Annotated in this window: 41 protein-coding genes and 3 pseudogenes (1 of these 44 only partly in view); 11 read left to right on the plus strand and 33 right to left on the minus strand. The window is 57.9% G+C overall.

What is annotated here, in order from left to right; genetic code table 11:
* A pseudogene (locus M5C56_RS30270) lies at positions 1-53 on the plus strand (IS4 family transposase); its annotated part reaches 121 nt to the left of the window's first position; the annotation flags it as partial.
* A 15-nt stretch (positions 54-68) separates the two neighbouring features.
* On the opposite strand, the gene ilvD reads toward M5C56_RS30270, so the two are convergent.
* Entirely contained in the window at positions 69-1,949 is a 1,881-nt protein-coding gene (gene ilvD, locus M5C56_RS30275; protein ID WP_103498142.1) for a dihydroxy-acid dehydratase, read from the minus strand.
* Positions 1,950-2,050: 101 nt separating this feature from the next.
* On the opposite strand from ilvD, the gene M5C56_RS30280 reads away from it, so the two are divergent.
* Positions 2,051-2,968, plus strand: coding sequence for a LysR family transcriptional regulator (locus tag M5C56_RS30280; RefSeq protein ID WP_103498143.1), 918 nt, complete (start codon positions 2,051-2,053; stop codon positions 2,966-2,968).
* A gap of 549 nt (positions 2,969-3,517) precedes the next feature.
* Here the strand turns inward: M5C56_RS30280 and M5C56_RS30285 are convergent.
* Positions 3,518-4,798, minus strand: a complete 1,281-nt coding sequence (locus M5C56_RS30285) for a glycoside hydrolase family 68 protein (protein ID WP_103498144.1) — start codon at positions 4,796-4,798, stop codon at positions 3,518-3,520.
* Positions 4,799-5,686: 888 nt separating this feature from the next.
* Here M5C56_RS30285 and M5C56_RS30290 point away from each other — a divergent pair.
* Positions 5,687-6,118, plus strand: a complete 432-nt coding sequence (locus M5C56_RS30290) for a hypothetical protein (RefSeq protein WP_247263432.1) — start codon at positions 5,687-5,689, stop codon at positions 6,116-6,118.
* A 383-nt stretch (positions 6,119-6,501) separates the two neighbouring features.
* On the opposite strand, the gene astA is transcribed toward M5C56_RS30290, so the two are convergent.
* The 7 genes from astA to M5C56_RS30325 all read right to left on the minus strand — a co-directional run bounded on the left by astA (position 6,502) and on the right by M5C56_RS30325 (position 13,795).
* Complete coding sequence (gene astA / locus M5C56_RS30295; RefSeq protein WP_103497524.1) at positions 6,502-7,536, minus strand: arginine N-succinyltransferase; 1,035 nt, start codon at positions 7,534-7,536, stop codon at positions 6,502-6,504.
* Positions 7,537-7,567: 31 nt separating this feature from the next.
* The gene (locus M5C56_RS30300; RefSeq protein WP_103497523.1) at positions 7,568-8,584 is read right to left on the minus strand and encodes an arginine N-succinyltransferase; all 1,017 of its coding nucleotides are present in this window, start codon (positions 8,582-8,584) and stop codon (positions 7,568-7,570) included.
* A gap of 131 nt (positions 8,585-8,715) precedes the next feature.
* Positions 8,716-10,065, minus strand: coding sequence for an APC family permease (locus tag M5C56_RS30305; RefSeq protein ID WP_103497522.1), 1,350 nt, complete (start codon positions 10,063-10,065; stop codon positions 8,716-8,718).
* A gap of 143 nt (positions 10,066-10,208) precedes the next feature.
* Positions 10,209-10,961 (minus strand): N-formylglutamate amidohydrolase, encoded by a 753-nt coding sequence (locus M5C56_RS30310; protein WP_103497521.1) that lies wholly within the window; start codon positions 10,959-10,961, stop codon positions 10,209-10,211.
* Positions 10,945-12,297 carry a glutamine synthetase family protein gene (locus M5C56_RS30315; RefSeq protein WP_103497520.1) on the minus strand — a complete coding sequence of 451 codons (1,353 nt, stop codon included), beginning with the start codon at positions 12,295-12,297 and terminating at the stop codon, positions 10,945-10,947. The genes M5C56_RS30310 and M5C56_RS30315 overlap by 17 nt, the downstream gene beginning before the upstream one ends.
* A complete protein-coding gene (locus tag M5C56_RS30320; protein ID WP_103497519.1) occupies positions 12,294-12,938 on the minus strand; it encodes an isochorismatase family cysteine hydrolase in 645 nt (214 codons plus the stop codon). The genes M5C56_RS30315 and M5C56_RS30320 overlap by 4 nt, the downstream gene beginning before the upstream one ends.
* Positions 12,939-12,940: 2 nt before the next feature.
* Entirely contained in the window at positions 12,941-13,795 is an 855-nt protein-coding gene (locus tag M5C56_RS30325) for a MurR/RpiR family transcriptional regulator (protein ID WP_103497518.1), read from the minus strand.
* 99 nt (positions 13,796-13,894) lie between these two features.
* On the opposite strand from M5C56_RS30325, the gene M5C56_RS30330 reads away from it, so the two are divergent.
* Both M5C56_RS30330 and M5C56_RS30335 read left to right on the plus strand, forming a co-directional pair.
* A complete protein-coding gene (locus tag M5C56_RS30330; RefSeq protein WP_247263431.1) occupies positions 13,895-14,089 on the plus strand; it encodes a hypothetical protein in 195 nt (64 codons plus the stop codon).
* Between the two features lie 138 nt (positions 14,090-14,227).
* Positions 14,228-14,596: a hypothetical protein gene (locus M5C56_RS30335; RefSeq protein ID WP_103497517.1), complete on the plus strand. Its 369-nt coding sequence runs from the start codon at positions 14,228-14,230 to the stop codon at positions 14,594-14,596.
* Positions 14,597-14,733: 137 nt separating this feature from the next.
* On the opposite strand, the gene M5C56_RS30340 is transcribed toward M5C56_RS30335, so the two are convergent.
* Positions 14,734-15,030, minus strand: a complete 297-nt coding sequence (locus tag M5C56_RS30340) for a hypothetical protein (protein WP_247263430.1) — start codon at positions 15,028-15,030, stop codon at positions 14,734-14,736.
* Between the two features lie 340 nt (positions 15,031-15,370).
* Between M5C56_RS30340 and M5C56_RS30345 the strand changes: the two genes are divergently transcribed.
* Positions 15,371-16,801 (plus strand): GGDEF domain-containing protein, encoded by a 1,431-nt coding sequence (locus M5C56_RS30345; RefSeq protein WP_103497527.1) that lies wholly within the window; start codon positions 15,371-15,373, stop codon positions 16,799-16,801.
* A 658-nt stretch (positions 16,802-17,459) separates the two neighbouring features.
* Here the strand turns inward: M5C56_RS30345 and M5C56_RS30350 are convergent.
* Positions 17,460-18,470, minus strand: a complete 1,011-nt coding sequence (locus tag M5C56_RS30350; protein ID WP_103497516.1) for an aldo/keto reductase — start codon at positions 18,468-18,470, stop codon at positions 17,460-17,462.
* 92 nt (positions 18,471-18,562) lie between these two features.
* Between M5C56_RS30350 and M5C56_RS30355 the strand changes: the two genes are divergently transcribed.
* Positions 18,563-19,465 carry a LysR family transcriptional regulator gene (locus M5C56_RS30355; protein WP_103497515.1) on the plus strand — a complete coding sequence of 301 codons (903 nt, stop codon included), beginning with the start codon at positions 18,563-18,565 and terminating at the stop codon, positions 19,463-19,465.
* A gap of 161 nt (positions 19,466-19,626) precedes the next feature.
* Here the strand turns inward: M5C56_RS30355 and M5C56_RS30360 are convergent, their stop codons facing one another.
* Together M5C56_RS30360 and M5C56_RS30365 are read right to left on the minus strand one after the other, a co-directional pair.
* Positions 19,627-20,253, minus strand: coding sequence for a LysE family translocator (locus tag M5C56_RS30360; RefSeq protein WP_103497526.1), 627 nt, complete (start codon positions 20,251-20,253; stop codon positions 19,627-19,629).
* A 487-nt stretch (positions 20,254-20,740) separates the two neighbouring features.
* Positions 20,741-21,208 (minus strand): GNAT family N-acetyltransferase, encoded by a 468-nt coding sequence (locus tag M5C56_RS30365; RefSeq protein ID WP_103497514.1) that lies wholly within the window; start codon positions 21,206-21,208, stop codon positions 20,741-20,743.
* Positions 21,209-21,598: 390 nt separating this feature from the next.
* Between M5C56_RS30365 and M5C56_RS30370 the strand changes: the two genes are divergently transcribed.
* Positions 21,599-21,955, plus strand: coding sequence for a VOC family protein (locus M5C56_RS30370; protein WP_103497513.1), 357 nt, complete (start codon positions 21,599-21,601; stop codon positions 21,953-21,955).
* Between the two features lie 52 nt (positions 21,956-22,007).
* On the opposite strand, the gene M5C56_RS30375 is transcribed toward M5C56_RS30370, so the two are convergent.
* The 13 genes from M5C56_RS30375 to M5C56_RS30430 all read right to left on the minus strand — a co-directional run bounded on the left by M5C56_RS30375 (position 22,008) and on the right by M5C56_RS30430 (position 34,029).
* Complete coding sequence (locus M5C56_RS30375) at positions 22,008-22,406, minus strand: nuclear transport factor 2 family protein (RefSeq protein ID WP_103497512.1); 399 nt, start codon at positions 22,404-22,406, stop codon at positions 22,008-22,010.
* Positions 22,407-22,496: 90 nt separating this feature from the next.
* Entirely contained in the window at positions 22,497-23,117 is a 621-nt protein-coding gene (locus M5C56_RS30380; protein WP_103497511.1) for an NAD(P)-binding domain-containing protein, read from the minus strand.
* A 113-nt stretch (positions 23,118-23,230) separates the two neighbouring features.
* On the minus strand, positions 23,231-24,172 hold the full coding sequence (locus M5C56_RS30385) for an SDR family oxidoreductase (protein ID WP_103497510.1): 942 nt from the start codon (positions 24,170-24,172) through the stop codon (positions 23,231-23,233).
* Positions 24,173-24,256: 84 nt separating this feature from the next.
* Positions 24,257-25,225 carry an SDR family oxidoreductase gene (locus M5C56_RS30390; protein WP_103497509.1) on the minus strand — a complete coding sequence of 323 codons (969 nt, stop codon included), beginning with the start codon at positions 25,223-25,225 and terminating at the stop codon, positions 24,257-24,259.
* 314 nt (positions 25,226-25,539) lie between these two features.
* Positions 25,540-26,409 carry an AraC family transcriptional regulator gene (locus M5C56_RS30395; RefSeq protein ID WP_103497508.1) on the minus strand — a complete coding sequence of 290 codons (870 nt, stop codon included), beginning with the start codon at positions 26,407-26,409 and terminating at the stop codon, positions 25,540-25,542.
* Between the two features lie 144 nt (positions 26,410-26,553).
* Complete coding sequence (locus M5C56_RS30400) at positions 26,554-27,159, minus strand: DJ-1/PfpI family protein (RefSeq protein ID WP_103497507.1); 606 nt, start codon at positions 27,157-27,159, stop codon at positions 26,554-26,556.
* 159 nt (positions 27,160-27,318) lie between these two features.
* A complete protein-coding gene (locus tag M5C56_RS32430) occupies positions 27,319-27,441 on the minus strand; it encodes a hypothetical protein (protein WP_281438953.1) in 123 nt (40 codons plus the stop codon).
* Positions 27,442-27,695: 254 nt separating this feature from the next.
* Positions 27,696-28,952, minus strand: a complete 1,257-nt coding sequence (locus tag M5C56_RS30405; RefSeq protein ID WP_103497506.1) for a GTP-binding protein — start codon at positions 28,950-28,952, stop codon at positions 27,696-27,698.
* Complete coding sequence (gene nthB, locus M5C56_RS30410) at positions 28,949-29,611, minus strand: nitrile hydratase subunit beta (protein WP_103497505.1); 663 nt, start codon at positions 29,609-29,611, stop codon at positions 28,949-28,951. Before nthB ends, M5C56_RS30405 begins: the two co-directional genes overlap by 4 nt.
* A gap of 41 nt (positions 29,612-29,652) precedes the next feature.
* The gene (gene nthA / locus M5C56_RS30415; protein WP_103497504.1) at positions 29,653-30,255 is read right to left on the minus strand and encodes a nitrile hydratase subunit alpha; all 603 of its coding nucleotides are present in this window, start codon (positions 30,253-30,255) and stop codon (positions 29,653-29,655) included.
* 79 nt (positions 30,256-30,334) lie between these two features.
* A complete protein-coding gene (locus M5C56_RS30420) occupies positions 30,335-31,849 on the minus strand; it encodes an amidase (RefSeq protein WP_103497503.1) in 1,515 nt (504 codons plus the stop codon).
* A 117-nt stretch (positions 31,850-31,966) separates the two neighbouring features.
* Positions 31,967-32,836 carry a transporter gene (locus M5C56_RS30425; RefSeq protein WP_103497502.1) on the minus strand — a complete coding sequence of 290 codons (870 nt, stop codon included), beginning with the start codon at positions 32,834-32,836 and terminating at the stop codon, positions 31,967-31,969.
* A 134-nt stretch (positions 32,837-32,970) separates the two neighbouring features.
* Positions 32,971-34,029 carry a phenylacetaldoxime dehydratase family protein gene (locus M5C56_RS30430; RefSeq protein WP_103497501.1) on the minus strand — a complete coding sequence of 353 codons (1,059 nt, stop codon included), beginning with the start codon at positions 34,027-34,029 and terminating at the stop codon, positions 32,971-32,973.
* A 555-nt stretch (positions 34,030-34,584) separates the two neighbouring features.
* Here M5C56_RS30430 and M5C56_RS30435 point away from each other — a divergent pair.
* Positions 34,585-35,520: a helix-turn-helix domain-containing protein gene (locus M5C56_RS30435; RefSeq protein WP_103497500.1), complete on the plus strand. Its 936-nt coding sequence runs from the start codon at positions 34,585-34,587 to the stop codon at positions 35,518-35,520.
* Positions 35,521-35,694: 174 nt separating this feature from the next.
* Here the strand turns inward: M5C56_RS30435 and M5C56_RS30440 are convergent, their stop codons facing one another.
* The 3 genes from M5C56_RS30440 to M5C56_RS30450 all read right to left on the minus strand — a co-directional run bounded on the left by M5C56_RS30440 (position 35,695) and on the right by M5C56_RS30450 (position 38,853).
* A complete protein-coding gene (locus M5C56_RS30440; RefSeq protein ID WP_103497499.1) occupies positions 35,695-36,507 on the minus strand; it encodes an oxidoreductase in 813 nt (270 codons plus the stop codon).
* A gap of 98 nt (positions 36,508-36,605) precedes the next feature.
* Positions 36,606-37,604 carry an NADP-dependent oxidoreductase gene (locus M5C56_RS30445; protein WP_103497498.1) on the minus strand — a complete coding sequence of 333 codons (999 nt, stop codon included), beginning with the start codon at positions 37,602-37,604 and terminating at the stop codon, positions 36,606-36,608.
* Positions 37,605-37,752: 148 nt separating this feature from the next.
* Entirely contained in the window at positions 37,753-38,853 is a 1,101-nt protein-coding gene (locus M5C56_RS30450) for an alkene reductase (RefSeq protein ID WP_103497497.1), read from the minus strand.
* Between the two features lie 168 nt (positions 38,854-39,021).
* On the opposite strand from M5C56_RS30450, the gene M5C56_RS30455 reads away from it, so the two are divergent.
* Positions 39,022-39,609 carry a TetR/AcrR family transcriptional regulator gene (locus M5C56_RS30455; RefSeq protein ID WP_103497496.1) on the plus strand — a complete coding sequence of 196 codons (588 nt, stop codon included), beginning with the start codon at positions 39,022-39,024 and terminating at the stop codon, positions 39,607-39,609.
* A gap of 292 nt (positions 39,610-39,901) precedes the next feature.
* Positions 39,902-42,028, plus strand: a complete 2,127-nt coding sequence (locus M5C56_RS30460) for a TonB-dependent siderophore receptor (RefSeq protein ID WP_103497495.1) — start codon at positions 39,902-39,904, stop codon at positions 42,026-42,028.
* 10 nt (positions 42,029-42,038) lie between these two features.
* Here the strand turns inward: M5C56_RS30460 and M5C56_RS30465 are convergent.
* The 4 genes and pseudogenes from M5C56_RS30465 to M5C56_RS30480 form a co-directional block, all read right to left on the minus strand.
* Positions 42,039-42,155 (minus strand): annotated as a pseudogene (locus M5C56_RS30465) (AraC family transcriptional regulator); the annotation flags it as partial.
* A gap of 23 nt (positions 42,156-42,178) precedes the next feature.
* Positions 42,179-42,685, minus strand: a complete 507-nt coding sequence (locus M5C56_RS30470; RefSeq protein ID WP_103497494.1) for an AAA family ATPase — start codon at positions 42,683-42,685, stop codon at positions 42,179-42,181.
* A 246-nt stretch (positions 42,686-42,931) separates the two neighbouring features.
* The gene (locus M5C56_RS30475; protein ID WP_247263428.1) at positions 42,932-43,582 is read right to left on the minus strand and encodes a hypothetical protein; all 651 of its coding nucleotides are present in this window, start codon (positions 43,580-43,582) and stop codon (positions 42,932-42,934) included.
* Positions 43,583-43,756: 174 nt separating this feature from the next.
* Positions 43,757-44,261, minus strand: a pseudogene (locus M5C56_RS30480) (hypothetical protein); the annotation flags it as partial.

A 44,261-nucleotide genomic window follows, 5' to 3' on the forward strand; every position in this document is an offset into this window, starting at 1 on the left:
AATCGGTATTGCCAGAGCATCGGGAACGGTTGTTTCCTCCGACTGAAACGCTGTTCACGTAGCGTTTGCTAATCCTGCGCCGCTTGCCTGCCGGCAAATCGACGCTGAACCTGCGCCACATCCCTGACCGCGCCGCGAGCCGCGTTCGATGTCAGCGCCGCATATGCCTGAAGCGCAGGCGACACTAGTCGCGTCCGTGCAGCTGGCTGCCAGGCTTGCACCTCCTTGGCATCCATTGAGCGGTAACGCTGGCTCAACGTCGTTTCCTCGACCATCAGCTCGACAGTACGGTTGGGAATATCAATCTTGATCACGTCCCCTGTTTCCACCAGGCCGATCAATCCACCTTCCGCCGCTTCCGGTGATACATGTCCGATGGACAGGCCGGAGCTGCCGCCTGAAAATCGCCCGTCGGTCAAAAGAGCACAGGACTTCGCCAGCGCTTTGGATTTGAGATAACTGGTGGGGTAGAGCATTTCCTGCATACCCGGGCCGCCCCTGGGGCCTTCGTAGCGGATGACCACGACATCGCCCGGCACTACCTGGTCTCCGAGGATACCGGCCACGGCCGCTTCCTGGCTTTCGAAGACCACGGCCTTGCCTTTAAACACCAACATGGAGGGATCGACGCTGGCTGTTTTGACGATACAGCCCTCCGGCGCCAGGTTGCCAAACAGCACCGCAAGGCCCCCGTCCTTGCTGAAGGCCTGTTCAGCGCATCGGATAGCGCCCGTTGACCTGTCCGTATCCAGCTCATCCCAGCGCGCTGACTGACTGAAAGCCCTCTGGGTGCGGGTATTGCCCGGCGCTGCCCGGAAAAATGTTTGCACCTGTTCGTCCGGGCGGCGAGCGATGTCCCAGCGGTCCAGCGCGTCTTTCAAGGTGGGGGCGTGGACGACAGGCAAACCCGTGTCGATCAAACCGGCACGGTCCAACTCGCCAAGGATCGCCATGATACCCCCAGCTCGATGCACGTTCTCGATGTGCACATTGCTACTGGCGGGCGCCACTTTACACAGCCACGGTACTTGGCGAGACAGCCGGTCAATGTCGGCCATGGTGAAATCCACGCCACCTTCGCGCGCAGCGGCCAATAGGTGAAGGACGGTATTGGTCGAGCCGCCCATGGCGATGTCCAGGCTCATGGCGTTTGAAAAAGCAGCTCGGTTGGCAATGTTGCGTGGCAACGCCCGCGCATCGTTCTGTTCGTACCAGCGCTTGGCTAGCTCGACGATTAGCCGCCCGCTCTGGCGAAACAATCCCTCACGCTCGACATGGGTCGCCAGCACCGTACCATTGCCCGGCAATGCCAGGCCAAGTGCTTCCGTCAGGCAATTCATCGAGTTGGCGGTGAACATGCCGGCGCACGAACCGCAGGTAGGGCAGGCAGCACGCTCGATCGCCGAGACCTCCTCGTCGCTATAGGCGTCATCGGCGGCGATCACCATTGCGTCGATCAGGTCCAGAGACTGGAGCTTGCCTTTGATCATGGCCTTCCCGGCCTCCATTGCACCACCAGAAACGAACACGGTAGGGATGTTCAGGCGCATGGCAGCCATCAGCATGCCGGGGGTGATTTTATCGCAGTTGGAGATGCACACCAGTGCATCGGCGCAATGGGCATTGACCATGTATTCAACGGCATCGGCGATCAGTTCCCGTGAGGGCAATGAATAGAGCATGCCGTCGTGGCCCATGGCGATGCCATCGTCGACGGCGATGGTATTGAACTCCTTGGCCACGCCACCGGCCTGCGCCACTTCGCCGGCGACCAGTTGGCCGAGATCCTTGAGGTGTACGTGACCTGGGACAAACTGCGTGAAGCTGTTGGCGATGGCAATGATGGGTTTGCCGAAGTCATCATCGGTCATGCCTGTGGCTCGCCAAAGGCTGCGGGCGCCGGCCATATTGCGGCCGTGGGTAGTGGTTCTCGAACGATAAGCGGGCATTGAGTCCTCCTGGGCTGACGGTATGGACTCAGGCTAACGATTGGGTAGATGATATTAAAATATATTATTTAAGGCTTATTAAGTCTTTGGAGATATAAGAAATGGATGTTCGCCAGCTCAGACACTTTGTGGCTGTCGCCCAGACCTTGCATTTCAGCCTGGCGGCGCAACGCCTGTGCATGACCCAACCACCGCTGAGTCAGTCGATCATGGCGCTGGAGCGCGAAGTCGGTGCTTCGCTGTTCGTACGCACCAAGCGCAGCGTGGCGCTGACCCCGTTCGCCGAGCAATGGCTACCTCAGGTACGGGCCGCGCTCGGCGCTATCGATGCGCTTGGTAATACGGCGCAAGCCATTCTTCGGGGTGATTCCGGCACGCTGGAACTGTCTTTTGTCAGCACCGCCGACTACAGCATTCTTCCCGTGCTGGTCCAACGATTCCGCAGCCTGTATCCAGCGGTGGAACTATCGCTGATGGAGGCCACTAGTGACCTTCAGATAGCGGCGCTGGTCGAGGGGCAGGGGCACGCAGGCATTGTGATCGCTAACCCCTGGGCCTCTATTCCCGATCGATTGGCCTACCGATCTTTGGTCGTCGAACCACTGATTGCCGCTGTGCCGGAGGCGTGGATGCTAGATGGGCGCTTGGTCGAGGTGGATGGACGGTTAGCTTCAGATGCGATGATCTCTTGCCCTTTGGTGGTATTTCCCAGGCGTGCGGCACCGGCGTTCTATGATCTGGTCACCGGCTACTACACCGCGTGCGGCGGTAGCTTGCATATTGCCCAGCATGCTATCCAGATGCAGACAATCATCAGCTTGGTATCGGCAGGCATGGGCATCGCGCTGGTGCCTGCATCGCTGCGCCACCTGGCGCGCTCGGGGGTGCGCTATCTCACGTTGGAGAATAATGCGCCGTATCTGGAAACAGGCCTGGTCTACCGCCGCGACGATACGACACCGACCCTCGCTAACTTCCTGTATATGGCCAGTCAATTGCTCGAGCTGGAAATGAGCTGATCCCAGGCAGGGCGGTTAAGCGCCGGACACGCCAGGTCGGTAACGCGATCTATTACGGAGTTGGTGCTTGTTGGCGTTGTTGGCTGTGACGCCCTGACGCGATCCAATGGCGCCAAGGTCCGCTTCCGGTCATTCGACATCAAGGCATAGACCGTTGACGATCTATAGTCGCAAGCCAATCAAAAATCGGGGATGAGTAGGCTTCTGTGCTCTTGGCTGTTGAGTCTGACTCCTCAATCAAAAAATGACTGACAGCTTGGCTTTGGGATGGTCACTCACTGCCTGGAACCTGAACAAACGGCAGGCACTCGAAGCGTCATAAGAGGCTGATGGACGCGGCAGGGAATTAGATAAAGCGTGTCGCTCAGGGGGGAGACCCGTCACTGGCTGCATCCTTGCAGCCAGTGACGAAGGGTCGTGTTACGCATTGTTCAATGCGGCTCCCGATCAAGTCGCAGTGAGTCAGGCGTGCGGATATCTCGATCATATCCACAACGAGTTTGTTATCGAGTCAAACCCGGTGCCTGAAGGCCCTATGTGTTTCCAGTTTTACTTCAGCGTTACATCAATCATCGGGGGGATGTAACCGTAGTCATACTTGGCCACCACAAAAGTCTGCTGTCCCTTGACCTTGATGCCCACCGTCGGCGCTTCGGTACCGCCGATACGCAATTGCATCCCGGTTTCGCTTTCATTGGTTGGTACGCTGTCGATGAACGAGGTCACCAGACCGTTCGGCATCACATAGTGCGAGTAGGTCTGGAATGGCTGGGAGGACGGGTTGCCCAGTACCAGGCCGGAACCGTTCAGCGGCACGTAAGGGCCGAACAACTCATCGGCTACGAAACCGTACACACCGTCCGGGCCGGTTACACCGTCGGCATAAGTGAACGTGTGGCTGATGGTGAACAGGTAGTATTTGCCATCCTGGAACAGGAAGTGCGGACGTTCGGTCTGGTCATTGACGCCCACTGCGGTCAGCAGCGGCGGTAACATTTCCCAGTCGTCTCCATCTTCGTCGAGAGCCACGGCGATGCCGACGCAGGCGGTCTGGAAGCGCGAATTACCGACGTCTTCATAGCCTGGCGGCACATCGCCGATTTCTGCCTCACCGACCGTGTGCGAACCACGCTCACCGGCCACATTACCCTCGAACAGCATGTACAGTTTGCCGTCTTTTGGGTCGCGGAACGGCCATGGATCACGGAAGCCCCAGAACGGGTTTTGCGCTTCGGTTTGGTACATTTTGCCATCAGCTTCAAACAGCGGTTTCACCTTTTCGAAGCCCACCATGCTGACACCATGTTCAGTGGTGACCACGTGACCACGTACCTTGACGATGGTCGCGCCCGGTGTAACGGCGGTGTAGTACAAATCCACATCGCCGTTATCGTTCAACAGAATCGGAGAGCCGGCCCACTCGCGAGTGGTTGGCGAAACGCCTTCGGCCATCACGCGACCACCAAACTCCCAGTCTTTACCGGTACGGGAAAACCAGAAATACATCTTTGCCCGACCGTGGCGATCGTTCCAGTCGCGGATGATGTCGTAGTTACCGTTTTGATCTTTGTATTCCGGGTCATTCGGATGACGATCCGCGGTCAAGGTGAAGATGACAGACCAGCCATCGACGGAGGCGATGTTACCGTCCATGTCGCGCAGTGGCATGGTGTCCCAGATGAACACCTCGTTGCTCAGTACCGGAAAATCCCCACTGACCAGAGGCTGGGTAGTGGTCGGATCATCCGCGTGGACTTTCAGCGCGTCGGCACGGGTCCACAGGCTGGGTTGGTTGGGAAGCTGGCCAAGTTTTTCAGTGTTGCTTTTCATCGGTAGTACCTCATCCATGAACATAGTCAAATAAATATTCGTTAATACACTGTATATGCATACAGTGAAATTACTGTAAATCAACGAATTTTCAGGATCAAGGGAAAATTCTGTTTTTTTCAAAATAAATGGATTTTTGTTGCTGGCTGATACGTTTCATCAGGTAAAAAATGGCACAAATAAGGCCTTTCAGCAGGCAGGTCTTATTTCATTTTTCCCGAAATTTCAGGCGCCAAACGCGTCCTTTCATGCCGCAGATCAGCATCGTCGGTCGATGTCGTGTACCCCAGCGAGACGATCATCTGGGCTCGGTAGGTCATATCAATTTCGAGATGGCCGTTGCCGACCAGGTGTCTATCGACGTTGAAAATGAAGAGGTCATCCTGATCAACAACGCTGCGTGTTCGATCTCGCTCCGCTGGTTGGGGGGATCGAGTAGACGTAGGCCAGGGCGTCCTCGTGATGCCTGGGTTCGGGCCGATGATCATGCAGCACGGTGACAGTGGCCGATGTCGAGCCAGTGTCCGGACCGAGGTTGTAGTGAGACAAAGCCCGGTCGGCGCCACGAGGGGCGATGGTTTCAACTGACCCTCTGTTCGATCCTGCTGGTTGAAAGGGAGCATTGATGGAGGGTTGCTTTCGAGCCAAGGTGGGCGTTGGCAGTCATGATGAAGATGCAGAAAACTCAAATGCAGCCGTTACAAAGGCGCGTTTCAATTGAAGCCATGCACCTCCTGTCGAAGCCATTGTGCTAGAACACATCATGATCGATTTTTTCATCGCTCTTCTGGAGTTCCTGGACCCTCTGGACGCTATGGCTCAAGAAGACGGGCCGTCCACATGGGTGCGACGTCATCGAAAGCTGATCAGAGTAAGGAAGGATAAAACGTGGTCGAGGAATACAATCAAGCACTCGTCATAGGTGCGGCCTGCAGCGCCATGGCTGCCGCTTTACACATAGGCGTTGTCATTGCAGGTCCTGCCGGATACCAGTTTACCGGCGCAGGAAAACGCTTTGTTCGCGCAGCGGAGGCGGGAAGAGCATTTCCGGCAATCGTCACAATTGGAATCGCGCTGATCCTCACGGTCTGGGCTCTCTATGCCCTGTCCGGCGCGTCGGTGATTAGACCGTTACCACTGTTGCGACCCGTGCTAAGCGCTATAACGCTCATTTACCTGCTTCGGGGATTCGCAGGATTTTTCATCTTGAAAAATACCGGCAGAACCACTCGATTCATTCTGATCAGCTCGGCAGTCTGCACAGGTTTTGGTATGGCCCATTTTGTCGGGCTCGTTCAAGTGTGGGGGCGGCTGGTCTAGGTACAGCTATTCCCCCATCGACGTTGGTTGTGGGCACGCTAGCTCGGCTCGAATTCGCGGCGTTGTCCGGGTTGAACCATGACGACGTCCTTCCATAATGCATCCTCTTGCTCGGTGCTTAAGGATGCACCATGACTCTCCGAGACTGAACATCTAGGGTGCGAAGAAGCGGCACGCTCAGCAGGGATTTCGCATCCTGCGACAGGCTTTTCACGAATTCCTCACATCCTGGAGCGCAGATTGACCTGACAAAAGGATTTGGCCCCATCAAACAAAAAAACCGCCATGTGCGGTTTTTTTGTTTTTGGCTTTTGATGGGGTTTGTAATGAGAGGGTTTGCGACACGCTCCATGCAGACGCATCAATAACAGGTGTTTGGCACATCAGGCGGCAACCGCCTGCCGTTGTTGCTTGAGCAACGGCACGGCGCGTACTGAGCTGCCCGGTTGCAATCGCAGGCGTTTGGCGGTCAGGCGATCGACCAGCAGGCAGTTGCCGACCATTCGGGCGCGGGCGGCGGTGATGCGGCAGTTTTCCAGGCGCTGGTTATGGATCAGCCAGAGTGGCGCATTGTCGTCTGGTGTGCCGACGATCAGGTCCAGCGACTGGCTGTCACGCACGGCACGGATTTTCGAGATCCGGGCTTCCATGACCGGACCGCCGTCGAAGATGTCGATGTAACCCTGATGGGAAAAGCCTTCGTTGCAGAGGATTCTGCGCGCCGGTTCGGCGTATTGATGGGCCTTGCCGATCACCGCCTGAGCTTGCTCGGTGAGCAGGCAGGTGTACAGCGGCTGACGTGGCATCAGCTCGGCGATGGACGACTTGTTGCCAAGCCCGGAAAGGTGATCGGCGTGGCTGAAGTCCATTTTGAAAAAATGTCGACCGAGGCTGTCCCAAAACGGCGAGCATCCGTGCTCGTCGGCGCTGCCGCGCAGTTCGGCGATCAGTTTTTCGCCGAACAAGTGTGGGAACTCGGCGACAAACAGCAATCGCGCAACTGATAACAGTCGGCCGTTATGGCCTTGACGCTGATCCGGGCGCAGGAACAACGAGCAGATTTCCGATTGGCCGGTCATTTCGTTGTTGAGGAACAAGGTCGGGATTTGTCGACGGATTCCCAGGTCTGCCGAGGTGTTGACCGTCAACCCGACACGGTAGTTGTACCAGGGCTCACGCAGCCCGACGGCACCTGCCAGGGCGCTGACGCCGATCACTTGCTGATCGTCGTCTTCGAGCACGAACAGGTAGTCGGCGTCCGCCCGTTCTACCTGCCCGACAAAGGTCCGCTGCGCCCAGCGTATGCGCAGGGTCAGACGCTCCTCGTTGGCCGGCAGCGTAGTGAACTCCGGGCCGGCGAGGCGTGCCAGCGCCAGTAACGCGGGCAGGTCGGTCATTTGAACCGGGCGCACGATCATGATGGAGCTCCTTGGGGGCGGAAGATCTGCTTCATAGCGCAATCAGCCTAACGGGGCTGCCGTTGTCCAGTTGCAAGGCGTCGAGCTGGGTGGAGTTGAGCAAGACAGGCTCCTCAAGGCTCCAGTCCAGCTCGGCGATAATTGCCCGGTAGTTTTCCAGTGCGTCATTGCTCAGCAGGTATGGCGTCTTGCCACTGCTGTGTGGGCTCAAGTGCGCAACGGCCGTGAGGGTCTGGGTGATCGAACGAATACTCGCGGTGCGCGCAAACAGCGTTGGTCCACCGTCGACGAGGTCGATGTAGCTGTTGCTCTCGAAGCCTTCGCGTTCAAGGATATCGAAGGCTTCCTGGCCGTCCGGATGAATCCGGCCAATACACGCCTGAGCGCTTTGCGGCAGCATCGGTACGTAGATCGGGTAGTGCGGCATCAACTCGGCGAGAAAACTTCGGTTTTTCAAGCCGCAGAGGCGTTCAGCCTCGACATAAGGCAGGTCAAAAAAGTGCTTGCCCAGTGCATCCCAGAATGGCGATTCACCTGCGTCGTTGCTGTAGCCGACGATTTCGGCAATCACTGCGTCGGAAAAGCGCTGAGGGTGGGCGGCGATGAACATCAGGCGGGCCCGGGAAAGCATTTGCGAAGAGGGTGTGCGCTCAAGCTCGGTGTTGAGATGAAAACCTCGCAGCAAGGTATGTGCGCGGAGGTCCTGGCATAACGACAGCGCCGGCACCCCGTGATGAATGTTCAGCTCGCGCGACTCGCTGGTGAAAGGGCGGTTGCGCAGGCTGTAGAAGGGCTCGCTGAAACCGGCGGTCGCGAGGACTTCCGAACAGCCCAGCAGCCGTTGACTGGCCAGGTCCTCCAGCACGAAGAAATAGTTCTCCGGGCCATGGCTCTTCACGTCACTGGCAAACGATGCGCAGGAAGCGAGAATCTTCTGGCGCAGGCGCTCGCTGTCGTCTGGAAACGAGGTGGCACTCTCCAGGCTGTCGCGTGCAAGTTGCTGCAACTGAGGCAGGTCGGATAACTGAACTGGACGTAAGGCCAGCATGGAGGTACTCCTGTATCAAAGAGCCTGATACCGGGGCATCAGGCTTGACTATCACTGTCGGCTTCCACGCATACAACGGCGGTCGGCTAATCACCGTCAGCGACCGCTCGACGTTTTAAACACTGTTTTTTTCAACTGTTGGACGGGTCTGGCAATACGCTGCTGGCGCCGATTCTGTTGAGGAAAAACAGGTAGACCAGGCCCGCCGCAATCCAGATGCCGCCGAGCTTTTGCGCATCGACACCCATGTTGTAGAGGATGGCGCTGACGATGATGAAGCCGATCACCGGGCAGATCAGATGGCGGATCACCTGGCCGGATTTCTGCCGGCGCCAGTAGTAGTTGATCACTGTCAGGTGCAGCAGCATGAAGCCGCTCAGGGCCCCGAAGTTGACCAGTGAAGTGAGAGTGTCCACCGAGTTGATGAACAGGTAGCAGATCAGCAGCGACAGCACCGCCACCAGGTAAATGCTGATGTGCGGGGTATTGTGCTGGGGATGTACCTTGGCCAGCACCTTGGGCAGTTTGCCGTCTCGTGCCATACCGAACAGCAAGCGCGATACCGCGGCTTGCGAGGTGATCGCCACCGCCACGCCCCAGGCCAGTGCCGTGGCCACGGCGGTGACAGTCGCCAGCCAGCTGCCGGCGGCGATTTCGGCGATTTCATAGAACGCGGTATCGGCGGACTTGAAGCCCATGCCGGCGGCCAGGTCTGTGGCGATCCAGGTCTGTACGACGAAAATCCCCCCCATGACCACCAACGTGATCAACGCGGCTTTGCCGACGCTGCGGCCCGGATCGCCTTTGATCTCTTCGGCCAGGGTCGAAATCGCATCGAAGCCGAGGAACGACAACACCGCAATCGACACTGCCTGCATGAGCAACGCGAAGTTGAAGTGCTCAGGGTTGTACAACGGTGCCAGGGTCAACTGGCCGTTACCGGCGCCACCGTGCAAGGCGGTCCAGGCGTAGAACAGGAAAATTCCCAGCACCACCAATTGCGCCAGCAGAAAGAGCATGTTCATCCGTGCGGTAAAAGTGATGCCCCGCAGGTTGACGAAGGTCGCGCTGACCAGGAAGGCGAGGATGAAACCGACCTTGGGAATGTCCGGGTACAGGTGATTCAACGCCATCGCCGCATACACGTAGAGCAGCGGCGGGATCAGCAGGTAGTCGAGCAGCATCAGCCAGCCGGCGATAAAGCCGACATGCGGGTTCAGCCCGCGTTGAGCATAGGAGTAGACCGAGCCGGCGATCGGGAAGGCCCGCGCCATGCTGCCGTAACTCAAGGCGGTGAACAGCATCGCCACCATGCCGATGATGTAGGCCAGCGGCACCATGCCGGGGGCCTCCTGGTTGACGTAGCCATAGACGCCGAACGGGGCGATGGGGATCATGAAAATCATCCCGTAAATCACCAGGTCGGTCAGCGACAGGCTGCGTTTCAACTCTTGCTTGTAGCCGAATTCTTCTATTTCCATGAAGCAGTTCTCCTTGTAAGCCACTATGGCAATGTGTTTGAACCAGGCAGGTAAAAACACGCTACAGCGTTGGTTATCGTTGTTTTACCGGTACAACCCTCCGTTTTTTTTCAGCTTGAAACTGTTCGCTTGAGGCCTCGGCTTTACAGCAACGGCGCCAGGTAATCGCTCCAGGTCTGGACCGCCAGCCGATTGCGCAACAGGTCGTTGCGCACCTCGATCAGCACCGAGTCGATGCCACGGGCGTCGCCGTGAACCGGCACCGTCATGTCGGTCGCAGGGTTGATTTTGTAGGGCTGATTACCGGCGACCCGCAGTGGATGCCTGGCCAACCCGTCGACCAACCGGCTTGCATAATCCTCGGCCCGCCCATACAGCACGCCGGCTTCCAGCGCTCGGGGCTGGCCGAAGTAGATTGGCGTGAAGCTGTGAATGCCCACCACCCGTACCGTGCGGCCCTCGGCCACGCGGGTATCGATCAGTTCGCCAAGGCGTGTGTGAAATGGTGTGAACAGGCACCGGCGTCGGTAGTCGCGGGTCGCATCGTCGAGATTCTGATTGCCCGGCACCGGATAAATTTCGCTCTTGGTCGGGATGCTGTCCGGCGCCTGCAACGGACGGTTGAGGTCGATCAGCAGGCGCGAGTAGTTGGCCGCCAGCAGGGTCGCGCCGAGAGCTTTGGACAGGCTCTCGGCGAGCGCCAGCGCACCGATGTCCCAGGCAATGTGCTCGTGTGTGGCATCGCCGCTCAATCCCAGATCGTTCAAGGCGCTCGGGATGTAGCGGCTGGCATGTTCACACACCAGAATCAGCGGGTGCTCGGACGCTTCCCGGCTCAGGCTGTAAGCCGGCTCGGTGTAGAGTCCAAACTCGGCGGACTCAGTAGAGGCGTGCATAGTGCTCACACAGTTGAGCGGGCGACAGGTGCTGGGTCAAGGCAAGTTCCTCGGTTTTAACGGCGAAGTAGGTGTCGAGCAGCGCGCCCGGCAAGGCTTCAAGCAAGGCCTCGCTGCCCCGCAAGTGGCTCAGGGCCTGCGCGAGTGACGCCGGCAGGGCAACGATGCCACGGTGCTGGCGTTGTTCTTCATTCAGCGAGTCCGGGACTTCATCGGTGATCGCGTGCAGCGCCAGGCGTTGCTCGATGCCCAGTCGGCCGGCAATCAGCACGGCGGCCATCGCCAGATGGGGGGAGGACGTGGCGTCCATGGCGCGGAATTCGAGGTTGTATTGCGCGGCCTCGGATTTGCCGCCCAGGCTCACGGTCGGGCAGATCCGCAGAGAGGCTTCACGGTTGCGTTGACCCAGGCATGCATATGACGCACTCCAGTGATGCGGTTGCAGGCGCTCATAGGAAATCGGTGTCGGCGCGGTCAAGGCGCAGAGGGCCGGCAAGTAGTGCAACACGCCCGCGGACCAGTGCTGGCCAAGGGGCGACAGGCCGTTGGCGGTCCCGGCGTCATACAGCACCGGATGGCCGGACAGGTCGTGCAGGCTCAGGTGCAGGTGCACGCCATTGCATACCGCGTGCTCCGAGGTCTTGGGCGCAAAGCTCAGGTTCAGTCCCATCTGCCGGGCGATCTCGCGGGTAATCTCGCGCACGTTGACCGCACGGTCGGCCGCTGCGACGCCCAGGGTCGGTCGGCAGGTGATTTCGTATTGGTGTTTGCCATATTCGGGCAGGAACATTTCCGGCTCGACCCCACCTGCGCGCAAGGCGCTGAGTAGCCAGCCACCGAACGTTGCGCCTTGACGCTGAGCCTCTAGCGAAAACGCCAGATGTTCAGCCTGGACGCTGTCGGTGGTGAGGTTGAATTCGTGCTCGAAGGCCGAAGTGATCTGCAGCCCAAGTTCATCGTGGTAGCGCTGTACTTCGTTGCGCAGCAGCGTGCGCGGGCAGGTAGCCCATGGACGGCCATCGGTTTCGCAGATGTCGCCATGGATGAAATCCAGGGCCGGCGCACTGGCATCGGGACCGTTGCTGACCGTCACGCGACTGCTCAGGTCGGGGATCAGCCGCAAGTCACCGTAGGCCCCCCACGGATTGCTGGCGGCGATGATGTCTTGCGGGGTCAGCGCGCTGTTGGCCGGGACCCAACCGCAACCAGCGGTCTTGTAGTGCTCCAGTTCATCGGTCGGAAACGACCGGCCACGGGTCACGCCGATCAGGTCCGTGGTGACGATGGTGGTCATTGCCACGGGCGTCAGAGGCTCACCGCTGTTGGCGCGGCTCATGCCTGCAACGCCTGCAAACGATCGAGTACGGTTTGCGTATCGGTGATCCAGCAATAGCCCTTGATCGCGCTCAGGCATGCCAGATGGCGTTGCTCGGTATAGGTTGCGCAGGCGTCTTCGACCAACGTCACCAGATAGCCGCGGTCAGCCGCATCGCGCACGGCCATGTCGACACACTGGTCGGTGACGATGCCGGCAATGATCAGATGGCGGGTTTGCAGGTTACGCAGCACGTAGTCGATGTTGGTCGAGTTGAACACCCCGGAGGAGGTCTTGGGCAAGACGATTTCATTTTCGACCGGTGTCAGCGCTTCAATGATGGCGGCTTGCGGGCTGCCTTTTGGCAGGTGCATCTGCGACAGTTTGTGGTCCAGCGAGCGGTCGCGCCCGTCGGCGGTGAGGCTTTCGATGATCGTGTGCAGAACGTTCTGCCGAGCCGTGCGCACGGCGGCCAGCAACCTGAGTTGGTTGGGAATCACCTGTTGACGGGTGCGGTCGAGGAAGTACCTGGCGTCCGGCCCTTGCAGATGCGGGTCGAACTGCGGCTCAAGCCAGGCGCGTTGCATGTCCACCAGCAGTAGCGCGGTTCGGTTGGTAGTAAACGGCAGGTCACGGGGCGAGTGATGGGGGAGCATAAACATCCTTATTTTTCCTCCAGCAGGTGAGTGGTGAAATCGTTTCGTAGTGCGTCGATGCCTTCCAGTCGCTCGGCAAGATCGGGGCAACGCAGCGTCAGGCAGGCAATCAAGGCTTCGACCTGGGCCAGTGCCGGCACCAAGGTGTCGAAGGCCGATACCGACTCCACGGGCGCGGTGATCACCAGGTTGGCCATCTCGCGCAGCGGCGAGGCGTAGATGTCGGTAAACAGCACGACGCGTGCATGCCGGTTCTTGGCCGCGCTGGCGACACGCAGAGCCTGGGATTGATAACGTCGATAATCGAACAGCAGCACCACGTCCTGACGTTGCACATCGAACAGGCGATCAGGCAGTTGCGCGTTGTCTTCCAAGGCAAAGCAGCCCGCACGCAACAAGCGCAAATGATTGAGCAGGTAGTGGGCGAGGAAGCTGCTGAAGCGTCCGCCGAAGCAATGCACTTGATGCCGTGTATCGAGCAGCCACTCCACCAGAATGCGCACATCTTCGGGTTGAGTCAGGGCCTGGGTTTCGAGCAGGGTACTGTGACTGTCCGCCAGGTAATGACTCCAGACGTCGTCTTGCTTGAGGTGTGAGCGCGGTCGCAACAACGTGCTGGGCGAGCGCAGGCGGTGATCCATGTCGCTGAGAAGCGCGTCCTGAAAGTCGGCATAGCCACCGAAGCCGAGTTTTTTCACCAGGCGCACAATAGTCGGATCGCTGACGCCGGCGTGCTCGGACAGACGCGACATCGGGCCCAGCCCGCTACGCGGGTAGTGGTCCAGCAATGCACGTATGACTTTGCGTTCCGACGGCGTGAGGTCCAGGCCGGGATCGGTGATCCGGTCTCTAAGTGAGGGCATCCGAGCTCCTGCTAGAGGGGGAGGGTGTCGTTTTTATTTCATGATTGGCTAAATAAATACTTATGTAATTTATGCTACATGTCTAGCGGGTTTTTTCATGTGCCTGACCTGAAAAGCACCGAAATGGGGTGGAAGTCTTGTTGGGTAAGGCCTGCGTGGGGTTTGCTTATCTGCGAGCGCTATATCACCGATCCGACTTATCGCTTCGTCGAGGCCCATCGCCTGAGCGAGGGCGCGGTTCAAATCTACAACGCCAGCGTTGTAGATTTGAACCGCGACAAGCAACAGATTTGAGGTGATTCTCTGCATCTGCATCTGCATCTGCATCTGCATCTGCAGCGTCCAGGCCTTGGCGGCTCGGTACAAGGTCACACAACCCAGCCGGGTAGAAAAATCGGGTTCAGGGCCCCCCAGCAGTACCCCGGTGCAATCATGCTGATTACCCTGATCGTCACCAGTACCCCGGTTTTTTGCATCATGCTGGGGTTTATGCTGCGTTCGGCAACCGTGACTGTCTGGCATCTGTTGTGCGCAGCCCTGGGCATTGGTGAGGCGATGATGCTGCTGCTACCCAGTGCGGCGCTTCCGGAGGGCTCGTCACGGTTTTGGTTGGGCGCAGCCATTGGGGTTCCAGTGAGCTATGCGCTTTACAACCTGTACGTCGCCTGGTCGGTGTTGTTGCTCGATGAGCAGATCACGCCGTGGATGAATGTGAGCATCAGTGCGATTGTTCTGTCGCTATTCTTGTGTCTGGTCGGGGATCGAAGTCAGGCACGAAGGGCATCACTGAGCGAAGCCTGAGCCAATCAGTGGAGTCTTGGCCCTACGCCCACTCGTTTTGCGGTGGGCAACCGAGAACCTGGAAAGCATCGACCTTGCATCGCAATGCGGGTGCCGCAATGTGTCAGTTAGGGCGCCATTACGGCCAAGGCCGGCTCCTACAGGATGTTATCCCGATGTTGATTTTGGGCTGATTTTTTTCGTGGTTCGAATTCAGGCTTCGCTCTATGCAGTGAGGGTAGGAGTCCGCTGAGAGCTTGGCGTTGGTACTCGCTGACAGCTGTGAACAGTGCTTCTGCTTCGAGACGCAGCCTCCGCACTTCATCTGCTGATTGCGTTCCCTGCGCTTCGTGGTACTGCCGCAGCACATCCAGCGCCTGTGTCATCAAGGGTTCACCCTCTTTGATTTTGTCGATCAGGCTCTGGCCAGCGCTGAAATGGTTATCGTTGCTCATCGAACTACTCCATCCCGATTGAGGATCAACGCAGTATAGGCTGTCCCACACGACAACCCTGCACGTCCATCATGAAGCTGAGGCGAAAAAATGCCTTGCCCAAGGTGGCACCTTGCACCTGGTTACACCAAGGGCTACCAAGCCCCGTCACTGATGTGCAGTGGCGGCTTGAGGATAGTCATCGACGTTAGCAGCGGAATGTGATGGGTGGTCTACAATTGAGATTCAAAATATCAACTCGCAAGACGCTTTCATCATGATGTAGGGGGTGTTGATATGTCGGTGATTTTGGAGTTGGCACTGTGGCGGTGCGGATAAAATGGATTTGCATGAAGGGGGTGTGAATAGTTCGGTCGCTACCGGCGAGCCGCCTGACGCTATCCATATTGTAGTTAAGCTTTATGTCTGCTTGCTGCTCGCAGGGTTTGCGTTTGTTCCGGCCTATCTGATTGGCTACTTGTACGTCTTCCAGGATCCGACCCTTATATTCGAGGACCACACGTTCCATATCATTGCGATCACGGCCGCCACCCTGGAAGGGCTGTTTGTTACTTACGTAACCTGGTGCTGCTATCAGTCATCGGGAGATCCGCTGCTGCGCTGGATGACATTGGGCTTTCTCGGGTTTGTGATGATCTATGCCTTGCATGGGGCGTTCACCGGGCTCGCTCACTCCCATCTCTGGCTCTTCCTGCTTTACGGACCGGCCTCTCGACTGGTCATGGCAATTCTGCTGTTGATCGGCATGCTGTCGTACCATCAACCACCTGACGCCGCTGCCCAACGCACAAAGCTCCGCCCGTGGTTGACCTGGATAGGGCTGTTCCTGCTGGTTGACCTGGCGGTGGCACTCGTTGCGAATTCGCAGGTTGCGGGACATCCCGCAGTACGCCTCGCGCTGGAAGGTGGGGCCCTGTTTTTTTCCGCCGTGAATGTGGCAGTGCTGCTGTTGCGTCGTTTCCGTTCGCCGCTGATGGTGATTTTTGCCATCTCGGTTACCGCGTTCGCGTTGTCATCTCTTGCGTTCATCCTAGGGCGTCCCTGGAACCATATGTGGTGGCTCGCCCATGCGATCTTCGCTGCTGGATTCTTCCTGTTGAGCTATGGGGTCGCGCAAGCGTTCCTCTCCACTCGGTCGTTCTCGAAGATTTACAGTCAAGGGGAGTTGATGGTGCGTCTTGCCGAGTCAATGGCCTACGCTGAAAATGCCCTGCAGGAGCTCCAGCGCACCAATCGGGAACTCGGCCACCTTGCCGCGACCGATCCACTGACGGGTGCTGACAATCGGCGTCGTTTCATGGAGCGGGTCGATGCCGAAATTGACCGGGCTAAGCGCGGTGACGTTCCGTTCTCGGTGTTGGCGCTCGACCTGGACAACTTCAAGTCCATCAATGACCGCTTTGGGCATCAGGTTGGCGATGACATCCTCAAGAGGTTCGTGCAGGAGTGTCTCGAATCGATCCGGCCGTACGACGGCGTAGCCCGAGTGGGTGGGGAAGAGTTCATGATATTGCTGCCCCAGACTCCACTCGAAGGCGCACACGTAATCGCTGAGCGTCTGCGGAACACCATTGCAACGACTTCTTTCAACATCAGCCAGCAACGGCTGACCACGGTCACAGTGAGCATCGGCGTATCGCAATACGGACGAGACGGGGACTCCATCGAAGACATTCTGCATGTAGCCGATCAACGCCTATACGACGCGAAACACCAAGGTCGTAACTGTGTCGTCACTGCCATCAAAACCATCCTGCAACCTCAGCCCTGATACTACTGCGCCATCGAAACGGTGCCGGTTATCGGTACATTTCACGGGGAGGGCGAACAGGCTGTGTTCGACGAGATCGTCAGGCTTGAGGCTACCGACCCAGGTATCGCTTTTTGGGGGCTTCCAGCGCCGGCTGACTCCGATCTGCAAACTGAAAATCGCCCATTGCTCGTTCTACGGCGGGCAGCTGAGAACCTGGCAAGCTCGACAATGCATGCACTGCTTTAAGGCTTGGCACTGATGCTCAAGGGTGTCCTGCAACAGAGGACCTGAGCCAGAAGCGACAAAACGGGAAGCCGGGCTCCCCGCTTCTGCGCAGGGTGTTGTCAGCTGCTGACGCTGAGCGCTTGCTCATCCAGCACCGAGTCCATCTTCAGCTGTGCCAGCTCAATCAGATGCACGACACCCATCGCCACCTTGCGGTTCGAACCGGTTCAAGGTTCAACGCAGTATAGGCGCCCCCGCGCAGTTACTTGGGGGGCTGATCAACGGGAGCTCCTATGCTGACTGGCAGAATTCGGCTAGACGCGGAAGTCGGTCGACATGCCCTCTAGTGACTTGTGATAGATCGCAATACGATCTGATCGACCGCTCTGCTACCCATCAAGCGCCTGCGTTCAATAACATAACTTGAACGCTTACCCTATGTTCAAAAGTCTCAGGCAATAGCACCAGGGACATTTGTTCCCATGCCCGATGGCAGGAACGGTCGTATTTCGTCAATTTCCGCGGTGCTTAGGTGCAACTCCGAGGCTGCAATCAGCCCGTCTACTTGTGCGGGACGGCGGGCGCCGACAATGGCACCTGTTACCACCGGTTTGCGAAGTGCCCAAGCGATAGCGACCGCAGCAGCACTCACCCCGCGCCTTTTTCCAATGCGCGCCATGACGTCAACCAATGCCAGGTTTGCACTCAAGCGGGGCTCCTGGAAGTCAGCACTGCGGGCCTTGCGCCAGTCGTCCTCGGGCAGTTGCGAGATGCGTTCGCGCGTCATACTGCCGGACAGCAGCCCCGATTGAAGCGTGGAATAAGCAAGGACACCCATCCCGGTCTGCTCGCAGAATGGCAAGACGTCTTTCTCGATGTCCCGCATCAAGGCAGAATATGGCGGCTGGAGTGAAACAATCTCTGTCACCGCCTGCGCCCGCTTGAGTTGAGCGACATCGAAGTTCGATGCACCAATAGCGCGAATTTTTCCTTGATCGCGTGCGGCTGCCAAAACCGAAAGCGCCATTTCAATACCTTCACTGCTTGCGTCTGCAGGAAAAGCAGGCCAGTGGATCTGATAAAGATCGATGGTCTCGACTTGAAGTCGACGCAAGCTTGCGTCGATCTCGGCGAGCAAGCTCTGGGGGGGCAGTGAGTGTGAAATCTCCTTCGTGATCGGGTCCCAGACCAAGCTGCCTTTGGTGAACACCAAAGGGTGCCGCGAGGCTGGCAGCCGGCTGAGCAATTTCCCCACTAATTGCTCCGCATGGCCCAAGCCATAAACCGCAGCGGTATCAATCCAGTTCACCCCACGTTCTACGGCATATTCAAGTGCGCCCAGGCTGTCCTTGTCGTCCTGCGCTCCCCAACTGTACTCCCAGCCGGTGCCGGCGATTGCCCATGTCCCCAGGCCAATAGGCGAAATCAGAAAGTCCGATGATCCAAGACGTCTCTTTTGCATAGCAACCTCTCCATAAGTGATGTGAGAAGTATCCGAGAGAGATCTCATGACGATAAGATAGATAATCGTATTTGAACTGCTGAAAAATATTCATGAGTAATCGCCCTGATCTCTCAGAGCTCGATGCCTTTGCCGCCGTCGCTCGCCATCGCAGCTTTCGCAAGGCCGCCGACGAGCGTGGTGTTTCGGCTTCTGCGCTGAGTCATGCGATGCGTGCGTTGGAGGCACGGCTGGGCATCAGACTGTTGAACCGAACCACTCGTAGCGTGACTCCGACCGAGGCCGGCCAGCAGCTATTGGCGACATTGGTCCCAACCCTGCACCAGGTTGCCGGTGCATTGGCGCAATTGACCTCGATGCAGGAAGTGCCCGCGGGTAAACTTCGCCTCAATGTGGCGCGTCCAGCGGCTCGCATCGTGTTTGCGCAAGTGCTCGCGCCCTTCGTGGACAGGTACCCACGTATTCAGTTGGACCTGATCACCGATGATGGATTGACCGATATTGTGAGCGGTGGGTTTGATGCGGGCGTCCGCTTTGGTGAAAGCCTGGCTGGCGATATGATTGCGGTCCCTGTCGGCGCACCTCAATCGTTCGTGACCGTTGCTGCGGATGCCTATCTGGCCGCGAAGGGGATCGCGCACGCCCCCCGCGACTTACTCGAACATGCCTGCATTGCCAGACGTTTTCCCAGTGGCAAGCTATACGCTTGGGAGTATCAAGCAGACAGTCAACCGATACGTTTGTCCGTCACAGGCCCGCTCATTCTGGAAGACGATGCGCTGATGATCCAGGCGGCGAAAGATGGTGCCGGTATTGCCTACGTCTACGAGGAGCTGGCACGCGACGATATCCGGAACGGACATCTCAGAGAGATACTCCAGGAATGGAAAGCACCGCCAAGCCGATTCTTTCTTTACTACTCCAGCCGGCGCCATGTGCCACCGGCCTTGAAAGCACTCATCGAATTCATCAGGGCGGATGACGTGAAAACCTGATTCAGAACCACCGCGACCGGCAGTTGTGGCTCGAGTGGTGTTCGATGCACTTTGGTATGAAATTCAGGATCACTGACCAACGTCTCCAATGCATAGGTAGCCAGGCCGGGGCGATTCAGGCGTACGCTTGCATTTCGACAACCCGGCCGGAGCGATTTCCCCTATTTCTGGCTAAGGGCTGCGATCGAAAGCCCGGAGACAACGAAGGTGAAGCCCGCACCCAGGTTAAGCCCGTTGACCACCTTTGGCCGGTGCTGAAGCCACGACGAGAGACGGGTTGCAAAAATTCCCATGAGTGCAAAGCCCAGTGCGGTCAACGCAGCGAACCAGGCGCCGTACACCATCATTTGCACGGTGACTGAGCCTAACTTCGGGTTGACGAACTGTGGAATGAACGCGAGCACAAAGAGGCCCGGTTTCGGGTTCAGTGCTGCGGACAGAAAACCGGTGAGGAATATTTTTTTCAGGGGCTGGCGCGCGGTGGGCTGGAAATTGATAAGGCTTCGAGAGCGCAAGACTTTGATGCCCAGCCATAGCAGGTAGCTGGCCCCGATGACCTTGACGACCCAGAACGCCAGTGCTGAAGTCTGCATCAAGAGAGTCAATCCCAGGGAGGCAGTTGTTGTGTGAAACAGGATGCCGGTGCCTGAGGCCATGCCAGAAACTGATGCAGCCATACGACCCTGGCTGAGCCCCCTGGCGATTGCCAGCAGGTTGTCCGGCCCTGGTGAGATAACCAGTAACAGACAGGCCGCGGTATAGGTCAGCCAAATATCCAGTGGGAACACAATCATTCTCCTTTTGTGTCTTGGGGGAATTCCGATGCCATTCGGGATTCAAAAGTCATGCCGGGCGTATGGTGTTTTGATTCTGCGCGACCTAACACTATATTGCGTTTTTTATCTCGGCTCGTGTGAGAGATGCAGTTCTTTTTCCCTCTGCCTAGCTTCGACTACAGAAAAGCTGAAACCTGCCTATGAAAAAAGTGAATGGATTGCGCGCGGCCGAGGCTTGAGAGTGGCTGCTTTACTGTCAATCAGGCGAATGTTCATGGATGCAAACACGGAAACAATAAAGGCGCAGCCCGCGAAGTCGAACTTTGGTAAAGGGATCATCTCACACAGGCGCACCATCAGCCTGTACCTCAAGGTAACGTTTTGCACATCACTCAATCGACTTACTGCCCAATAGAAACCAGATTCGACTGCGGGGCGTTGTGTGCAGGATCGTTGTTGGCGGGACGATATGCCAAGCGCGGCGGATCGACTCCGAAACTTACACCAGCTCTTTCACCATAGGAACACAAGCCAGTTGAAGCCCGGAGGGTGAATGGTAAATCGCAGGGGCATCACCAACGAAACCGCATCGCCGGTAAAACTCTGCAGCGTTCAAAGTCGCGTCCAGGTTGACTTTCTCCAGCCCCAAGTCGCGAGCCAGGTGTTCAAGGTGGTCCAGGACCTTCATGCCGATGCCCTGCTGCATAAAGCTTGGGAGTACAAAGATCGCGCCGATTTCACTTTTCTCCAGATCAAGCATGCCTGTCGCCACGGGGGTACCCCGAATACATCCCAGATAGAAGTGCTTTTCCATCAGTTCGCTATACCCATTCTCAGGCGATCCTGCTGTCCAGGCCAGTATCTGCTCTGTGGTATAGGCGCCGACGCATTGGTGTCGTATCGCTAGAAGGCGAATGTCGAATGCTGTTTGGGAGTCGCTTTGCGTTGCTCGTCTAATCGTGAACATGTTTATTCTCCGTTAGCCAGAGGCGGACGGAAAACTAAAAAGCCCCGTCCATTTTCTGGCGGGGCCTTGGGGTAATTACGTCATTTTTTAAGCGCGCATAACCTCACGACCCGCCAGAGGCGGTCATCGAGGTGTACATCATGTTCATGCCGGGTGTATGGATCATAGTCAGATGGTCTTCTGGATGATCGGATTTGTCAATCTTGGGGCGGAGTCAAGGTTCAGCCCTGAGCGCAATAGCGGTCATGACCACCTGTTTGCATTCGATCGGACCAGCATGGCTTCGTGGCCATGGTCGGTAGAGAGCGACTCGAACGGACTTGTCCTCCAACGCCACATCAACGGTCGATGCGTTATTATCGTCTTTCGACATCAGCCAAGGAGGCACCCATGAGCATTCGTGGTAAAGACCGACAGATCGACAACATTGAGTTCAATGTCGGCGACATCGCCCGTAGCAAAGCCTTCTACGGCGAGGCGTTCGGCTGGACGTTCGTCGATTACGGCCCTGCCTATACAGAATTCAGTGATGGTCGCCTTACGGGGGGCTTCACTACGGGAGAGCCCGTTCGCCCCGGCGGCCCTTTGATCATTTTGTACTCGGATGATCTCGATGGGGCGCAGCAGCGGCTCAAAGCCTTGGGGGCTGTTATTTCCCGCGAAACCTTTTCGTTCCCTGGTGGAAGCAGGTTCCACTTCATTGATCCAGATGGCTATGAGCTGGCGGTTTGGACCGCTCAGCCGTAGGCCCCGGCCTCTCTTGAATGGACTGGGTCAGTTTTCAATCAGCGCCAACAGCTCACGCCATCTCGGAGGAGCGTGCCAGCGCTTGCGTGTCGATATATTCGCGGATGTTTGTCACTTTGCCATTGCGAACAGTCATGGCGAAGACAAAATGGTCCTCGAACGTCCTGTTCGTGGCCTTAACTTTCCCCGTGGCGAACCCGACCATCAGAACCCGGTCCCCCTGCGCTACAAATTCGGGGGGCTCCGGGAATGAAGTTTCCATTTCGCAAGCCTTCTGAAGCAAATCCGCCAATCCCTGGTGCCCGCGGTGCGTGCCGGCCAGCGGCCAGTCCTTGCCCGGAATGATCCACTCGATATCTTCGGCAGACAATGCCAGCAGACCGGGCCTATCGCCGCGGCCCATGGCTGCAAAAAAACTCTTTACAGTCTGGACATTCCCTTGTGTGCTCATCGAAATCTCTCCATGTCCTTTTACCTGGGAACGTGTCCGATCTCATCGGACACGTTGTGGACCTGCTGGTGAGGACGGGGTGTCGGTGATTCAGCCGATATCGACTTTCATGGCGATGTCCCAGCTGCCGGCGCCGTTTTTGGCCAGGCCGATCATCATCAGGCCGAGCGCCTCGAGCGTCTGGGCCATCTGCAGGCCGCCAACATCCAACGGACGCAGCCCGAGACTCTCGAGAAACGTCGAGACCCGCGCCTTGGCGTGCGCATCGTCCGCCGCGATGAACGCGTCGAGGCGTTCACCCTTGGCAAGTACGTGGCCGAAGAGGGTATTGAACGCCTTGACGACATGCGCGCTGGCGGGGGCGCCCTTGGCGATCTCCTGCGCACCGGAACTGCCGTGGGGGGTAACGAGGCCCGAGAGATCGGGAGCGACCGGGTTGGTGATATCGATGATCACCTTACCGTCGAGCGATTTCCCAAAGTCGGCCAGTACCGCCACCGCACTGGGGTACGGCACGGCGAGAATGACGATGTCGCCCGCCGGAGTGGCGCCGTAAGTCCCGGTGATCGCTCCGGAGGCGAGCTTGTCGGCAAGCGCCTGTGCCTTGGCGGGATCGCGGCTGAATACCTCGACGGTGTGTCCGGCCTTGGCAATACGGCCGGCGACCGCCGTGGCCATGCCTCCCGAACCGATAATGCTGATAGTGCTCATGTGCAGTCTCCGTTCTGAAATCAGGTATTTTTCGTCTTTTCTGGACGGGTTACGCCGTCGCGGCTTGGCCACCCGCCGGGCGCAGTGCTGCCCGGCGGTATGCCGTCACCTCATCAGACGGCCGGGAAGTAATGACCGTTATCAAGATCGGCGAAGAGTCCGGGCTGGGTCGGTTCCCAACCAAGAACCTGGCGCGTGATGGCGTTCGATGTCGGAGTGTCCAGCGTGACCAGATTCGCCAGGAACCCGAAGTAGCCAGGCAGCATCAGCACGTCCGCGGGAATCGGCACGGCCGGCAGATTCAATCGGCTGGCAATGGCTTCGGCGATCTGGCGGTACGGGATAGCCACTTCGGCGATTGCATGCCAGCTTCTGCCCGCGGCGCCTTTCTCCAGCGCCAGTCGAAACACGCTGGCGAGGTCACGGGCGTGCACGGCCCCCCAACGGTTGGCACCGTCTCCGGGGTAGCCGACGACACCCTTTTCCTTGGCCAGCCCGATCAACAGTGGAAGGAAGCCGGCGTTATCAGTGGCGCTGTGCATGATCTCAGGGATCCGCACGATCGAAGACCGTATGCCCTTTTCGGCGAGACCGATCACCGTGGTTTCCACGATGTTCCGAACCCGCAGGGTATTCTTGTACGGATCGCCGCCGGGAAGGGGCGGATCCTCCTCGGTGGCCGCCCGGCCCAGGCCCTCCCAGCCGGGCGAGCCGACGCTTCCAGACACGACCAACGGTTTTCCGCTTCCGGCCAGTGCTTGGCCATAGGCGAGCATGATCTCAAGCTCCGCGGCCGCAACGGCGTTGATCCCGCCGGTTGGAATCAGGTCCTGCCGGTGCGCGAGGTGGATGACGCCGTCCGAGGCTGCGGCCGCCTCCTTGAGCCCGTCGAGATCCTCGAGATGGCCGCGATGTACCTTGGCGCCGAGCGCAGCCGCCTGCGCGGCGGCCTTGTCGGACCGAGCCAGGGCCGTGACCTCATGGCCGGCGGCGATAAGATCGGAGATGATGTACGGACCGGAATGGCCGGTGCCGCCAGTGACAAAAACGCGCATATGCGTGCTCCTCGTGGGTGATGGGGTGCGAGAAAAGGTGTCAGGGGACTGTGCCGGGCGCATTGGCGATCCAGCGCCCCGCCGTCAGCTCAAGTCAGTCGGTGGAAAGTAATGGCCGTTGTCCAGATCCTCGATCAGACCGGGCTGAACGGGGTCCCAGCCAAGAGCCTGGCGGGTGATGGCGTTCGACGCGGGAAGGTCCAGCGTGGCCACTGCCGCCAGGAACCCAAAGTAGCCCGGCAGCATCAGCTCGTCCGCGGGGATGCTCACGGCGGGTATTCCCAGGCGAGCGGCTATAGCCTCGGCGATCTCGCGGAACGGGATTCCCTCGTCGCCGATCGCGTGCCAGGTTTTGCCTGCGGCCCCTTTCTCGAGCGCCAGGCGGAACAGAGAGGCTAGATCGCGGACGTGCACGGCGGGCCAGCGGTTCTTGCCGTCTCCCGGATAGCCGGCGAAACCCTTTGTTTTCGCGAGCGTGATCAACTGCAGGCGACCGGTCGCACTGTGTAAGAGCGTGGGAATCCGCACGACCGACGATCTGACACCTCGCTCGGCGAGGCCCACGACGGCGGTTTCCACGATATTGCGTGTCAACAGAGTGCCTGAGTCGTTCGGGCCGCTGGGTAGAGCGGGATCCTCTTCGGTCGCCGGGCGGCCCAGACTGACCGGTGCGCCGATAGGCGCCGCCCTGCCCACATTCATGGGCGTGCCGATACTGCCTGCAACGACCAGTGGCTTATTCGTGCCCGCCAGCGCCTCGCCGAACGCGAGGACGGTCGCGAGTTCCGATTCGGCCAAGGCGGCGATCCCGCCGGACGAAAGCAGTTCGGCCCTGTATCCGAGGTGAATGACGCCGTCGGACTCAACCGCCGCCGCCTTGAGCCCTTTGAGGTCGGCAAGATCTCCACGACGCACCTTGGCGCCGAGCGCTGCCGCCGCTGCCGCGGACGCGTCTGACCTCGCCAGAGCGACGACCTCGTGGCCGGCTGCGATGAGGTCGGGGATGACGTACGAACCGACGTGGCCGGTGCCGCCAGTGACGAAAACGAGCATGTTATTGGCCCTTCTGAGCAGTGTGATACGAAACGCGCTGGTGCGACTGCGTTCAACTTAGAAGCCATGCTGGTCGTCTCGCTTGCAAAAAGCAAGTGAATTGCAGAAATTCACTTGCTCCATGCAAGCGATGTTAAGGTCCGGTCATGAAAAAAACCTCGATTTCTCGAGATTAAGGAGTGAACCAGAGGGCAAGAAAAAACGAGGTCAGAAACCTCGCGACCGGCAGCAACGGGTCGATTCTGTTGAAAAAGTCGACCCTGAACGGTCACATCGTCAATGTCCGTTCAGGGTCGAAGGCTCTGCCTGCTCCGCTATTGCAGCGGAACATACACATCTGTTTGCCATTGATCCTGCGGTGTCTCGGGATAGATGCTCAGGTAATTGAAGAACAGCGGCTGGTCACGCAGTTCCTCTCCACTGGCAGGAAGCCAATCGCGGTAAATCGGATAGATCGTTTCGCCGATGTGATCCGGTGACCCCACGTGTCGCACCACGACGCAGCGACCGCCAGGAATGACGATCTCGTGCACGCCGAACTCATTCGGTGCCACGGCCTCGTGAATCTCGCCGCAGATTGCGAAGCGGAATGCTTCTGGCGGTGTCGTATCGGGGTTGTTATAGGGAATGCCAAAGTTGCGACTCGATGCCACCGGCGACTGTCCGCTCTGCATACGCCACTCGATGAACCTGCGCACGCTCTCATTGACGAGCCCGGGTGGTCCGCAGTGCTCGAGCGCGGCTACCTTGACCTCAGGGAAATCTACGATTCGTATTTGCATGACAATAGTCCTGGAAAAGTGAGGGATGGCGAACACCGCATTCCAGACCTGCCAGTTCGGTTCCTTCCTGAACGCACTCGGCGTCGTACCGAATGCCCGTCTGAACGCCCGGCAAAATGCCTCGGGACTTTCAAAGCCGGCACCGAGTGCGGCGTCCAGTACCGAGTGATCAGCGAGGGCGGCCAGGCGATGTGCCGCACGTCGTAGTCGCATCAGTTGCACATAACGTGAGACAGGCACGCCAACGAACGCGGTGAATTGTCGATGGAAGTGAAACGCCGAAAAGTTCGCCACATGGCTCAACGTCTTCACCGACAGGTCACCTTCGAGATTGGCATCAATGTAGGCGAGTACGGCGTTGAAGCGCTTTGTGTAAGCGAAATGGGTCGGCATGTCGGGCACTGGGAAAAGCTCCTGGAAGTACGGTCGGCAATAGAATCGACTATAGCGGCGCGGACGTGCCTAGCCGCGCTTGCTCAAGACCCATTTTGGATGGGCCAATACGATCTCTTCCAAGGCGTTCCTCTATCGTTTGAGCCGCTGTTATCAGCTGACACCTACTACTGAAGTACCCAATATCCAGGCGGGCCGGCGGTGCTCGGCAGCGTGCATTGCCAGGTAGGCTTTGAGGTTTTCGTCACCGATCCCCAAGGTGTATAAGATTTCAGCCATGAAACTGACCGGAGCGGTACCCGGCGCCGTAATTACGCGCTTATCGGCGATCGCATAGGGGACATCCTGATAGTAAGCCGCTCCACCGTAATTCAGTTTCGACAGGTTCTCTGCCGAGTTGGAGGTGTGGCGCAGGTTATCGAGCACGCCCGATTGTGCTAACACGCGGGTACCGTCGCAAATGCCGGCGAGGATGATGTTTCTTTCATGGGCCGCGATAACCAGGTCCGTGATATTCGGGGCCTGATCGGTCTGCCAAACGGTACCCCCACAGATGATCAGCAGGTCGAGCTCATCGAGCTGTATGGCTTCGATCGCCAGGTGTGGGGTGACGATCATCCCACCAGAGGAGGTGACTTGGGTGCCCCCTGAGGTCGCGAAGCGTGTATCGAAGCCGTAGTAGCCACGACCGGTGGAGTTGATCAGGGCTGTTTCCCAATCCGAAAAATTCTCGGTGAGAATAGTAATGGCACGTGTCATTAGAGTGTCCTTCTCTGACGGCATTGATAAATATCTGAGGGGGCCTTTTCCTCGTAGGCCAAAGGGTAACAAACACGATCGTCAGTTTTTGTCAGTAGCACTTGGGGCGTGCGTAGGGATGGTGTCAACTTCATGCCGCGCTGGGTTTTGAGAAGCGCTTTACGACGCGCTCGCCAGTGGTAGCGCTTCCAGTGCACTGGCGAGGAAATCGACAAACACCCGAACTTTCTGCGACACATGCCGATGGCTGGCATACAGCACATAGATTGCGCGCCGAGACATCGATTGCTCGGGGGAGCAGTTGCAACAACTGGCCGCTGTCGAGCAAGGGCTTGGCGATGAACGAGGGCAGATCGCCGATACCGATGCCGGCCAGCACCGCCCTCGCTGACTACGTCCAGCAGGCGGTCGTCGAGAATGACATGACATCGGCATATGCATGCTCGCCTGGTCAGGCTGTTCCAGTCTGTTGGCGAGCAGCGCCAATACCCAGCGGGTGATTCGGCTGAAAAAAGCATGGAACACTTCTATCTCGGTCAAATGGGATCAGCCTGTAAGGGTTGCGTCGGAGCCGACAAGGCACATGAGTCAAAGGCTGTCGCCCCCGGCAGGGTTTGCCAGGCCGACGGGCCGGCGGCGATTTCCTGAGCACTCAACAGGCAGTTGTCGAGCTCACGCTGCAACACCTCGGTATCCAGATCCTGGCCGATAAAGACCAACTCCTGTCGGCAATCGCCGACAATGCTGTCCCACTTGGCCATGATGCTCTGCAACCGATATTCATCCCGCGGCCATTGCGACTGCTCGATGAAATTCCACCAGCGCCCGACATAGTCCCACTGGAACTGCCTGCCGCTTTGCACCAGAAGGCCGGTTTCCAGGTGCCGACTGGCGAGCCAGAAGTAACCTTTGCTGCGCAGCAGGTGCCCGTTGCGCCAGGGCCGCTCGAGAAAATCGAGCAAGCGCTGTGGGTGAAACGGGGCGCGCTCGCGGTACACCCAGGACGTCACGCCATAGGTGTCCGACTCGGAGGCCGGTGTGTCGTCGGCCTCCATTTTCTTCATCCAGCCCGGTGACGCCGCGAGGCTGGGTAAATCAAACAGGTGGGTACCGAGGATGCCTGATAACCCAACGTTACCGTGGGCCATCGGCATGATCCGCGCGGTCGGGTTAAGGCCGGTAAGAATCGCATGCACGGCCTGGTAACCAGGCTCATCGATCAGGTCCAGTTTGTTGACGAGAATGACGTTGGCGTACTCCACTTGCTCGATCAGCAGATCTGCCAGATGGCGCTTGGGCGTGTCCTCATGTGCGTCGTCGCGGGCCACGATGTCCGGCGACTCGAGCAACGCCCGAAAACGGCTGCCATCGACCACCGTCACCAAGGTATCGAGCCGTGCCAGCTCGCTGAGGCTGAAGCCCTCTGCGTCAAGGAACGCGAACGTCTCCGCAACCGGCATCGGCTCAGAGATCCCCGTGGATTCAATAAGCAGGTAATCGAAACGCTGCTGACGTGCCAGGGTACTGATCTGCTCGAGCAAATCGGCGCGCAGCGTGCAGCAGATACAGCCATTGCTCATCTCGATCAACTCATCGCGACCGCGGTGCAGTGACACGTCGCGCCGCACCGCTTCGGCATCGATGTTGACGTCGCTCATGTCATTGACGATGACTGCCACTCTCAGGCCTTCGCGATTGCGCAGGATATGGTTGAGCAGGGTGGTTTTGCCGGCGCCGAGGAAGCCAGAAAGCACGGTCACCGGCAGTCGGCCCGCCTGGGCGCCGTCTATCATGCGTTCACCGCTTGTTTGCTGGCGGCCTTATCCAGGTAGCTTTCGAACAGGTCGACCACCACAAACCCCTCATCGGCCGCATCGCCCCACAGATCTTTCACGCGGAACTCGACGTGGTAGGTCGGCTGATGCGCCGCACTCGTATCGCCATGGCCAATCGCGTCCGGGAACGGCCACTTTTCGGAGGTGCGGTGCAGGACCACGCCTTCCTTGCCGCGCACGTAGGCCGGCATGCGGATATGCCCGGCCACATACTCGTCTCGCACGACAACCCGGTCGCCCACCTCGAAGGGCGCTCGGCCGGTGATCGCCGGACGACCTTCAGCATGCGCGGGGTTCGCCAGCTTGAAGTGCGACCCCAAGGCCTGATCGAGCTCCGCCTGAGTGATGACGCCCGTTTCAACCAGCAGGGTGGCGGTGGCGATGACGTAGCGTTCGTAGTACTGGGTGCCGACATGCTGGCGAACATCCAGGCGTTCGACGGCGTGACGTACTTCGTCCACGCTGAACTTCTTCAAGTGATCGGCACCGATAAACATCAAGCTGTAGGCCAGGTGTTCCCAGTCCTGTTTGAACACCTGTTTGTAGCTAAGGCTATTGATGGAGTGAGGGACTTTTCCAAAGCCTTGGAAACCGCCGAGATCGTGAAAGCCATCCATAATAAAAACTCCGGGAGTTGAACGATGATGCGTTGTTTTTCTCAGTCAACGCGGGGCAGGGCGACACCAATCAGCACGTCTTTCGTCACCAGCTTCTGCAGCTGCTCTTCACTCATGTGCTCGGAGCCTTCAGGCCTTACCGGCAACACCAGGTAGCGGCTTTCGGCGCTGGTGTCCCAGACCTTGACCACCACGTCGCTCGGCAACTCCGTCCCCAGCTCGCGCAGGACCGTGCGACCCTCCCGGACCAGCCGCGCACGAAATTCAAAGCCCTTGTACCACTCAGGTGGCAGGCCGAGGACAGGCCAGTTGGTGCAGGAGCACAGGCTGCAGACAATGACGTTCTTGACCCCCGACGTATCTTCCAGGGCGACGATGTACTCGCCCTGGGGGCCGGTATAGCCGAACTGGGCACAGGCGGCCGTGCCGTCCTTGAGCAACAGCGCCCGGAACTGCGGATCGACCCAGGCCTTGGCGACCACACGAGCGCCGTTCTCCGGGCTCCAGTCGTGCTCCATCAATTGCGTGAGTTGCTCGACGTAGCCCTCTGGGATGAGTGCCTTGCTCTTGAGGACTTGAAACAATGCCCATGCCCGCTCACCGGGCGTTGAAGTGGTCGCAGTTGTGGAAGTAGATGGACTCATTGGGTATCTCCTATCAGTCAACGCGGTTGTGGAGTGATTGAAACGTGCCGGCCTTTCTTATTTTCTTCAGGTAAGAGACTCAGAGCGTGCGCCAGTCCACCGCGGCTTCAAACGCCGCCGCGGCCTGGTAGATCGTGCCTTCGGCATAGTGCCTGGCGACCAGCATCAGCCCGACGGGCAGGCCGTCCACCAGACCGCACGGAATCGACATGGCGGGATGCCCGGTGATGTCCTGCGCGGCGGTATTGCCGATCATTTCCAGCGCGCGCATCACATACTCAGTGATCGAGCAATCCGCTGCCGGGTGGGGTTGGGCCGTGATGGGCGTGGTCGGCATCACCAGCAGGTCATAGGTCTGCAGTGCCTTGTCATAGCCTTGCCGGGCAAAGCGTGCGAGGTTTTGGGCCTTGGCGTAATAACGGCCGTTGTAGTGCGTCAGGCCGTATTGGCCGACGAACATGCACAGTTTGAGCGACGCGGATAATTGGTCAGCCTGCTCGCGCCAGCCGGCTTGTTTGTCCAGCAGGCCGACGTCGTAAAGTCCTTTCCAGTTAAAGCCCGCGCCGTTGCCATGCATCATCTGCATGGTCAAACCTTCGCAGCCAATGGGGTGCCACAACGACCCCGCCAGGTTGTGTTCGGGAATGGACACCGGCTCGACATGCGCGCCCAACGCCTCGAGACGGGCGATGGCTTCGCGCACCTTGTCTGCCACGCGGGGATCCTGGTTGGCCAGCGCGAACCCCTCCTGCAGCACGCCGATTCTGAGCCCGCCCAGCCCCCGTGCCAGGTAGCTGCAATAGTCATCGACCTGCGGCGCCGCCTGGCGTGGGTCGAGTCCATCCGAACCGGCCAGGGCCTGCAGCATCAGCGCGTTGTCGCGCACGTTGGCGGTAATGGGGCCGACATGATCGATCGTGGCTTCAATCGCCATGATGCCGGTGTAGGGCACCAAGCCATGGGTCGGCTTCATGCCGTAGGTACCGCAGAACGACGATGGGATTCGTATGGATCCGCCTTGATCGCCGCCCACGGCGATGTCCACCTCGCCGGCGGCGACCAATGCCGCACTGCCCGACGAAGAGCCGCCCGCGGCATAACCCTGGCGATGTGGGTTGTGCACTGGGGCAGGATCAGAGGTGTGGCTGCCCCCCGAAAGGCAGTAGTGCTCGCAGGTAGCTTTACCGAGGATGATTGCGCCGGCATCGAGCAAACGCGTGACCACGGTGGCATCAAACCCCGGTACAAAGCCTTCCAAAGGCGCAGCGCCGTTCATCATCGGGACGCAGGCCAAGGCGATGTTGTCTTTGAGCGCCACGGTTTTGCCGGCCAGCAGGCCCTCACGGGCGCCATTCACTTCAGTCCGGTAGTACCAGGCGTTCAGCGGGTTTTCCTTGTCCGAGGGGCGATAGCCTGAACTGCGGTCGTAGCGAATGGGGGGAACGAAATCGCACAGTTCGTCGACCAGGTCGTATGCATCGAAACTCGGTTGCATCAGATCCAGGTAGGACGCGGCCTGCTCGTGCGTCAGTTGCATGTTCAACTGACTCGCGATGGCTAAAAGCTGATCAAGCGTGGGACGAATAATGGCCATGGTTTTCCTGTCTTCTTATCAATTCAATCCGGTGGCAATGGGGCCCAAATTAGGCATCTATCGCCGTCTGCGCATGGTTGAGCAGGACACTCACTTGGTTGAAAAGGACATCGGGATTCAGAAGACTTTCAAGACGCGCAGATTCAGACGTGCACCTTCCTTGAAGCCTTGCTCTACCTCGATGTCCTTGCCGAGTTGAGCCTGGAGTTGCAGCGTTGGATCGACAAAGTGAGTGACGGTAAAACGTGCGTAGGACGTCGAGACACCGTCGTGCTGGTCAACGCCGTCCACGGTGGTCGCGGCCCCGGTGACGTAGCCCCCGCCGAGTGCGAACGTGGTGCTGGGCGTCCAGTTGTAGCGCACGGCGGCCTGGTATTCGTACCGGGTGTTTTCTTCGAGTTTCGCGCTTGTGGCGCCGTAGTCATTATTGGTCGATACCCAGGACACGTCCGCGACGTTGTCCAACGCCCATTGCGCGGAAAAGTGATGGATGTAGGCCGCTTGTAACGTCGCCCGCCAGCGGTTCTCGCCCAGGTTCAAGGCATCATTTTTGTTGTAGCTGCCGATGGGGATGTACAGATAGGGGGCGAGGGCGAACACATCTTTGTTCGCGGTGGGTAATGTCCACTTGAGGGGCGCGGTGAGAATCGGGTCGCCCACGCCATGGGTGTCGCCCAGCGCCCCGGCATCGCCCGAGGCGTTCATGTAGCCGAACGGCAGCAATATCTGCGGTTCCCATGAAAGGTTCTCGCAAAGGCCTATGGCGTGGATGTAACGCAGGATGCCCACATCTGAGCTGAGCTTGGCGTTATCGGAGGTTCTATGGCCGTCTTGATAAAGGTCAGACCGTTGCGCGTGTTGGTAGTAGAACAACATGGCATTGGCCCCGGCGGGCAGCGGCTCGAAATCCCCCGGCGCTACTTCAAGGGCCTGGCTTTTGACAAATGGCAACATTCCCAGCACAAGCACTATTCGACTCAATTTCATGATCAAATTCCTGGCAAAAAGTGGCCCCTACCCCATGCGCTAGAGATGAGGGACCAAAAAGTGATGGCGTGAATCCAGGGGCAGACAGGGACAAGGAGCATCCTCATCCAAGCCGCATTTGTCGGTGTTGAGTGTCAGGCCGGCGCGGCAACGGCATCCCGCAGCATTCCGGTGTGCGGATGGCAGTTGATGTACTCGAAGATCTGGCTCTTGGCGTCCGACACCGACACTTCGTGGTACAGCCGTAACTTTTTCAAACCCGCGGCCACGCGGAAGAACGTCACGAAAATACGCAGGTGGGTAGGATGGGATTCGGCCCAGCGTTCGAGTTTCTCCACCGAGCGCCAGTGGCCGATGTTGTAGCTGACGTCGAGAAAGTTGCCGTCCAGGTCGATATTGCGCACGAACCGGTTGCTGTAGCAGCCCAACGGTTGGCCATTGTCACGAAGGAAGTCCATGCCGTCCTGCAAGGTCGGCAAAATTTCGTCGAGGTACAGCGAGCGTTCGTCCGCCTCGGCATCCGCCCAGTCCTGGCCTGAACGAATCAGCGTGAGGTTGTCATGCCCCAGGACCACGACCCGTCCGCCCCGGGCAGGGTCACCCACGATCACTTGCAGCTCGCTCGTAGGCTTCATCCAGTCGGTCTGGGAGATCGGGAAGCGGTCGCGCATCGATCCCCAGTAACCGTGCTCTTCGATCTCGTCACTGGTCGCATCCATGACCGCGCCGACACCGGGCAGATTGTCCCGGAAGGCGTACAACGTCTCGAACTGCTCGGCGCGCGGTGCGGTGATTTCGCGGAAATAGCCAAGACCATCATTGAGGCGATCCGGTGAAGCCCACCAGTCGTTTACCTCAGGCGAGCGTAACCAGCGACAGTGGGCGGCAGGGTCTTTCCAGTACGCGACCACAATCAAATTATCAAAGCCGCTGTTGTCGGTGTGGTGGGTCAAATCATGGATCTGCGGGCCATCGGCCAGGCTGAAACTGCCGACGATGTGACGCATGGCCTGCAGCGCGGCGTCGCGCTGTGCCTCGCCTCGATACTGCACACCAAGGTAAGCCATCACCACTTGTTGCAACTGCTCGTCGGCGCGTGCAACCCACATCGGAAAGGGCGGCTGGTACTCTTCAGGCACGCGGCGAGACAGGGTGCGTGGGCATTTGAGATGTGTGTCGATTGCAGATTCCATCTTGAACTCCTCGTTATTTTCGTTCAGGCCTACGGGTGGGTGTCAGCGCGTCAGCGGCTGGTCGCGCTTGGCGATCTGTCGTCGGTACAGCAGCCTCATGGCTCCCCATTCAATCAACCAATAAGCCGACTCTTCAGGCACAAGGTCGCGCCTTTGCAGAAACCAGGAGCAATCAGCCAATCGTTGTGAAGACGGTCGATGCATGGCGTGCCTCATCAGGGGGATATGAGCTGCTGTGAGGTGGAAATTAGGCTGGACGGTGAGGGGGCGCTTGGTTCGTCGGGACAACCGTTTGGTTGGAAAAGACAGCGCTGGGCTGACGGTCCACCCATGACCGGCGTTGGTGCGCCGGTGCCGAAGGTCGCGTTTTTTGCCTCTAAATGGGGATGGCGAGGGCGTCAAAAGCCTTGCCGACGTGGAGACAACCTCGATGAAAACCCGCCGTTGCCTCCTCAAGGATGCCCGTGAGTGCGCTTGGCCTATTAATTGCTCTCGGTGACAAACCCGTTACACCTTCTCGAGTTCTTACCGCATCGCTGTACCGAGGTCCGTGCTATGAACCCAAGCACTCAGTATTCGACCCTTGCCGTTCCTGCACCACGTCGCTTTGATTATTGGAAAGAAGTGGTCTGCCGTCATTGCCTGGCGGCCGATAGCAAACCCTTGTCCCAGAGCAATTTCGACGGCGCGCTTGCCGTCAATACCGTAGGCGATCTGGACCTCTGTTCGCTGTCATCGCCACTGCATTACTGGGAACGTTCCGAGCGGCACCTGCGCAGCGGTCCGGCCGAAGATTTATGGTTGGGTTTCGCTCTAAATGGCCATGGCCAGATTGAGCAAGGCGCGAGAAAAGCCAGTCTGGCGGCTGGGAATCTGTTTCTTTATGACGCAACTCAGGCGTTTCGCTTCAGCTTCGGTGGTACCGAAAACCACCTGGTCCGTATTCCGCGAGCCTTGCTCACCGAGCGGCTACCGCGTATCGCGGAATACACCGCGATGGTCCTCGACGACCGGCGCCCCGGCGTAATTCCCTTGCGTGAGATGCTGCGTCAGGCCGCAAGCACGCCGGTATCGTTGCAGGATGAGCACATCGCCAAGCGTTATTCAGCGGCATTGATCGACCTGCTTGTGATCAGCCTGGAACTCCAGGACCTCAACACCACCCACCAAGAGCTGGACCTCTACGGCCGCATCATGAAGTACATCCAACGGCATTTGACCGAGCCGGACCTGTCGATTGAGGTCATCGCCCAGGCCCACAATGTATCCACCCGAACCGTTACGCGGGCGTTCGCGCGCTACCAGAAAACCCCCGTTGCGGAAATTTGGAAAGAGCGCCTGAACGCCAGCCGTGAAGCGATTGAACGCGGCCAGGTACGCAGCGTGTCCCAGGCGGCGCTGGACTTCGGGTTTTCTGATTTCTCCCATTTCAGTCATGCGTTTCGCAAAGCGTTTGGTGTGGCGCCGAATACGCTTTTGCGCCGGAATTGACGTTGCCAGGTTTATCAAGTCGACGTGAAGATGGGCGCTTCGTCAGGCTTAATGAGTCAGTGCTTAAACCGGCAACGGTGCGGCAGTTTAGGCTGCACCGGAAGTGAGTGTCCGGTTTGGAAAGAAACTCATCATGACCCTGTGCCTTGCCTGGGCGAACGCACGCCTTGTGGTTCAGACCGGAAGGCGGAATTGCTTACGTAAGGTCCTGTCGAAGAATCCTGCGGGGGCAAAGCGGCGCAACAAACTGATTTGTTGTGCTGTCTTCCCGGCAGTGTAGCGATGGTGAGGGCGGACATCGGTCGCCGCTTTCACGACTACCGCCGCCACGACTTCTGGACGATCGGCTTTCGGCATCACCTCGCCTAGCAATGCCCTGAACCCGGCTCGAGCCTGATCGTACTCCTTCAACTGCGAGTCCGGCTCAATGCCGTTTTGATCGAAGACGGTACGCACGAATGCGGGCTCGATGACCGAGACGCGAATATCGAAGGCACGTACCTCGTGATCGAGAGATTCCGAATAACCTTCCAGAGCATGCTTGACCGCCGAATAATGGGCAGAGTAGGGCGCGGGTACCAACCCTAGAATCGATCCGATATTGATGATGCGGCCTTGGCTATGTTCCCGCATCGACGGTAATACCGCATTGGTCATCCGGATGACGCCAAACAAATTGACATCGAACAATGCTTGCACCTGCGAGATCGAGAATTCCTCTGCACCACCAAGCAGACCTACACCCGCATTATTGACCAAAAGGTCGATCCGCCCGGTCTGAGCGAGCACAGTAGAAACGAGAGCATTGACAGAGTCATCGTCTGTCACATCGCAAGTGAGCATGGACACCTGCGTTGGACTGGCACTCGCCTTCCGACTCGTGCCAAATACCCTATACCCTGCACGCACCAGAGCCTCAGCAGTAGCTTGACCAATACCGGATGATGCACCGGTCACTATCGCGGTTCTTTCGGAAGGTGTTTTCATTTGATACTCCAGTGTGTCCGTGAGTCGCTATCGGCGATAGCCCGCTCGCATACGTCTGACCCTCGTCCTGAGCTTCAGTGATCGAGTGCCAGTTGTCGTCATATGAGTTTGATGACCACCTTGCCTTTGGCTCTGCCTCGTTCCACATAACTCAAGGCCTCAGCCGTTGACTCGAAAGGGACGGTTCGGTCGATCACCGGTTTGATAACTCCGGACTCGACAAGCGCCGTGATTTTCTCTAATTGAGCGCCGCTCGCGCGCATAAACACGAACGCATATCTGACGTTCTTTTGGCGGGCTTTTCTGCGTATGCCGCTGCTCAACAGACGCATTACCCAACCCAGTCCCCAGAACAGCTTTTGTTCTTTTGCGAACGCTGCCGTCGGTGGCCCGGAGATGGAGATAAGCTGGCCACCAGGCTTGAGAATGCTCAGTGATTTTTCCAGCTCGACAGGGCCGAGGCTGTTCAGTACAACGTCGTAGTCGCGCAAAACGTCTTCGAAGTTTTGCTGCTTGTAGTCGATGACGACGTCTGCTCCCAACGCCTTGACCCAATCCACGTTACGGGTGCTGGTCGTCGTCGCAACGAAGGCGCCCAGGTGTTTTGCAAGCTGGATGGCAACTGTGCCGACTCCGCCGGAACCCGCGTGGATAAAGACCTTTTGCCCCTTCTTCAATTGTGCTGTTTCAACCAGCACCTGCCAGGCAGTCAGCGCAACCAAGGGCAGGGAAGCTGCTTCCTCCATGGTGGTATTTTTGGGTTTCAGTGCGAGGGCACTTTCCTCAACCGCGATCAGCTCGGCAAAGCCTCCTATACGCGCCTGGGGCGGGCGGGCATAGACCTCATCACCGGGCTTGAAGTGGCGCACGCCTGGCCCCACGCGAACGACGACGCCGGCTAAGTCGTTACCCATGATCAGCGGGAATTTGTACGGCAGGATCAGTTTGAATTCACCTTTGCTGATCTTCAAATCCAGCAGGTTGACGCTGCTGGCATGCACCTCGACCAGGACGTCGTTGATTCCCGGTTCTGGTTGCGGTACCTCGGCAATACGTCCATGGCTCTTGCCGTAACGGTCGATCAGAAAGGCTTTCATGATTCAGTTCTCATGGTTTCAATGGGATGGCAACATGCGCCCCCCAGCGTGCCGCTATAAGACGAGCCGAAGGTGTTCAGGCATCCGAAAATGCCGTAATAGATGCTCTTGAATGGATGTCGAAAAGCGATTCAGTCCCTCTGACTGTTCAGCCCTGCGCGGAGCTGGATTCGGCAAGCGTCGGGTAGTCGATATAGCCGACTGCACCTCCGCCATACAGAGTCGTCGGGTCGAATGTGGATAAGGTGGCGCGGCTCTTGAGCCGCTCTACCAAATCGGGGTTGCCAATAAACGGACGTCCGAAGGCGATCAGATCAGCCTTGTCATCTTTGAGTTGGGATGCCGCTAGATTCAGGTCATAGCCGTTGTTGGCAATGTAGGTATTTTTGAAGCGCCGGCGTAGGGAGCCAAAATCAAAAGGGGCGACGTTGCGCGGCCCGCCAGTTGCACCTTCAACCACATGCAGGTAAACCAGGTCCAAGGCATCGAGCTGATCGACGACGTAATCAAACTGCTGCTGCGGATCACTGCTTGAAACGCCGTTGGCAGGTGACACGGGAGAAATTCGGATGCCTGTTCGATCAGCACCGATCTCGTCCACCACTGCAGCAGTGACTTCGAGCAGCAAGCGCGCACGGTTTTCAACCGAGCCACCGTAGGCATCAGTGCGAACGTTGGAGCCGTCCTTGAGGAATTGATCCAGTAAATAGCCGTTTGCGCCGTGGATCTCTACGCCGTCAAATCCTGCAGCGATGGCGTTTTTCGCTGCTTGGCGAAAGTCATTGACGATCCCAGGCAACTCTTCGATATCCAGGGCTCGGGGGGCTGAGACATCTGCGAAGCTGTTGTTGACGAATACCTTCGTCGCGGCTTGCAGGGCAGAAGGCGCTACCGGGGCAACACCGTTTTTCTGAAGGTCGACGTGGGATACGCGCCCGACATGCCACAGCTGCAAGAAAATGCGTCCGCCTTTGGCATGAACTGCGTCGGTGACTTTTCGCCAGCCCTCTATCTGCGCCTCTGTATAGATACCGGGCGTATCTTGATAGCCCTGACCTTGCTGCGAGATCTGGGATGCCTCGGAAATCAGCAAGCCTGCCGACGCTCTCTGACTGTAATAGGTTGCAGCGTGCTCACTGGGAACAAAGCCTGTCCCCGCGCGGTTTCGCGTCAGTGGCGCCATTACAATTCTATTGGAAAGCGTCAGTGAGCCCAGTGTGTAGGGTTCAAACAAGCTTTTGTCGTTCATATCGATTCCATACACGTTGATCAGAGACGGCGATCTGCGCCGCGCAGCTGCAGGGACGTGCGGCTGTGATTTTATGATGTCGATCATACTCAAAGATGTCAACAGTTTTGATTATGACCGACATCAGAGTATATTCGGTTAATTGTTCAGGAGAGGCAGGGGCTCGAAATGAAGATCACCAAGACGCAATCACTTGCCAACCGGGCTCATATCGTGGACACAGCGTCAGAGCTGTTTCGTGAGCGTGGCTACGATGGTGTGGGGGTGGCGGAGCTCATGGCGACTGCCGGTTTTACCCAGGGAGGCTTCTACAAACATTTCGGCTCCAAGGCCGACTTGATGGCCGAAGCGGCTGAAAACAGCCTTTCAAAATCCCTCTCGAGCACCAGCGATCTCGACGTGGCGGGATTTGTAAATCTGTACGTGTCGAGGGATCACAGAGATGGCAGGGGAGCGGGTTGTACTATGGCCGCCCTGTGTGGTGACGCCGCCCGTCAGTCAGATGATTTGAAGGCGACCTTTGCCAATGGCGTTGAAAACACGCTTGCAGCACTCGAGGAAAAGTACACAGCGGGTCTGGATGCGAAGAAGCAAGAGGTTCGAGCGAAAATGATCGACCTGCTAGCCCATGCAATCGGTGCTGTCATGCTGTCACGGGCGTGTCCGGATGACTCCTCTCTCGCGGATGAAATACTGGAAACTTGCCGTGCTGAGATAATGGCATCACTGCCACCGAGTCAAAAAAGCAGCCTCTAGAGCACCATCGGCGATGATGATTTCACTGGTGCCAGCTTTTTTCCAGGGCCAGGCCCAGTGTCGGAGCCGTCAGTGCATCATCAGCTTCGAGACACAGATCAAGGCTCACTTTGAACCCTCCTTTGTCAGCCTATAACGCCCATTCTCCGAATGAAATGGTGAGTTATTCGACGACTATACCTGGCTGATAATGAGAATTAGTTTTAACTGCGAATAGTTTGCTATAGCATGCTTGGGTGTTGTTGGCGTTTTTACCCTCTGCATTGACCTATTCGTAAAGGTTTTCCTCTCCATGCGTCAAACCCTGCTTTCCATTTGTGTGCTGCAAGCGTTGTCGTCTTCCTCATGGGCTGAACAAACGGATGTAACCCCCTCAACCCTTGAGCTGGACGCAACCGATGTCATCGGTACCGCGAATTACGAAAGGGCGGACGGCCCGGTGCAGGGTTATCGGGCAACACGCTCGGCCAGCGCCACGCGTACTGATACGTCTATCCATGAAACGCCACAATCGATCAGTGTGGTGTCGAAAGAGGCAGTCGAGGATCTCGGGGCTACCCGTTTGCAAGATGCGCTGGATTACGCCGGGGGCGTTGGGCGGGCGAACAATTTCGGCGGGCAGGGCCTGACCACGTTTACAGTTCGCGGCTTCACCACTGGCGAGTTTTATCGCAACGGTTTTCCGATCAATCGCGGCTACCCGAATATGCCGGATGCCAACACTATCGAGCGACTCGAAGTGCTGCGCGGCCCGGCAACCATGCTCTACGGTCGTGGTGATCCTGGCGGGACGTTCAACGTGGTTTCCAAGCAGCCGCTGGCCGAGCGCACCGTCACCCTGGGCAGTCAATTGAACGATCAGGGCATGAAGCGCGGCACGCTGGACGCTTCCGGTCCGCTCGACGAAGAGGGCCGCCTCGCTTATCGACTGAACTTGGTGGGCGAGGGCGGCGACACCTTCCGCGATCACGTCGAGACAGAGCGCTACGGCATCGCGCCGGTACTGACGTGGCAGGCGACTGACGCGACCAAGCTGATTTTCGAAGGCGATTTCATGCGCAACAACGCGCCGCTGGATCGCGGCGTTACACGTTACGCCAGGCAGATTGGCATCGCCTCTCGCGACAGCTTTTTCGGCGAAAAAGACGTTGGCAAATTGCATAACGACAACAACATGGCGCAACTGCGTTTCGAGCACATGCTCAACGACGACTGGACGCTGGGCGGCGGCTTCCAGTGGCTCGATGGTTCGCTCAAGGGCAACGCGATCGAGGCCAACGGTATTGCCGCTGACGGCCGCACCCTGGGACGCAACTTCAACTATCGCAAGCTGGAATGGACCGACAAGGACACCCAGCTCAATCTGACTGGCCATTTCGACATCGGTGGTTTGCAGCACACCTTGCTCACCGGTATCGAGTACGAAGAGTACGACTACAAGTCGGTCATTCAACGCTCCAGTGGTGCGGTCGATGCGTACCCGATCGACATCTTCGATCCGGTGTACGGCCAGCCGCGTCCCGCACTGACTCGTACGCCGACCCACGACAAGGAAAACCTCAAGACTTATGCCGCGTTCGTGCAGGATCAGGTGGCATTGACCGACAAACTGAAAGTACTGGCAGGCGCTCGTTTCGAACGCTTCGAACATGACTACGAAACCTACGTGCCGGGCGGCAAGAATTGGCAGGCCAGTGACAACGCGGTGACCCCGCGCATCGGCGTGACCTACGATTTGACCGAGACTTTAGCGGTATACGCCGACACCGCGCGCTCATTCAAGCCCAACACTGGCGCAAGCCGTCTCGGCGGTGGGTTTGCACCGGAGAAGGGCACGTCTCACGAAATGGGGATCAAGTGGGAAGCACTGGATCGGCAGTTGAGTGTCGATGCGGCGATCTATCAGATCGAGAAACGTAACGTATTGACCACCGATCCTGTTGATTCGACCTTCAGCGTTGCTGCCGGTGAAGTGCGCAGCCGCGGTTTCGACGTCAACGTCGCCGGCAACATCACCCCCGAATGGCGCTTGATCGGCGGCTACGCCTATGTCGATGCCGTGGTGACCAAAGATAACGTGCTGCGCTCTGGCACGCGCCTGCTGAACATCCCGAAAAACAGCTTCAGCCTGCTCAATATGTATGAGTTCCAGGACGGTACTCTCAAGGGGCTAGGCCTGGGCACCGGCCTCAAGTACGTCGACGAGCGCGCAGGCCAAACCGCCAACACCGCGTTTTCGATGGGCAGTTACACCGTCGTCGACTTGCTCAGCTTCTACAAGATCAATGACCAGGTGCGGCTCAATCTCGACGTGAAAAACCTGTTTGATCGCGACTACGAAGAAGGCGCGTTCGGCAACGTTTATGCCTATCCGGGTGCGCCACGAACCGTGCAAGTCGGCATTTCCTATACGTTGTAGTGCTCTTTGCCATTGCTTCCCCGATCTGATCCGGTGACTCCACGTGTCGTATTACGACACAGCGACCGGCAGGCATGACGATCTCCTGCACGCCGAACTCATTCGGCGCCACGGCCTCGTGAATCTGCGACCTTGGGTGTTTAGCTGGCGCTACTCCTTAGATAAAAAACGTTCGGTGATCATTGCCACCGCCTGCGCCGGAGAGGTCAGGGCGGTGTCTATATTAAACGGAGCGGTATCCCAAGCCTCATATTCATGATCCAGTACAGACTGCCAGGTTGGTGGGGTCAGTCCAGGAATATCAATTTTTCTGGTTTCTACCCGGCGCTGATGTTCATGTTTATCGGAGCAGATCACTTGGATGTTCACTAATGGAGCACCAGCGCGTGTGGCGATATCGCTCCACGCCCTTCGGCTTTCGATCACTGGGTTAACACAGTCAACTATGACCGTGCTGCCAAAACGAAGATTGCTCAGAGCAAGCTCATTGGCGACCATGTAACCGCTCCGTCCTACATCTTGTGCAAGAGCACCAGAGTCGCGAATAGCCTGCTCAATCGTATCGATCCGCAGATACACAGCACTTGTTCTGGTGGCAAGGTCACTTGCGATAGTCGTTTTTCCGGTACCTGGAAGGCCGCTGAAGACAATGAGCATTCTATGTCCTTGGGTGAGTGGGTTACCCAGCATAGCTGGCTGCCCGTTATGCGGCAGCAACTGGTCGATTTCACTGGCCCGTCGCGCCGCCAGTCAGCGGCTTTTCAAGTCACGTCTTATGGAGGCTTACGTCATGCAAACTGCAATTTTCGTTCTCCTCACCTAACGTCCAGCTAATATCCTCACGCCTCGGAATGCAAAAAACCGCCTACTCGCCTGAAAAGGCGGGTAGGCGGTCAGTTAGCCTCAGTCAAACTGGGGCCGGGTGGGTTCAACGGGCAGGAGCAGGTAGGTGAATTGCCTGTTTGCCGAGGTGATGATCCAGAGCACCTTCGCCGCTCCAACGTCAACGTCGTATTGCGAGAACAAGCTGGCGCCGGTCAGCACCGCCCGTTCGTTTTTCAGTCTGTCCGCCCCAGGCAATTCTCCCCAATCACCACAGAGATGACGGTCCAGAAAATGCGCCATGTCCAACAGACCTTGTTGAGCAAGCGCCTCTACACCCTGGGTCATGACGACTTCACCGAAAGCAAAGAGCTCTCCAGGAATCCGTTTTTCAAGTGCCTCGGCCTCATACCTGAGCATGAGCGTCAGCACATGCAGTTCATCTTCCTTCCGATCTACGACCAGGCGCAGATCCAACAGGACTCGATCTGATCGCTCACCCGTGGAGGGAAAGCATTCGTGGCTGAAGTCAAAGAACATAGGCTCGTCGTCCCACGCCTCCTGGATGATGGTTTCGTGAACGGCCTGAAGTACTGCAGTCAGGCGACAGCCCTGTTCGGCGATGTTCAGTGGCTTTGCTATGTAAACACTTTCATTCCAAGCCTTAATCGTGAAAACGACAGGTAGGTCGAGCAGTGCTTCTTGTTGCGGTGTGAGTGAATCCAGTTTCATGGGTCTCTCCAGAAAAGCCCAAAACGGAGAGACACTGCGCCCGGACGGGGAGTGTTCCCCGCATGGGCAGAAAGTGTGGTGTATCAGTACGGCGGGGACAGTGCCCACTGTCTAAAGCGTTTAAGCTACAGGCCGAAACCTGCCGGTAGAGCAGTAAAGCTTTGGCTCATGAAACTATTTTCCAATGAGGAAATCATTAACCACTTTTATCCCTATACCCACGACAGCAGTGACGATGACGCTGAGCTGCCAGTGCACGTATTTGAATTTTGACTCGACGCTTTTGATGGCCGCCTCTAGTTTGATACCTTGCTGTTCAAGAGCATTTTCAAGCTTTACAGCCATTTGGTTTAGTGCTGTTTCCTGTGCTTTGATTGCGGTGTCAGTTTGACGGCCTTGCTTTTCCATCGACAATCGGAATTCATAGCCTTGTGTTTCTATTGCACGTCGAAACTCGCTGCCTTGCTCCTTGATTTCAGCGCGAAGCTCGATCCCCTGGGTAACAATCGCTTGGCTGAGCGCGTTTATCTGCTCGCCATGGGTTTTGACCGTGTCGCCTAGCTCTTTGCTCGAGCCACGCAGGTCTCGACCCAGGTCGACGGTTTTTTGGATCAACTGCTTCTCCACTCGTACCAAATCGGATTTCGTTGCTACGTTTCGCACTTCGGCCTCCCAAGCC

The organism is Pseudomonas sp. MWU13-2862, assembly GCF_023242495.1.
GTDB classification, from domain to species: Bacteria; Pseudomonadota; Gammaproteobacteria; order Pseudomonadales; family Pseudomonadaceae; genus Aquipseudomonas; species Aquipseudomonas gingeri_D.

Coding starts and splice junctions, on each gene's coding strand:
- ilvD (WP_103498142.1), bottom strand. CDS start 1,949: ATGCCCGCTTATCGTTCGAGAACCACTACCCACGGCCGCAATATGGCC.
- M5C56_RS30280 (WP_103498143.1), top strand. CDS start 2,051: ATGGATGTTCGCCAGCTCAGACACTTTGTGGCTGTCGCCCAGACCTTG.
- M5C56_RS30285 (WP_103498144.1), bottom strand. CDS start 4,798: ATGAAAAGCAACACTGAAAAACTTGGCCAGCTTCCCAACCAACCCAGC.
- astA (WP_103497524.1), bottom strand. CDS start 7,536: ATGATCGTGCGCCCGGTTCAAATGACCGACCTGCCCGCGTTACTGGCG.
- M5C56_RS30300 (WP_103497523.1), bottom strand. CDS start 8,584: ATGCTGGCCTTACGTCCAGTTCAGTTATCCGACCTGCCTCAGTTGCAG.
- M5C56_RS30305 (WP_103497522.1), bottom strand. CDS start 10,065: ATGGAAATAGAAGAATTCGGCTACAAGCAAGAGTTGAAACGCAGCCTG.
- M5C56_RS30310 (WP_103497521.1), bottom strand. CDS start 10,961: ATGCACGCCTCTACTGAGTCCGCCGAGTTTGGACTCTACACCGAGCCG.
- M5C56_RS30315 (WP_103497520.1), bottom strand. CDS start 12,297: ATGAGCCGCGCCAACAGCGGTGAGCCTCTGACGCCCGTGGCAATGACC.
- M5C56_RS30320 (WP_103497519.1), bottom strand. CDS start 12,938: ATGTTTATGCTCCCCCATCACTCGCCCCGTGACCTGCCGTTTACTACC.
- M5C56_RS30325 (WP_103497518.1), bottom strand. CDS start 13,795: ATGCCCTCACTTAGAGACCGGATCACCGATCCCGGCCTGGACCTCACG.
- M5C56_RS30335 (WP_103497517.1), top strand. CDS start 14,228: ATGCTGATTACCCTGATCGTCACCAGTACCCCGGTTTTTTGCATCATG.
- M5C56_RS30340 (WP_247263430.1), bottom strand. CDS start 15,030: ATGAGCAACGATAACCATTTCAGCGCTGGCCAGAGCCTGATCGACAAA.
- M5C56_RS30350 (WP_103497516.1), bottom strand. CDS start 18,470: ATGCAAAAGAGACGTCTTGGATCATCGGACTTTCTGATTTCGCCTATT.
- M5C56_RS30355 (WP_103497515.1), top strand. CDS start 18,563: ATGAGTAATCGCCCTGATCTCTCAGAGCTCGATGCCTTTGCCGCCGTC.
- M5C56_RS30365 (WP_103497514.1), bottom strand. CDS start 21,208: ATGTTCACGATTAGACGAGCAACGCAAAGCGACTCCCAAACAGCATTC.
- M5C56_RS30370 (WP_103497513.1), top strand. CDS start 21,599: ATGAGCATTCGTGGTAAAGACCGACAGATCGACAACATTGAGTTCAAT.
- M5C56_RS30375 (WP_103497512.1), bottom strand. CDS start 22,406: ATGAGCACACAAGGGAATGTCCAGACTGTAAAGAGTTTTTTTGCAGCC.
- M5C56_RS30380 (WP_103497511.1), bottom strand. CDS start 23,117: ATGAGCACTATCAGCATTATCGGTTCGGGAGGCATGGCCACGGCGGTC.
- M5C56_RS30385 (WP_103497510.1), bottom strand. CDS start 24,172: ATGCGCGTTTTTGTCACTGGCGGCACCGGCCATTCCGGTCCGTACATC.
- M5C56_RS30390 (WP_103497509.1), bottom strand. CDS start 25,225: ATGCTCGTTTTCGTCACTGGCGGCACCGGCCACGTCGGTTCGTACGTC.
- M5C56_RS30400 (WP_103497507.1), bottom strand. CDS start 27,159: ATGACACGTGCCATTACTATTCTCACCGAGAATTTTTCGGATTGGGAA.
- M5C56_RS32430 (WP_281438953.1), bottom strand. CDS start 27,441: ATGTCTCGGCGCGCAATCTATGTGCTGTATGCCAGCCATCGGCATGTG.
- M5C56_RS30405 (WP_103497506.1), bottom strand. CDS start 28,952: ATGATAGACGGCGCCCAGGCGGGCCGACTGCCGGTGACCGTGCTTTCT.
- nthB (WP_103497505.1), bottom strand. CDS start 29,611: ATGGATGGCTTTCACGATCTCGGCGGTTTCCAAGGCTTTGGAAAAGTC.
- nthA (WP_103497504.1), bottom strand. CDS start 30,255: ATGAGTCCATCTACTTCCACAACTGCGACCACTTCAACGCCCGGTGAG.
- M5C56_RS30420 (WP_103497503.1), bottom strand. CDS start 31,849: ATGGCCATTATTCGTCCCACGCTTGATCAGCTTTTAGCCATCGCGAGT.
- M5C56_RS30425 (WP_103497502.1), bottom strand. CDS start 32,836: ATGAAATTGAGTCGAATAGTGCTTGTGCTGGGAATGTTGCCATTTGTC.
- M5C56_RS30430 (WP_103497501.1), bottom strand. CDS start 34,029: ATGGAATCTGCAATCGACACACATCTCAAATGCCCACGCACCCTGTCT.
- M5C56_RS30435 (WP_103497500.1), top strand. CDS start 34,585: ATGAACCCAAGCACTCAGTATTCGACCCTTGCCGTTCCTGCACCACGT.
- M5C56_RS30440 (WP_103497499.1), bottom strand. CDS start 36,507: ATGAAAACACCTTCCGAAAGAACCGCGATAGTGACCGGTGCATCATCC.
- M5C56_RS30445 (WP_103497498.1), bottom strand. CDS start 37,604: ATGAAAGCCTTTCTGATCGACCGTTACGGCAAGAGCCATGGACGTATT.
- M5C56_RS30450 (WP_103497497.1), bottom strand. CDS start 38,853: ATGAACGACAAAAGCTTGTTTGAACCCTACACACTGGGCTCACTGACG.
- M5C56_RS30455 (WP_103497496.1), top strand. CDS start 39,022: ATGAAGATCACCAAGACGCAATCACTTGCCAACCGGGCTCATATCGTG.
- M5C56_RS30460 (WP_103497495.1), top strand. CDS start 39,902: ATGCGTCAAACCCTGCTTTCCATTTGTGTGCTGCAAGCGTTGTCGTCT.
- M5C56_RS30470 (WP_103497494.1), bottom strand. CDS start 42,685: ATGCTCATTGTCTTCAGCGGCCTTCCAGGTACCGGAAAAACGACTATC.
- M5C56_RS30475 (WP_247263428.1), bottom strand. CDS start 43,582: ATGAAACTGGATTCACTCACACCGCAACAAGAAGCACTGCTCGACCTA.